Genomic DNA, 57,071 nt, shown 5'->3' on the forward strand with positions numbered 1-57,071 from the left:
GTCGGCGACTTGGGCGCCTATGTGGATGAGACCCTGCATGAGATCCACACAGTGCAGGCCTATTGCCACGAAGATAGAGACCGTGATCTCTTTAATCAGCGGGTCGAGGCGGTAATGACAGCCGCCAGTGGCCGGATTAAATACCGGGCGATTCTTATCTCCTTGGTGATGTTTCTCAGCATCTTAGCCATCGCCTTAGTTACCTGGGTGGGCGCCAAAGATGTGATGCGCCAGGCGATCAGCGCGGGTGAACTGTCGGCCTTTATGTTTTACGCCGTGATGGTGGCTGGCGCGGTCGCGACTATCAGTGAGGTGATAGGCGAGATTAATCGCGCCGCTGGTGCCACAGAGCGGCTAATCGAGCTGGTGGAAACGCCGATCGATATTGATTGGCCAAGTATGCCCGAACCACTGCCACATCCGGTGCGTGGCCAGCTGCAGCTGGAGAAAGTACGATTCAGCTATGACAGTCAACAGAGTAGTGACAGCCAGGACGAGGATAGCGCGGGGCAAAGTATCTCGGGCGATGCGGTGATCCGCGATCTCTCCTTACTCATTCAGCCAGGGGAGCGGGTGGCCTTAGTGGGCGAGAGCGGCGCAGGTAAGAGCACGCTATTTCAGCTACTGCAACGTTTTTACAGCTTAGATAGTGGCAAGATCTTGCTCGATGGGGTGGATATCGCCAAGTTGTCACCGCAAACCCTGCGCCAGCAGTTTGCCTTAGTGCCTCAGGAGTCGGTGATTTTCGCCGCCGATGTATTGGAAAATGTGCGATATGGCCGCCCCGATGCGACTGAGCAACAGGTGATAGACGCCTGTATCGCCGCCCGCGCCCATGAGTTTATCAGCGAGTTTCCCGCTGGTTATCAAACCTATCTGGGCGAGCGGGGCGTGCGTTTATCGGGTGGGCAGAAACAGCGGATCGCGATTGCTAGAGCCATTCTGGCCGAGCGGCCTGTGTTGTTGCTCGATGAGGCCACCAGTGCCCTCGATGCGCTCAGCGAGCAGAAGGTCAAACAGGCATTGGATGTGCTGATGCAGGGGCGCACGACGCTGATTATCGCCCACAGGCTGGCGACTGTGCTGAATGCCGACCGTATATTGGTGATGCAAAAGGGCCAGATAGTCGCCAGCGGTACCCATAGTGAGCTGATGCAAACCAGCGCCCTTTATAGTGAGTTTGCCCGTTTGCAGCTGCTGACCGAAGAGGGGATTGTGGAAACGGGTAGCGAGGAATGAGGAACGGGGGGCGAGGAGCGGGGAACGAGGAACGGGGAATGAGGAACGGGTAGCGAGGAACGGGGAGCGAGGAATAGGGAACGAGTAATGGGGTCTGAGCTAGTACATCTAAGGTTCTTTTGCCTTGTTTATAAAATATTTGTAAGCTGCTTTCGCGCTGATATGGGTCAGTTTTATCAGGCTCAATAGTTTGGGGTTATTTTCACACAAGGATAAACAATGAGTTTGAGTACCTGGTTGGGATTACTGGCCATCTGCTGTCTGGGCGCCATGTCGCCCGGCCCCAGCCTTGCCATGGTGGTGCGCCATACCTTAGGTGGCGGGCGAGTGAACGGCATAGTCTGCGCCTGGGCGCACTCTTTGGGCATTGGTGTCTATGCCTTAGTGACCCTGATGGGGCTGGCTGTGTTGCTAAAACATTCGCCGCTTGTCTTTAATGGCATAGCGATTATCGGTGCTCTCTATCTGGCCTATATGGGGGTACAGGCATTGAGATCAAAGGGCGGCATGTCGCAGAAGTTGGCGGCAGGGGAACCGACCAGCGCGATAGCGGCGGCGCGGGATGGCATAGCCATATCGCTGTTTAATCCTAAGATATTGCTGTTCTTCCTGGCGCTATTCAGTCAGTTTGTGCTGGTGGCCGACGAGCTGTGGGGCAAGTCCTTAATCGTATTAACCCCTCTGGTTGTCGATGGCCTCTGGTACACCTTAGTTGCCTTGCTGCTGTCCCATAAGGCGATATTGCCTAAGCTGCGACAGAAGGCGGGCCTGATCGATAAGCTCTCGGGGATTGTGCTTATTCTGCTGGCCATCAGGGTGCTAGTCACCCTCTAGTTGGCAAGGTGAACACGACCTTATTTTCATTTTATTTTGCTCGGTGCTAGTATAAGCCGCAGTTTTAGGGATTTAACTGAAGATAGGTAACACAACAATGAAAAAATTGCTGATTGCGACAGCCGTACTGTTAACGACACCTATTACCGCCTTCGCGGGAGCGGATTTTGTCGAGGGAGATAGGACCTTTGCAGCCGATGCCGAGCTGGGGGCGACAGTCACCACAGGTAACACTGAATCGTCATCGACGAAAGCACGTCTCGATATGAAGCATGAGCTAGGTAACTGGGAGAACCAGTATCTACTCGAAGCCCTCTATAAAGAGGATGACGGTGAAGTCACAGGTAAGCGTTTCTACGGCTTGATTCAGGCGGATTATAAGTTTACCGAGAATGACTACATCTTCTTCAATGCCAATCATGAAGTTGACCCCTTTACAGGCTTCGAGTCGACTACGATAGCATCGTTCGGTTACGGTCATAAATTTATCAACACTGAGAAAACCCTGCTTGCGGTTGAGGTGGGTCCGGGTTATCGCTACAAGCGACTAGATCAAGAGAGCGCACTGGTCGCTGGCTATGAGATTGAAAATGGCTGGATAGGCCATGCGGTAATGAATTTTGAAAGGAAAATCAGTGACACCTCTAAGTTTAAGCAGATGTTTGTGGCCGATATAGGCGACAACGTCGAGGGGCGTTCAGAGACTTCGATTACCGCGAATATTGCTGGTGCATTGGCGATGAAGTTTGCAGTTATCGTGCGTTATAACGATGCCCCGCTGGAAGATAAGAAGAGTACAGACACAGAAACCAACCTGACCTTGCTTTACTCTTTTTAATTTTTAAGACTACTTTAATATTAAGTTAGTTTAATTTTGATTGTTTATGTTGTGATAAAAAAGCGCCATGCTAAGGCGCTTTTTTATAATAAACAGCATGTTATATTTTATTACTTTAATCGTTAAACTTAAATATTGATATCAGTACAAAATCAAATTTAACTAAATAAATTAAACCTTAATTATTAAATTCCCCTTAATTAGTTAGTTCATTAGCGGATGTTTTTCCCACAATGTGGCTAGCTTCACGAAACGCTATTGCTTTTATTTGAATAATTTTAACCTCAGTTTTAATTAAGATAAGAGGGTATAATAGTCATATCTTTGAAACATATGGTTTGTTATGCAAATTGGTCATTGTTTGTTCGATATGACTCAGGCTCAGCTGTCTAATCTAGAGAATGATACCAGCTGGACGTTACCTGAAGTGGAATTTAATGTGCTGCAACTTTTGGCTAGCCACCGTGGTCAAGTTGTATCAAATCAGCAGCTATTGGCCTGTTTTCCCGCTGAAGCATCGAATATCGAAAATTTAGAAAAAGTGATCGGTCGCATACGATTTTTTTTCGGGAAATCCTGCGCTGATTTAATCGAATCGATCGATTCTCAGGGTTATATATTACATAACAAGGTGGAACATGCCTCGCGATCCGCTATGGGGCCGTTAAATAATAAAGTAACCCCGCAGCGTTATTTGCTGATGGTGTCACAGCTAGTCTTATTACTCTTATTGCTTTATTCAGTGTTCGACCCATCGGACAAACTCACAGTGGTAAATGAGCAGCAACTTCATACTAAAAGTGGTGATCTGGGGTTTTTCCCTATATTCACTTCGCCAGAGGATGAGGAGTCCGCTGCAGCTTACATCAGCCATTTTTTGCATCAGGTACAGGATTGCCAGAGCATCCACTGGGATAAGATGTTTTACTCGCTTTCGGAAGATAAGCGAGTGCTGAACATCGCCCTGAAGCGGGATAATTCCCAGGGGCTCAAGATTAAGAATGTGAAGGCGATTGATCCGGCAACTCATTTTACTTTTATCGATCAGAATTGGCTGAAGTCTATGGAGATCTGTAGCTGATGTTTACCTCATTGTCTAAGAAGCGCCGCCGGGTGTTAGCCGGTGTCGGCACCCTGGCTATCAGTGCCAGCGTGGCCGCTGGATTGCAGCTTTTTAAAGGCCAAGCCGAACAACTGAAACTGGATTGCCAGGCTCAGTCTTTCGAGGTGGATGCCGAGCAGTTATCCCAGATCCTGTTAAAAATAGCGAGCCTCAATGACAAGGTGACCTTTAACTATCAGTTTGTCGAAGATGGCTCGGTGAAGAGCAGCGCCAAGCTCTCGGGCACCTTGCAGAAGCTGGACATGGTTAATATGGGTTACAACCTGACAGTTGACAGTGCCGAGGTCGATGCGGATCTGGATGATTGGGTCGCCGCAGATATTGCTGATATTATCAATTATGCTAAACAAACCATAGAGCTAGGTCAGGAGGTCTTATTCGACGTAAAAGTTGTCGCCATGGAAATTGAAAAAGGCTACGCCGTATTACATTTCTGTCCCGGCAACTCGCTTTGGGTCTGCAAACTGGACTAAATCAGCAGAGCTAAAAAAGGAGAGCCGAGGCTCTCCAAGTGGTGCAGTGGTTTTATGTTGACGGCAGTAAAACCAATTCGTTCTCGGCCTGGGCGCCTTTAATCTGAATCGCAACCTTAAATTTCTCAACCGCACCTGCGGCCGTGTTCGCATCCCAGTTTAATCCAGTCGCATCGAAGGTATAGCTGCCTTCTTGGGTTTCCTGTAACACACCTTCACAGTTACCCTGTGTGTTGTCACATTCATAACTGGTCGTTACGTGCCAGTGCTTCCAGGCCTTGGCATTGGACGATTTACTGTCGCTGGGAAAACCAAAGTAGGTAATGCGGTAATCTAGGGCATTGGTAATCGCCTTATTGTCGCCATCACTCAGATTGAAACTCAGCGCGCCGCTGGCACCATCGAAGCTGACCAGTGCAAGATTGACCGAAGTGGCATCCTTAATATCGACCGCATCTGAACCCTGGGCAGGTGGCGGCGTGATCTCAGTATTATCCTCATTGTCATCGCTGCCACATCCGCTACAGAGCAACAGAGAAGCCAATAGGCCTGGTATCAGTTTTTTATTCATGAGGGCTCCTTAGTTATAGTGGCCGGTATGGCAAGTTGTGCACTCCATATCGGTTTTAACGCTGGCGGCGCTGCCCATGGTTGAGTCAACGCCGTGACAGCTTTGACAAGTTTGCGCTTCGTTGGATGGCTTGGACTCTGGTAAAGCCGATAGATCTTCACCTCCATAGGCACGATTCAAGAGTTCTACCAGATGGTAAGCAACACAGGCAGAGAGACGCTTACAACGCTCACCTTTCTGAGCAAAAGTCAAACCTGAGGCTTTTGACCAGTTACTGATAGAGGAGTGGCAGAGTATGCTGTTGGCGGTAGAAGAGGAACCGACCAAGGCAGTTTTTTCTGCAGTAGAACCTATACCCGCAACGAATTCATCGCTTGAGTAAGGCAGTTCTGTATTTTCGTAGTAACGGAATGTTGCGCCAATCACGGCGGCGTTTTGACCGTTTAGATCATCCAGAATGTTGACCAACATGCCCGTGGCGTTGATGTTGCCGCACACTGTGCCCTGACCTGCGATACCGGCGGCACCATAGCCCGCAATGGCGGTTGGAATGCTGGCAAATTTGGCCGCATCGGCACTGGCAGAGTTAGCCAACATAGTCACCAGTGCGTGGAACACCTGATGCATACATCCACCGCCTGTTTCATAGGCGAGCTTGGCGGTTGCCATCGCATCTAGCGGAACATATTTGAGTTTGTCACCCAACTCTAAACGGAAGTTACCTTGGGCATCGGTGCCGGCAAAGGCGGAGGTGCCGACCAAGGTAGCTCCGGCGGCGGCTGTGCTGATCCCAATAATTTTGCTGAGTGCCTGGCGTCTGTTCATTGTCATAAAAGTGTTCCTCATATAAGTGTTATTTAGACACAGGTGCGAGTCAGTATGTCACCTGTAACTTGAGGCCATTTTGTGCGGGGAGGATTGCAAATAGTGTGATGTCTCTTCGATGAATTTCAGTCTGTTTTTCTAATAAAGAAAAATATTATCGACAGGCGTTTTTATCGATAAAAACGGTTTTCAGCCGGGTTTTAAGTTCAATAACCGTTTAGGCTGTGACCCATGTCGAGTTATTTGTAATATTTGTGTTAATTCAGTGGCTTTGAAGGGGAGGATGGTTGCATTATTTATTGGATAAATATCGAGGGATAAATCACAAACTCATAAGGTAATTTTGTCTAAATCTGGTTTCATCACTGGAGTTTTAAGTTATTAGAGGGGATCACAGAAATTTTTTCCCCTATTGAATAAGCTTACTGCGGGAATGATTGACGGATAACGAGTAATGCAACTGGGTGACTGCCTGTTTGATCGACAGCGGGGTCTGTTGACTAATCAAGTCAATGGAGACGAGTGGCATCTGCCAAGGGCAGAACTGCAGGTATTGACCTTGCTGCTCGATAATCAGAATCGAGTCGTTCCTAAACAGACCTTAGGTGCCTGTGATGCAGAACATCCCGCCCTGAGTGATTCCTCTGTGACTCGTGCGGTATTTATGCTGCGCTCCTTTCTGGGTCCCATGCATGAAAATATGATAGAGACGGTAAAAGGCAAAGGTTACCGGCTGCGGCTCGATAGAGCTTCAGCCCAGAGCTTGCATAATCGGGATTCAAGCCTTAATCGCCTTAATCAATATTATCAGGATGCTGTCACTTGGTTATTTGGTAGGCGAAATAGAGTATTAAAGGCCTGGGTGGGTGTACTGGTACTCTGTTTGTGCCTCTTGGTCGCCCAGCAATGGCTAAGAAGCGGCCAGACTGAATCGGTGCGCACTGAGCCCTTCGCAACTGAGACTATCACCTTGGCTTCGGGGCAGAAAGTCGCTCTGATAAGTTTCGCCAAATCCAGAACTAACAATACCTCTTTGGTGGAGCTGTCGCGGCGTCTAGGGGAGGGGCTAGCCAGGTGTAAAGTGACCCCGTGGCAGAAGGTTTATCTCTCTCTGTCCCATGATAAGCAAGTGTTTAATGTTACCCTGCGGGGTGAGCGTTTTGGCCAGTCTCTGGTAAGAAATCTTAAGCTCACCGATTTTCGTCAGCAAAAATCCTTTATTTCCGAGGCCTGGTTAACTGAGGTATCCCTCTGTGAATAGAAAAATTGTATGGGGTATTAATCTATTGGTGCTTATGCTGCTCGGGGTGAGTCTTACGGTCAGTTACCGTTATCTATACCCATCACAGACACTCATGCTCAGTTGTAGCTCTGAGTTGTTTGATACACCGGATGTGAACCAGGATGCCGGTCAACATTATCTGCTGGTGGATATCATGGCGAAAAAGCAGCAGGCGCAGATCAACTACCGCTATTTTAACTTGGATGGCAGTTCGGCTGGGGTGATCCGAATGCAGGGTAAGCTGGCCAGATATGACAGGTATTCCAATCGCTTTAACTTCTCTGTGTATACCAAGGAGGAGAGCAGCGAAAACAAGAATGCCGCTGAGAATCCCCGGCACATGCAGTATCTTTCCTATATCAGTTCTTTTAATTTAGACAGTAAAGGGATGCATAATCTGTCTATCGAACCGCTGGAGCTGGATCCCCAGAGAGATTATGCTGTGGTTCTGTTTCAGCCCAGTAATACAGTGTGCGGTTGTCGCTTAGTCCACTAAAATCCCTTAGACTATATTATTGCTCTATCATTGCTATAACTTGCTGATCTGCTCTATTAAATTGAGGTCTTGTGTCTAAGGTCTATGTAAAACAGGAAGACTCGCTGTCGATAAAGTTCACCCATCAGATGGAAGCGGGGGATCATCGACGCCTGGATCTTTACTTCTTATTGCCGACTGAGATGGGGATTAATCCTCAGAGTCTCGACGAGGAGGAGTATTACTACTCTGCCACAGTGGGGCGACGCTCCTACTATTCGGCGGGTCTGCACTTGCCTTTGGTGCAGGGACGTTTCGTCAGCCAGAATAAGCGCACGGTCGAGGAGTTTAGGCTCTATCTGAACCTGTTTGCCTACCAGTTTGCGGTTGCGATTGAAACCGACAGTAAAGAGCTGGCACAGATAGATGATGTCGAGCGCTTTTATACCGCCTTAAAAGAGCTGAGCGAGATAGTGGCTCAACTGCTGAAGAAGTTTCGCCGTAACGAACCCAGCGAGCCCAATTGGAAACACTATTTCGAGAACTCTGATAACTACCTCTCCTGGTTCTGTGAGCAGAGGTTACTCAAGCTCATGTCCCATGCCCCCAGAAGCAGCGATTACAGCCATGTACTCGACGAAGTGCTGGAGTTATGCCGCCGTGAGCGCAGCTACCGAGAGTCGAAAGATTATAACTCGTCGCAAACCAAGGATGACCCAAACCGTATCTCCAACAAGATGTTGCTCTTGCGCCGCCTGATCCAGCAAGGGGTTGTGCTCAAAGAGGAGCTTAAACCCCTGGGCGTCGGCCTTAAAAAGCTGACCACAGGATTTGCCACTGGCTTAGTGATGTTGGTGGTATCGGCGCTCATTATTAAGGCCCAGGGGGTTTTTAGTGGTTTGACGCTCTCCCTATTACTGACCTTAGGGGTGATCTATGGCTTTCGTGAGATCTTTAAAGACGATATTCGCAACGCTATGTGGCGGGTGATCCAGAAAGGGCGCCCCCGCTGGAGCCGCATCTTGAGGGATACCACTAGTCAGGCCATTATCGGCAGGCAGCTAGTGTGGATTGATTATGTAAAGCGTAAAGATCTGCCGGATGAGATCAACGAGATCCTGAACCGTCGCCACAGTCAGAATAAGGTCGATGCCGACATTTTGCATTATGGGATCAACTCGAGAATCTCTCACAAAGGATTTTTGGCGGGCTACACCACAATTCAGGAGCAGGTGAACTTCAGCCTAGCGCCTTTTGTGCGTTACCTTGAGCGGGGACGGGACAAAATTTATAAGGAGTCAGAGGGTAAGATCAGCAGTGAATCGGTCGAGCGGCGCTACCAGATTAACCTGATCCTCATGCTCCATGAGGGGCGTAATCCACCGGAATTTGCCCGCCATAAGATCACCATAAATCGCTCGGGTATCGTCGAGGTGACCGAGAGCAAGCTGCCCGAGGGCGTAAGGGGCATAGCCATAGACTGGGAAAACACTGAGGCACTACCTTAAGCACCTTTCAGCAGTAGGCTCAGGCTGTGTTTAGCAAGCAAGATTAAAAATGATAAAAGGGCACAGAGGTGCCCTTTATCTTTTTTGATGTCAGCCTAGTGGTCGTTTTTATCCGCCGGAGGGCGGGTATAAGCCTGACAGATATTCTGCTCGCCTATCTGTTTGGCGCGCTTTAGGGCCACTTCGGCATTGCTGAGGAACTGCTCTAGGCTCTGCTGCTCCTGATAGCTGGCGATTCCCATGCAAATCCCTGCGCCTAAGCCTATCTCATTAAGACTATTAAGCTGCTTCTGGGCAAACAGATGAGCATCATCCGAGTGGGTATTTGGCATGATGATAATCAACTTGCCTAACTGCCAGTGTGACATCTGATAGGCCTGGGGCAGGGATTTTAGAATATGGATCTCCACCTCACGCTGACGATTCTCCAGTTGACCTATATCGCTCATATGGCTGAGCATCCCCTCTGCGGTAATGTCCATTACTAACAGGCTGGAGTGAGCCCGGCTGGTGTCATCCAGGGTGTGGAAATAATCTTTAAGATCTCCAAGGTTAACTAAGATGGTGCTTCTGTGGGGCAGCAGTTCGCGTCTCTCCAACTGAGGTAATTGGCGCGGCGCTATCTCAAGCGTACAGACGATATACTCTATTTCACCGGCCTGATCCAGATGGCCTTTTAGGGTGGCCTGCAGGCAGCTGCTCTGATGGTTTTCGGGATAACAAAGCAGCTGGCCTTTCCAGGTACCCTGTAGCAGAACCTGCTGGGTGATGCGTGGCCACTGCTCATCGAGATCATTGTTCAGCAGCTGAATCAGGTTCTGTTTGTCTATGTTATGCAGAGAAAACATCTTCATAAACTCGTCGTTGGCCAGCTCAAGGGAGCCGTTGGCCTGCAGCAGAGCACAGGGGACGGCACAATCATTAAGGAGCTGATTGAGGTTAGCCTGTTTCTGGCTCTGCTTTAATTGGGTGATATCTTCGAAGGTCACCACCAGATAACTGCCTTTCGCGTTGCGGCGCTTGGCACGACTGATAGTCACCGCCAGCGTACAGCCGTAAAGCTCCTCAAAATCCAGTACGCTATCCCACTTTTTCTCGCTTTCCAGCTGGGTCAGTATGGCCTGGAACTCCTCATCCTCCATCTGCAGGATACGCTGCAAATTGCGATCGGAGAGTTCGCCCAGAGGCATATCGAGTAGCTGTGCGGCCTTCTTATTGGCTGTGACCACACGATTGTTTTCGTTGACTATGATGCAGCCGATATCCAGATTAAACAGTCGGCTGGCTAATTCGATACTGAACAAGCGCGAACCCTGACCGATACGGTAAGCATGGCCGAGTAGGATCAGCATCACACCTAACAGGGCCTGGATCAGGGCACCGGCGATCAGAATATTGCGCCAGTCAGAAAACTTTTCCTTTATATCGCTGTTGTGAATATAGGAGGCCAGATAATACTCACGGCGGGTCTCATTTTGAGTCGTCAGCTCTATTTTCAGGTAAACAAAGGTCGCATCGTCCCCATGAAATTGTCCGAAATTACTGTTGGCCATCTTGCGCCAGAGGGCGGGATAGGACTGGCGTAGACTGCCGCCTATGACCTCAGGGATCCGATTTATGTGTTGTCTATCCAGTCCGGAATAGACCACGCCCTGGGTATCGAGCATTATGATGGCTGAATTGATGCTGGAATATCCCGGTTTAATGCTTTTTAGCATGCGGCTCATCGACTGGTAGGTGACCAGATAGCCGCGTATGGTCTGATCCGGGTTTTCCAGCCAGGTGAGCTGATACATATAGGGGTCGATTTTGCCGTCGATCTGGGTCAGCTCCATAGGTGAGGTATAGATCTCTGTCCCTCCCATGCTGCGGGAGCCATTGAGCAAAGAGGCGGGCAGGGATTCACTGTTAAAGTAGTTGGCGCTGGCAAATTTAAACTTCCCTTGGGCATCGAACAGGGCGATATCTAACAGCTCAGGGTTATTGTTTGTCATCACCTGCCAGTTATGTTGCAGCTCTTTCTGACGCTCCTGGCTGGGAATGGTCTGGTAACGTTTCAGCAGCTCTGAACTGGCGATCATCTGAGTTCGAAATTGCTGAAAAGAGACCCGGTCTGCCAACAGTGTGCCGACGGTTTGTAATTCGCTGTATCGTTGGGCCGCCCACTCTTCCTGCAGACGGCGCTCACCTAAGGTGATGATCACATTGGTTAGCAAGATCATGCAGATGAGCAAAATAAGGATTTGAGTCGTTACGGAAAATATACGATGTGTTGACCAGTGAAGTCCTTGACCCTCGATCAGTAGTGGCGTTTTTTGCGTCAGCATTAAGAGATAATATTCCGAATGATTTTGTGGCTATATTAACATGATTTGAACGCCTTAGGATAATGACTAAGGCCTTAACCTACAATGTCAAGATAACGATGTTTAAACTCGGCATTGGCCTGCTCAGCTATCTGTTTACAGCGATGAATATCGACTCCTTCGAGCCCCTCGATCGCCGAGACTTGAACCTGGTCGATATACTGGGGAGCCAGTTTGATAAAGTCATTGACCGCCTCGAAAGCGCTTTTGAGTTTGGGGCGGCAGTGCTGAAGATAGGCCGCTTCGGTATCGGCATTAAGTGAGATAGACAGGGCATCCACCACACCTGCAAGCTCAGGCAAAATATTGCGGCGATGAAACAGATTGCCCAGGCCATCTGTGTTGACCCTGACCTTGCCGCCGCGGACTTTAATCTCCCTTGCCACTTGCAGCAAGGTCGCCAGATTTAGTGTGGGTTCGCCATAACCACAAAACACATATTCATCGAACTGGCTGACATCACCGAGCAGTGCAATCACATCAATGGCCGAGGGTTGTTTATCCAGCGCCAACTGATACTGATGCACCTGTTTACTGCCATTATGCTTGGGGCAGAATTGGCAGCGCAGGGTGCAGCGCCCGGTAATATTGAGATAGCGGCTATTGCGGATATCGTAGACGAGTGTGGATTGAGTCATAGGCCTGATACGTCATTGGCGAAAGTAACAGTCTAGCGACTCTTGCTAATATAAAATGTTGATTGGATCAAAAAAGGGAGGCAAACCTCCCTTTTAGCTAAGCCTGCTGGCTTTTATACAGATGTCTGCTGACGTTTTTTCGGTTGCCACCACCAGTGGAACAGACGACTCGCGCTACTGCGAACATCATCCAGAATAATGTAGAGCACAGGCACCAAGATCAGGGTGACCACAGTGGAGAACAAGATACCGAAAGCCAGTGAGGTTGCCATTGGTATCACGATCTGCGCCTGCAGGCTGGTCTCCATAATAATGGGGACTAAGCCCACAAAGGTGGTCATAGAGGTGAGCATAATCGCCCTGAAGCGATAACAGCCAGCATCAATAGTCGCTTCTACCAGCCCTAATCCCTGGTCTCTGGCGCGGTTGACAAAGTCCACCAGAATCAGGGAGTCATTCACCACTACGCCAGCGAGCGCCACGATACCACAGAGGCTGAGGACGCTCATCGAGAGTCCCAAAATAAAGTGACCGAACAGGGCGCCGATAATGCCAAAGGGGATCACCGACATGATAATAAAGGGTTGGCTATAGGATTTCAGCGGGATAGCCATCAAGGCATAGATGGTGAACATGGCGAAGAAAAATCCTTGCAGCAAACCTATCATGGCGCTTTGTTCATCGGCACTGCCACCATCGAGTGAGCTGGAAATATGGGGATACTTGGCCTGCAGATGGGGGAGGAAATCTTGTTGGATTTCGCCAACTACTTTAGACGGTTCCACGATATTCTTGTTGGCACTGGCGACGATAGTGATGGCGCGGCGTCCATCGACACGAGTAATGGAGGAGTAGGAATTACCCATCTCGATCTTAGCGACGCTAGAGAAAGGCACCTGGATCCCCTGCGGTGTGCGGATCATCATATTTTCAAGATTGCCTACTGTGCGGCGCTGTTCCAAGGGATAGCGTACCATCACCTTGATTTCCTCTTTATTACGTAAGATACGCTGAGCCTCAAAACCATAGAAACCGTAACGAACCTGACTGGCAAGATCTGACAGGGTTAAGCCTAAGGCCTCGGCTTCGGGTTTGATCGCCAGACGGATCTCATGGCTGCCCGATGTGTAGTTATCCGAGATATCGTAAACCCCTTTATAGGTGCCTAGCTTATGTTTGAGTTCGTTGGCGGCCTGAGAGAGTTGCTCCAGATCGGTCGAAGTTAACCTAAAGGAAATATCACCGCCGGCGTCATTCGTTGTGGCGTTGATATTCAGTCTTTTTACTGAGATCAGCTCTGGCAGGGTTGCGCGCCAGGCGTCTGCTATGCTGACCCCATCTATCGCTCGAGTTTCCGCTTTGGTTAATTCGGCGAAGATAAAGGCCGAGGTGCGTGAACTCATGTTGATAAAGCTATGCCGTACTACAGGGTAGCCGTATTTTTTCTCCATCTCAGCGTCCATGACATAGAGGGCATCTTCGATCTCCTTCACTACCTTGAGGGTATTGGCCTCTGAGCTACCGGCATCCATATCCAGATGAACCTGAATAAAGTCAGAGGGAATATCGGGGAAGAAGATCCAGCGGACGGTTCCACTGGCCACTAAGGCAACGGACAAAATAAGCACGCCCAAAAAGGTCGCCACCACATTGTATCTATGCTTGATACAGCGTTCGATAAATCTGCGGTAGCTGTGATGAATAAAATGCTGCACCTTGTTGTTCAATGCGGTTTTAAAACGCACGAATGGATTGGGGTTGGCACTGGGCTGTTTGTGTTTAACATGAGCCAAGTGGGCAGGCAGAATAAGTTTGGATTCGACCAGAGAGAAGGCCAAGCAAAGGATCACCACCATGCCGATGGATTTCCAGATGATCGCCATAGGCCCTGAAACCATTAACATGGGAATAAAAGCTGCAATAGTGGTCAGAACCCCAAAGGTCGCGGGCATGGCCACTTTTTGTGCCCCTTTAATCACATTGTCGATAGAGTGACCATGACGCTCAATCTCGGTATAGGCACTCTCGCCTATGACAATGGCATCGTCCACCACTATCCCCAGCACTAGGATAAAGGCGAACAGAGTCAACATGTTGATCGACAGTGCAAAGGGTTCGAAGGGCATAAGGAACATGGCGCCGAGGAAACAGACGGGTAATCCCATCATCACCCAGAATGCCAGACGCAGGTCGAGGAAGAGTGCCAAGATGATAAACACCAGCAGGGCGCCGTAAAACATGTTAGATAACATCATGTTGAGACGACCCTTGAGGTAGTGGGTCAGGTCGCCCCAAGTATCCAGTTTTACATCGGCTGGCAGGGTAGCTCGGCGCTGTTCTACATAGGCTTTGACCTGTGAAGAGATAGCCAGAGCATTTTGTTTATCAACGCTTAATACTTCGATGATGGCAGCAGGTTTTCCATCGAAACGGGTATAGTCTAAACGCTCCTCGAAACCATCACGAATAGTGGCGACTTGGGGCAGCATGATGCGGCTACCATCGGGACGAGTGCTGACAACTATCTGCGCAAAATCATCATGGGTGTAAGCCAGTCCCTTGGTGCGCAGTAATATATCGCCATCTTTGGCACGTATCGAGCCGCCGGGAAGATCGATAGAAGAGCTGCGTACCGCCTGGGCGACCTGAGCAAAACTGAGCCCATATTCGCGCAGTTTATCTTCCGACAGTTCGATACTGATCTCATAATCCAACACGCCGCCCACAGTTGCGCGAGTGACAGCAGGCAGGTTAGTGATCTCCTCACGTATATTTTTAGCCAGTTCTTTCATCTCATGAAGGTCCATATCGCCATAGAGCGAGACCCAAACAACACTATTTTCCGGCTTAACGAGATAGATGTTAGGTTTTTCGATATTATCAGGGAAGGTGGCGATTGCATCGATTCTTAATTTGGCTTCGTCAAGGATCTCCTGGGCTTCGTAGCCATCCTCGACTTCTATGGTCACATTACCCATGCCCTCGCCAGCAACAGAGGTGACCTTCTTGATACCGTTGATATCTTGAATGGCTTCCTCAATCTTGATGTTAATCCCTTCTTCAATCTCTTGGGGGGCGGCGCCAGGGTAAGCCACAGAGATCTGCAGGTTATTAAATTCAAAAGAGGGAAACACCTCTTTATTGATTGACAGAGTGCTAAACAGACCACCCGTAAGCAGGATGATCATCAACAGATTGGCTGCTACGCTGTTGCGGGCAAACCAGGAAATGATGCCTTTTCTGCTATCCATTACTTCTCACCTGCTGCCGCGATGGCACTGCCCGTCACATCATCTTTGCGGTCGATATCTGAACTGTTTTCCTCACCAATGACCTTAACCAGCTGACCTGTGGCCATATTATTGATGTTAGTGATCGAGATGCGCTCACCCTCTTTCAGCCCACCCTTGATGTAGACGTTTTCAACATCGGAGCGCACTATGTTTACTTGACGCATCTCTATGGTGTTGTCGTCTCTGACCACGGCAACGGTTCCCTTGCGCACTACATGGCGGGGCAGGGTAACTATGCCATCGACTGTGCGCCCCTTGATCACTGCGGTAACGAAGCTGCCATATTTGAGGGGCAACTGACCGGTTTTTTTATTTGCCCTTAGATAAGGGTCGCTGATCTCGGCGACCAGATAAACCATGCGGTTACCTTGGTCTATCACGCCTTCACTGCGTACTATCTGCCCCTTCCAGGTGACTGTGCGCTCGGCCAGTTCTGTACTTAGGGTCACGTCAGTATCCGGATGATCGATCGACTCTAAATAGGCGAGTTCATTGTTGGCTATGGGCAGGCGGATCTCGGCGGTCTGAGTATCGTACAGTTCACCTAGGTTAGTGCCTATGGTGACATACTGCCCAAGATCCACAGATCTCGCCTTGATAATGCCATCGAAGGGGGCGCGGATAACAGTGCGCTCCAGATTACGCTGGGCTCTTGCCAGTGCCGCTTCGGCAAACTTAACGTTGGCCTCTTCCTGTTTGCGCTGCGGAATACGCAGGCCAAGATCCGGTGCCGGGCCATTCTGGTAATCTTCCCAATCTTTCTTGGCGACTTTGCCTAAGGCTACCTCTTCATCGAGCTTGGCTTTTGCCTGAGCTAATGTGGCCTGAGCCTGACTCAGATCGGCCTGATAATCTGAAGGTTCTATCTGGGCTAAAGTATCGCCTTTCTTCACCATGCCACCGGCGACAAACTTGTCTGAAATCGACAATAAGCGTCCCTGAACTTCGGCGACCAGAATGGTCTTGTATTTAGGGGTGACGACACCGTAGGAGGGGAGATTGAGTGAGACTGTCTCCTGCTTGATATCGACCACATTCACTATGGGAACCGGCACTTCCTCGGCTTTCTGTTCTGGTGCCTGCTTGGTGCTCATTAGCCCTCCGGCTAATCCAATAAAAATGACTACGATTAGTACGGGGGGAAGGACTCTGCGTAAAATTATTTTTATCATCGACTTATACTGTGCCTATGGCGAAATTGCTTGGGTTATAAACTACCAGAGTCTGGCCTAGGGTCAAAAGGCTTTTTGTTAAAAGAATGTATATTTTTTAGGATTGTGAAATCAACTAACCTAGTGATAAGTAAAAGGTTATGCTAAGCCATGCCTGTGTCCTTGTAATATTTAGACATAAAAAAACGCCTTCTAAGAAGGCGTTTCTGATTTTGAGGGCCGCATAAAGCTATTTTTTCTTTTTCAGTGCTTTCTGCTTTTTGCTGACAGTCTTGTCTTTTGCCTTGCTCTTTTTCTTCGACGGTGGCCGCGCTTCCTTATGCTTAGGACGCAGCTCCTCGATAATGCGGCGTTTCAGTGGTTGCTCGATATAACGTTCTATCTTGCCCACGATGCGCATGTCGTGTGCTTCGGCCAGAGAGATGGCCGTGCCCTTGTTGCCTGCGCGTCCGGTACGGCCGATGCGGTGTACGTAGGTGTCGGCAGAGCGTGGCATGTCGAAGTTGATCACATGGGTGATATCATCGATATCTATGCCGCGTGCGGCCACGTCGGTCGCTAGTAGCACATTGACTTCGCCTTTAGTGAAGCGTCCCAGCGCCTGAAAACGCGCCTTTTGCTCCATATCGCCACGCATAAAGGCGCAATCGATCCCGGCCTGACGCAGTTGTCCTTCTAGGCTGGCAACCACTTCACGGGTCTTCACGAAGACGATGGCGCGCTTAACCTCTTCCCGTTTAAGTATGTTGCACAGCAGGGCGAACTTGTGTTCCCTGTTATCGGCCAGATGGAGCCACTGGTGGATCTTGGCTTTCTCGCTACGGGGTGGCTTGGTCTCGATAGTGACGGGATTGGTCAGCAGAGTCTGGGCGAACTTGCTCACGCCGCCGCCCTCTAAGGTGGCTGAGAAGAGCATGTTTTGCTTACGTGAATGGGCCTGAATTGCTATCGACTGCACAGCCGAACTAAAGCCCATGTCCAGCATGCGATCCGCTTCATCGATAACAAAAATTTCTACCGCCTGGGCATCGAACAGATCTTTGTCGAGATATTCCATCAAGCGTCCGGGCGTAGCCACCAGAATGTCGATATTCTCTTTTAAGGCTTTTTCTTGGGGCGCATAGGGAACGCCGCCTGTGATGATGGCGATATCCAGATCTAACCCTGTGGCGAGGTGACAGGCGTATCTGTGTACCTGACTGGCCAGCTCACGGGTAGGGGTTAAGATCAGCACTCGGGCCTGGCCTGAGAAGCGGCGCGGAAAATCGATCAGGTGCTGCAGCGCAGGCAGTAAGAAGCTCGCCGTTTTACCCGTTCCTGTGGGCGCGCGAGCCAGAAGATCCTGCTGCTCTAGGCCTAAGGGAATGGTTTGTTGCTGAATCGTGGTAGGCGTCTTGTGCCCCATCGCCTTGAGAGTATCGAGTAAGGTCTCATCAAGGTGGAAATCGTCAAATTGCATGCGCGGCGTCTCAATAAATAATAGCGCGGCATTATACACCCAAAAGTGGCCTGAGTGCGAGAGACCAGGATAACCTCTGCGGCTTTCAGGGCTAGAGCTTAAGGTAAAAATCCCGTGTCAGGTCGATCATGGCCTGAGTGTATTGCCCTTGCTTGGTGCGTATGGTCAGTGACTGGCGAAGGGGGGCGGTTTGTGTCTCTTCTGTTATATGGCCGATAAGCAGAAGATGCCTGTGGGCTTGTTTGCCTTCGACGCTGCTCACATCCAGCAGCGCCTCTAGACTCAGGCTGTGGCGGGGGAGAAGCGCGATAAACTCAATCAGGCTGACACTTGGCAGAATAAGGCTCGCCTGACCATTGGGGAGCAAAAGCCTTTGAATACAATCGAGCAGCGCCTGAAAGTCTAGGCTGCTGGTGTGTCTGGCCTGGGCTCTGGTGGTTTTCTGTGACTGGGGGCCGTTGGCAAAATAGGGGGGATTACAGAGAATATGGTCGAAACGCTGCGCCGTGGCCTCACTCCAGCGGGTAACCGACTGATGGATAAGCACCATGCGATCGCGCCAGGGGCTGGCATCCATATTGGCCTGACAATCGAGCGCGGCGCCTGCGTCTATTTCGATAGCGGTGATCTTAGCCCTGCTGCGCTGCGCCGCCATTAGAGAGAGTAAACCGCTGCCTGCGCCGATATCCAGAATATGATTTGCCCTGGTAAGGGGCGCCCAGGCACCGAGCACGACGCCATCGGTACTCACGGGCATGCCGCAGTGACTGTCCTGAATGTGAAATTGTTTAAAACTAAAAGGCATGGGGTTGGATTATGGCCTTAGGATGGGGAGATTGTACGTGATTCTTGCTGCCCTAGACAGGCGCGCCTTAAGGATCGCTTTGTTCATTAAATGGAGTCTAGCTGTAAAGGGTGTGATAATTTGGTTCTCGTTTTGCTAAATCCTTGCTGTTAAATGCGCCATGCTGCTTGAGTTTGCTTGTTAATCCCTGGGGATTTTGATAATAGTATCACCGTCCTTTTGCGGGATTTATCCGCAAATTGGCCCAGGTAATCGAGTTTGAGTGCATAGTTAGCGTCAGTTAATCCTGCAGTTGTTCAATAAATAACCCATACAGGGTTGGATTTACCATTCTATAGTGTAATTAAAGATTTACACCGATATATTGCAGTGACCTCTGAGTCACTGCCCATTAAGTGATTAATTATAATTATAAAAACAGATTAACGAGGCTATTTGTGCATAAGAGTGAAATGAGTTTGACCGACACCCTAGGTTTAGGGTTTATGACCTTTGCCTTTTTCTTAGGCGCAGGAAATCTGATTTTTCCGCCATTGGCAGGCTTTCTAGCGGGGGAAAACATGCCTCTGGCCATGTTAGGCTTCTTGCTAACGGCCGTGACTTTGCCGCTGGTGACCCTGATCGCCGTGGCGAAAGCCAATGGTAAGGTGATGGGGCTTTTACCTGTTGCCGCTGCGACAATCTTTGCCGTGTCTATCTATATTATTATCGGGCCTGCCTTTGCGGCACCCCGTGCTGGGCTAGTCGCCTATGAGATGGGCTTTAAGCCTTTTGTCGCCGATAGCAGCACAACGATGATGCTGGCGGGCCTCGAACTCAATAGCTCACAGTTATTCTATACCCTGATCTTCTTCACTATCGCTATGCTGCTGTCGCTGTTTCCAGGGAAATTGCTCGACAGCGTAGGTAAGATATTGACCCCAATTATGATTGTTCTGCTAGTGGGACTGGCATTGGCGGTGTTCATTTTCCCTGCCAGCGTACCTGCATTGCCTGCGGGTGACTATCAGTCTCATCCTCTGGTGAAAGGTGTGCTTGAGGGCTATAACACCATGGATACCCTGGCATCCCTCATCTTCGGTATGTTGATTATCGATATTCTGCGTAAGAAAGGGATTGAGGCGCCAGCCGAGCAGACCAAATATCTGGTGCGCGCGGCCTTTATCGCCGCCGCAGGTCTGGCGTTTGTGTATATCTCTTTATTCTTCTTGGGTGCTGGCGCGGGCGATTTAGCCAAAGGCGCCGATAATGGCGGCATGATTTTAACTAATTATGTTAACCATCAGTTCGGTTCCCTGGGTCAGACATTGCTGGCTGCGGTCGTGACCCTTGCCTGTCTGACGACTGTGGTGGGTCTTGTTTCAGCTTGTGCTGAATACTTTAATGAGCTGATGCCAAGATTCTCTTATCGCCTGCTGGTGGTCATCATGAGTCTGGCCTGTGCCACAGTGGCTAACATAGGTCTGGCAGAGCTAATCCATATCAGTATTCCTGTGCTGGTGACTGTGTATCCGGTTGCGATCGCTTTGGTGCTGGTAACTTATCTGACCGAACGTTTTGCCAGACCTGAACTGGCCCACAGAACCGTACTGAGCGTGGCTTTGCTGTTTGGCATACTCGATGGTCTTAATGCGGCGGGCTTAGATATGAGCGCCTTTAGCCAAATTCCTCTGTTTGCCGAAGGCATGGCCTGGCTGCTGCCGACTCTGCTGACGACCGGCGCCTGCTTGTTAATCAAATCTTCCAAGTCACCCAAAGCGGCAGGCTGATTGCTTAGCTTGGTCTGAGTCGCGTAAGATAACGGTGTTGATTCTTAAGAGTTAACACCGTTTTTTTATGAGCGATTTAATAAGGATGCAGGGTGACGAATAGGGCAAGGCACAGGGCAACTGACAGGGCTGAAGAGTATCAAATCGACAGCCTTATTGAACCTTTCCTCGACGATTTATGGTCGCGTAAGGGGCTGAGCGATAATACCCTCAGTGCCTATCGCAGCGATCTTTGCCATTTCGACAGATTTGTCCAAGCCAAAGGCCGGGAGCTTGAGAGTGTGGATCAGGCCTTGATCCGTGATTACTTGAGCCTGAGGTTCGACAAGGCGTTTGCCAAGAGCAGCAGTGCCAGATTGATCAGCAGCCTCAGAGCCTTTTATCGCTATCTGCTGCTGCAAAAAACGATACAAATCGATCCCACCGCCCTGATTAAGCCCCCGAAACTGGAACGTAAACTGCCTGACTCTCTGAGCGAGGCCGATGTGGATCGCCTGCTCGGTGAGCCGCATCTTGATGACCCGGTGGAGTGTCGCGATCGCGCCATGCTGGAGCTGCTCTATGCCTGTGGGCTGCGTGTCACTGAGCTGGTGAGCCTGACCTTAGATCAGATAAGTCTGCGCCAAGGCGTAGTGCGTATAGTGGGTAAGGGCAGCAAGGAGCGTTTGGTCCCCCTTGGAGAGATGGCAATTAATGAGATTGAATCTTACCTGGTCAGCGCACGGCCTGAGCTGCTAAAAGGCAATGCCAGCGATGTGGTGTTTCCTTCCAAGCGCGGCACCATGATGACCCGCCAGACCTTCTGGCACCGTATTAAGCTCTACGCGTTGCGCGCCGGGATAAGTGTGCACCTGTCACCCCACACGCTACGCCACGCCTTTGCGACCCACCTGCTTAACCATGGTGCGGACCTGCGGGCGGTGCAGTTATTGCTGGGTCACAGCGATCTGTCCACCACCCAAATTTACACCCATGTGGCCAAGGCAAGGTTGTCTGCCCTGCATCTGCAGCACCATCCTCGGGGATAGTAATGCAGGGATGACACCGATAGCTGGGTTTCTGTTACCGAATAATTTGCTTTACGGGTCCTGACGCTGTAACTTTTCAGCCCTTGATCAGGTCTAATATGTTGGCCCTGGAATACCTTCTATCTTAGGGGTTACTTTTGTTCGGTTTACTGTTGCCACCTAAATTTTGTACAGGATAACTAATGAAGCTTACGCGAACTTTAACCTTGTTATGCACCCTCTTTACCTTGCCTTTGGCGATGGCTGCATCGAGTAATACAGCTGATCATCAGCTTAAACAGAAACTCTCTGAGACCTTGAGCGTAGAGATCACCAGTCTTAAGCCCGCCCCTATTGCAGGTTTATATGAGGCGATCACTAATCGCGGCGTAATTTATATCAGCGAAGATGGCTCAAAGCTGTTTCACGGTAATATCTATGATCTCGAAAATGGGATGCAGAACCTGACCGAGGTGGCGCTGGCGGGTCCTCGTCTGGAGCAGATCAAACCCTTCGAAGATAAGATGCTGGTCTATAAAGCGAAAAACGAAAAGCATGTGATCACCGTCTTTACCGATATTACCTGTGGCTACTGTCGTAAGCTGCATCAGGAGATGGCAGAATTTAACGATCTTGGAGTCACTGTGCGTTATTTAGCCTTCCCACGTCAGGGCATCCCCTCTAAAAATGCCAACGATATGGCCGCGGTCTGGTGTTCTGCCGACCCACTTAAAGCCATGGATGATGCAAAGGCGGGCAAGCAAGTGGACAATGCCAAGCAGTGTGATGCTCAAATTGCCGAGCAATACAGACTGGGTCAGAGTCTGGGCGTCACCGGTACGCCAGCGATCATCTTAGAAGATGGCAGCATGATCCCAGGCTATCAGCCAGCAAAACAGCTGCTACAAGCGATGGAACAAACCAAGAAATAGCGCTTAGTTGCCTGTATTAAGGTGAGCTTAGGCTCACCTTTTTTATGCCTGTTGGAAACTATTAAGCCTATATCTGATCCTAAGCTTTAGCGCTAAGAGTCAGAAAGGCTAACGGCCATACAGTCAACTCATACAGACGAAACTCAAGCCGGCTAAACTCAAGCAAGTAAAGTAAGATTTTTCACTGGGCGATGGCTTTGTTATGCTAACGCCACTCATTTCCCTTTGTCAGTCAGGTTATCCTTGTCGTGATCCATAAGATAGTGCGCCGTCAGAAAGTGGATGATAGTCATCTTCCAGACCATTTCTCTCCCATACTTAAACAGATCTACGCCAGCCGCGGTTGTAGTGATGAGGATTGCGAGTTGTCACTGCAGGGGCTGCTCAGACCCGACACCCTAAAGGATGTGGATCTGGCCGCCGCCATCATAGCCGATGCTATCGCCGCCAATCGCCGAATTTTGATCATGGGGGATTTCGATGCCGATGGCGCCACCTCCACCTGCGTCTGTCTGCTCGCCTTAAGGATGATGGGGGCGCAGCAGCTCGATTATCTTATCCCCAATCGCTTCGACTATGGCTATGGCTTAAGTCCGGAAATCGTTAAGGTGGCCTATGAGAAGGGCGCCGAGCTGCTGATCACTGTGGATAACGGTATCTCCTCCATCGAGGGGGTGAATGACGCCAAAGCGCTGGGGATGCAGGTGGTGATCACAGACCACCATCTGCCGGGCAGTCAGGTTCCCGCTGCCGATGCCATAGTCAATCCCAACCAGCAGGATTGTCAGTTTGCCAGTAAGTCCATCGCCGGTGTCGGGGTCGCTTTTTACCTGATGAGCGCACTGCGCGCTGAGTTAAGGCAGCGAAACTGGTATCAAGCCCAGGGCATAAGCGAGCCCAACCTCGCCACGCTGCTGGATATAGTCGCCCTGGGCACTGTGGCCGATGTGGTCTCCTTAGATACCAATAACCGTATTTTGGTGGATGCGGGCTTGAAGCGGGTGCGCGCCGGGCGCTGTCGCCCCGGGATCACCGCCTTGCTCGAAGTCGCCAAACGCAACACAGCCCGTATCGTCGCTTCCGACTTTGGTTTTGCCGTCGGCCCGAGGCTGAACGCCGCGGGGCGGTTAGATGAGATGAAACTCGGGGTGGAAACCCTGCTGTGTGACGATATCATGCTGGCAAGGCGCATGGCCAGCGAGCTCGACAGTCTCAACGCCGAGCGGCGCGATTTAGAGGCGGACATGCAGCAGGAGGCGCTCAAGAGTTTAGCGGCTTTGTCTTTGGATGAATCGCAACTGCCCTGGGGGATCGCCCTCTATCAAGAGGATTGGCACCAGGGGGTGATAGGCATTTTGGCGTCCCGCATCAAGGATAGATACCACAGGCCGGTGATCGCCTTTGCTAAGGCAAGCGATGAAGAATTAAAGGGGTCGGCGCGCTCCATTAAGGGCCTGCACATGCGGGACTTGCTGGAGCTGATCAACGCCAGAAATCCTGGGATGATCATCAAATTCGGCGGCCATGCCATGGCGGCGGGACTGTCCCTTAAAGCCGGTGAGTTTGCACGCTTCGCCAAAGCCTATGATGAGGCGGTGCGCGAGCTACTGGCGCCCGAGCAGTTAACCGGCGAGTTGGTTAGCGATGGTGAACTCGCGCCCCATCAGCTCACCATGGAGCTTGCCAGAGAGCTGCGCGATGCAGGCCCCTGGGGACAGAATTTCCCCGAGCCGCTGTTTGATGGCTATTTTCGCATAGTGCAGCAGCGCATCGTCGGCGAGCGGCATCTTAAGTTGGTGCTGGAAACCGAGTGCGGCCAAATCATGCTGGACGGCATCGCCTTTAATGTGGATCTCACCACCTGGCCCGATGCGACCATTCAATATGCCCAGCTCGCCTACAAGCTAGATATCAACGAGTTTAGGGGCAATGAGACCCTGCAGCTGATGGTGGAACAGATCGAGCCTAAATAATCGCTTCCATTTCCCTATGGGTTGCGGTGGAAGATGACCTTATGCTGTAGGCGCTGCTTCGACACGCTGCAAGTACGTCCCTGTAAGCTCTTCCGTGACATTCATGTCACGGAAGGTCTCAACAGCATCTACACTGGGTCATTTTCTCAGTTATTAAAAAATAAATGTCATTAAAATTAGTAGCTTATTGTTTTTAGAGAATAGAGTATTGAGAGTAAATACTAGATTTGGAAAACGCCCATTCGCGTATTTCCTGATGGTATTTTTAAACGAATGCTGATAAGTTCTTTGTATACAAAGAGTTAACAATGCGCGTTTCACTGGTCTAATTAGGTAAATGCGCATGCACGCTAATAAGATGTTAGCCTAAAAAATGAGAAGCATACTTAATAATGGCCGCAAATAAGTTTTCAATTTCTGGTAAACCTACTCGGACAGACTCCCATGATGAGTTTATGAAGCAGGAGGTAAATGGTGTATTTGAAGATATTCTATATTTTCCCAACCAGTTCAATCCTGATTCATCAAAGGTTCTGAAGCAGAAAAACAAAACCTTTAGAAATGTGTCTTTTAAAGATACAGAATTTAGTAATGTAAGCTTCGTGTATTGTAATTTTGAGGGCTGTTTGCTTCTTAGCTCAAAGTTCATAGACTGTGAATTCATCGACTGCCAGTTCATTGATACCAACACCAATAAGTCCTCTTTTGAAAGAACCCTTATCGACCCAGCATATTTCAAGAAGAATTTTGATTTAAAGGCTGACACGAACATAGCTGCAGACCTATATCACAGCCTATACAAAAACCTAAGCAATGAAAGACAGCCAGACAGAGCCAAACAAAGCCTTTACATGATGCATCGTGCAGAAAATGCGCACCTCAATTCACAGTTACGTCGTAAAAAAATTAAATTACCGACATTCTTGTGGAAAAAGTTAACTCATGCTTTTGATTTCTTAACTTCTGGTTATGGGCTAAAGTTATACAGAGTTCTACTTACATTCGTTTTTATAGTTTCATTCTTTTCTGGAATCAATTATTTGTTCCGAAGAGAGTTTTTTGGTGATGGTGTTATTAGCTCATTACTTGATTCTATATACTTCACTTTGGTTACCCTGACGACCCTTGGTTATGGGGATATGTATCCTACCACTCAAATAGGAAAGCTTGTTATTGCAGGGGAGGTTACATTAGGGATCGTTGTTATTTCGTTGTTTCTGACATCAATCAGTTCTAGGGTGATACGGACATGACGATTATTTCAGCAGTTTTATTTGGGTCGCAAGTCTCTGGTGGTAGTGATCAACAAAGTGATAAAGACTTACTTGTTGTCTGTAAGCCAAAATACAAAATAGATGCTATTGAGAAATATTCAGATCTTGGTTATAGCGTCTCTGTTTATACACTTCGCCAGCTAGAAAACATGAGATTACAAGGCTCGTTATTCTTGCAGCATTTAAAGAACGAGTCACGGGTGCTCTACGATAGTAACGGGGTATTTGCCCAATTTATTGCCCAATGCCAATTTGTCTCACCATCTTTAGAAGAAATGAAGCGGTCTACAAAGAGCCTCGTTAATGCTTTGAATTGCCCTGTCGACTATAGGATTTCTTGGTGGCTTGCAGACTATCTATTTGTCTTATCAAGAGATTATTTTATTAAGCATTTCGCGAAAAAAGGGCTTGTTATATTCAATGTAATCCAGTTGTCGCAGGCAATAGAAAAAGAATTCAAATTAAAAAGAGCTGAAGCTGAAGTATTTCTTAAACTTAGAAAATGCAAATCCATTTACAGGAGTGGAAGATTTGAAGGGGAGCTGGTCGGGAAAGTGCTTTCGGCATGGTATGATATATTGACAAAAATACTGGCGGAAAAGCCTGTTATAAGACTAACTGCTAAAGCATATCTATGTGGTAGAGCGATTGACAATTTTGAATCATCTTACGAATTATTACGATATGTAGAGTCACTCCGAATTATGTTTCCGGATGTTAAGTGTGGAACTGAGTCTGAACACCATGTTATGAAAATGATTCGGAATCCAAATCACTACTCCAGCACATCGGCAAAAGGTAAGCAGTTTTTGGCTTCATATCTCGCGGAATTTAGAAAAGAGGCTAACAAGTGCGCCAACTCGAATAGCCAAAAGTGGCGTTATTGCTGCCACGCCACTTTTACTGCCGATTACGCATAGCGTTATAGCTTAATGTGAAATCTAGGATGTTATGAATAATTTTTTTGTATATCACAACGAGAAGAAAATTGGTCAATCCGTTTTGGATTTGGGTAACCTAGAAGCTTTTACAAATAAAAATGTCTCAGGAAGTAAAAACGGAGTCGTTTGGGTTGTCAGCGGGGTTGGTCGTCGTAGTCCAAAAAAATACTATGCATCAATGGCTTTTGTCATAGATACAGAAAAAACTGGGTCATCGCCGATAGCAGGCTTTGAGAACTCAATTTCAGGTAAAAAAGGAATAATTCTGAAAAAACCAATTGAGGTTACAGGTCAGCCTTGGCTAAGAGAGCTAAATAGAACGACAGCTAATTTTGTTAATGGCTTTTCGAAAATTTCAGATCCAGTGATCATTAGTGAATTTGAAAATATTTTTTCTCGGCATGGGTTCAAGCCATAACAAACCGCTGTAGTCACTCGTTTCGTTCGCTAGGACACAAACACGGCGGCTGTTTCACTTCGTTCCAATTATAGCCTCCGTGTTTGTGTTCCTAAGCAAGGTGTTATGCGCTTATAGGAAAATTAAAGATTATGAACTACTTTGAATCGCCTTTTTCAGGAGTTCCATTACGTGAACAAGTAACCAATCCAAACATTATTGTTGGTAAGCACAGTTATTATTCCGGCTATTATCATAGCCATAGCTTCGATGACTGTGCTCGTTATCTCAGTCCGGACAGAGATGATGTTGATAAGCTGATTATCGGTAGTTTCTGTTCAATAGGCTCGGGCGCGGTATTTATGATGGCTGGCAACCAAGGCCATAGAAGCGATTGGGTCAGCACCTTTCCGTTTTTCTATCAGGACAACGAACACTTTATCGATGCCGATGACGGCTTTCATCGCGCTGGTGATACTATCATAGGCAATGATGTTTGGATTGGCTCCGAAGCAATGATTATGTCTGGTGTTAAAGTCGGTCACGGTGCCATCATAGCGAGTCGTGCGGTAGTCACCAAAGACGTCGCGCCTTATGAAGTTGTGGGTTCTAATCCAGCAAAACATATTAAGTTCCGCTTTTCGGGGGCTGAGATAGCCATGCTGCTTGATATGAGATGGTGGGATTGGCCTGAGTCAAAGCTTAAAGCTTGCATGAAACTGCTTTGCTCATCTGACATTGAAAACCTTTACGAATATTGGAAGTCGGAAGTGCGGACATAACAAACAATTTAAGCGTGATTAGCAACCCGTGGCATTTTACTGTCCATTGGTTTTTTGTTTAATCTGCTCATTGTTAACCTGAAGGATACTCAAAATGCATCGATTGTTAATTTCATTCTGTCTGCTGCTTGTTACTGCTTGTAGTGGCTTGGACTCGAATGTTAAACAGACAGAAGAGTTAGCGACAAACCCTCCCACTCCCACAGTAACGCAACAGATGTTGCCAGTGGTCTTAGAAAATGGCAGCCAAGTGGAAATCTATGTGCGAACCCTAGGCCAGGGTGATAAGACTCTAGTGTTTCTTCATGGTGGACCTGGGGCCAACCACTCGTCATTAGCCCCTTTTTTTGATGATCTCGCGGATGAATTTCGTTTGGTCTATTTTGATCAAATCGCTGCGGGTAAGTCGACACCGCGTCAGCCAGAAACTTATCAGATAGGCGACGATGTGGCAGTGATTGACGCGGTTCGTCAACACCTTGGCGTAGATAAGTGGACTGTGGTCGGCGAATCCTGGGGCACCATGCTAGGGCTGCAATATGCCTCTGTTCATCCGTCATCGATAGAGCATCTAATTCTTTTATCTTCCGTGGGGGATGGTCCAGAGCACTTGCAAGCCTTTGGTCAGTCCTTGATGAGCAAAATAACGCCCGAGGATTTGGCAGCGCTGCAAAGTTTGCATGAAGCGGTGAAAAAGGGCGAGTCGACCATAGATGAATACCTAGTGAAATCTCGCCGCATTTTCGATCGCTACTACCTTTATGATCCCGCCAATATTGGCAAAGTGGTACAGCAAGACATTAACTACCAACATAACCAACGTGTAGCGGCGCTGATGGAAGCAGAGCTGGACTTTATGCAGCGCCCCGATGCCCTTAAAAGTGTGGATATTCATATGTATCAGGCACAAGGCGACTTAATTAATCCTGAGATGATTCGGGAGCATTTAGTGAATGAATTAAAACCTGATGCATTTACTGAGGTGCCTGAAAGCGGTCACTGGATCTTTTTGGAGCAGACCGACTATATCAATGGGGAAATTCGACGTATTGCCCGAGATTAAGTCGAACTGCCTATTCGCGGCTTCAATCCGCGAATAGGCAACAAAAGTAAAAACCGATCTTAGCTGATAGCCAGAGCCTAAAAAGGTGAGGGTAAAGGCTTACCTGTAGATACGCCCGTGTGACGCCGTAAATATATCCCTATAGGCTCTGGCGAAACATCCCTGTTTCGCAAACACACAGGCGTACCCACATCCAGCCAGTTCATTTGACCACAACCACTCTTCGTTTTCCTTGTATTGGCTCAAATCGAAGATATTACAGCTAGCTTAGGTTTGCCCCATTGCGCGTTTTTCCAGATGGTGTATTTAGCAAAATGTTGATAAGTTCATTACATACAAATAGTTAACTGTGCGCGTTTTCTCTGATCCAACGAGTAAACGCGCATGCGCACTAATAAGCAGTTAAAAGTACTTATAGTTTGGGTGTTAATTTCAAGGAAAATTTAAATGAGTGAAAAATTCTCAATCTACGACAGTCCATTTTCAGATGAAACCAAGGTATTAAGACGAAACAGCTTAATACTTTCAGGTATTTGTCTTTTTATAGGTCTCACTGGTGAATTGCCGTCAAAATTGGCTATCTTAGGTGTTAGTTTTAGTGCTCCTCAACAAAATATAATTGGCTGGTTTCTGTTTGCTGTTTTGGGGTACTTCTATTTACATTTTTTATCTAATGCCGCAGTAGAAGTAGCTAAATGGATTCATCCATTTTTCAAAATAATATCTGCCAAAAAGATAATGTTAACTCAATATTCACATGCTTTTGATGAAAGTGACTTTGCAAATATTCCTGACGAAGTTAATGAGCAAGATATAAATGATATGCAAGCAAATGCTATTTCAGCCGCAGATTGGGAAGTGACAAATAGACTTCGCTGGTTATACAACATGATTTATGTAAAATTAACCATTGAAATAGTCGCACCTGTTTGTATTGGTGTATGGGCAATGGTTCAGTTGCTTGTACTTATAGCTAATTAATAAGGACAAAAAACAGTTGGCTGTTTTCGTTCCTCAACATTTTAGCCAACAATTTTTTGCCCATTATTAGGGTGTTATATTCACCAGAGGGTTTATGCCATCTCCTGAAATTCTCTTTAAATACCGTAAGTTCGACAAAGGGTGTTTGGAGTTATTACTTAACCGTAAGCTATGGTTTGCCACCCCAGCTTCATTGAACGATCCGTTTGAGGGTGAAGCATCATTCAACGAAGTATTGAATGCAGTTTGGGAACACTACCCAATTCCTTTGTCGCAACGCGAAATGTACAAGAGAAAGATCGAAGAACAACTTGCCAAAACTGGTATCTGCTCATTTAGCAAAGCTCGCAAAAACCAGCTCATGTGGTCTCACTATGCTGATGAACACAGAGGAGTTTGTATTGGCTTTAAGGAGGATCTTTTGAGGCCAGAAGGTTCATCCATCGCACCAATAGATGTGACTTACCAAGACGAGTATCCCTTTGAAGAGATTATCGAGCGCTTCAAGTTCTTCGAACGGTTCCCTGGAGTGAATAATGTAGATAGTGTCGCTGGCGATATTCTTTACTCGATTCTGGGCACCAAGTATTCGAGTTGGCGCTATGAGCGAGAACGCAGGCTTGTGTTCTATAGATCCGAAGCAAAGCTATTCGATCCAGAAGCAGTTAATTCTATCGCTTTTGGGCTTCGAATGGAGGCTCGAGATAAATCGACGTTAAGAGCGATGCTATCCGGTACAGAATGGTCACACGTGAAGTGGTATCAAGCAGTTAAGTCGAAAACAAAATATGCGTTGGACTTCGAAAGAATATAACAATGCAAGTCACTAACTCGTCGCTACGCTCCTCGGGGACAAATGCCACGAGGCGGTAAGCCGCTGTCCTTTGCTCGTGCTTGCGAAGTTAGCACATAAAAAATATTAATCTGAAACTCACATATATAGAACTAAATTTCTAACACGGAAATGTCCACAAGTTACCTATTAGCTTTTTTACCCAAGCACTTGGTTTAGCACTCGTTGCCAGTTGCCGCCCATGATTTTGGCGCGCTCGCTGCTGCTGAATTTCGCCTGAGTTAAGGCTGTGTCGATGCGCTCCATGCGCTCGATATGATTAAGTTGGGGTATCACCACATGCTCTGGTTCATGATCAAAGCCGAGCACGCCGCGCTCGCGCAGGCTGTGCCACCACTCAAGATACTCTTTGACTCCCTCGCTATTATTATTGCCAAGTTTTAGCAGGTTCTTCTGGCCGCGCAGGGGATAGTCGTTGGCAATAGCCAGGGCATCTATGCCGCCCACTTTGGCTACATGTTTGAGCTGTGCCAGATAATGATCTTGAGTGGGGATGGCATCAGTAGTGAGCCAGAAGCTCATCATAAAGATGCCAAACAGGCCGCCGGTATCGGCAATGGCCTTAATCACCTCATCGGGAGAGCAGCGGGCATGATTGACGATAGCGCGCACTGCGCCGTGACTTTGCACTATGGGGGCATTAGTGGCTTTAGCACAATCCAGTGCCGACTGAGGGCTGGAATGACTCACATCGATTAGCATCTTAGTGTCGTTGAGCTTGCGGACTAACTTATGCCCAGCTGGGGTTAAGGGTGAGTTCAGCCCCTGTTTGCCGTCGTTATCCAGCGCGCCGCCGCTGAACTTGTTGCCATAATGGTGAGTCAGTTGCAGCACTCTAAGTCCGCGTTGGTAAAACTCATCCACTTGATTTAGTTCGTTATCGGCATTCTTTTCAACACCATCTTCAACATTCTTCTCAAGACAGTCAGCGCCCTGGATCTGGAAATAGACCGCAGTGCGGCCGCTGTCATGGGCGAGCTTAATGTCCGCTCCTGTCTTGCCGAGCAGGAGTTTATCGGGATTGTCGTTCACACGGGATAAGGCTTGGCTGATGCTTTGAACGCAGGCCTTATAGGTACGCTTGTAATTGGTGGTGCCATCGCTTTGCTCTATGGCTTCGATGGCGGAGATGTCACACAGATAGGCGCTGAGCTTGGATGCCTTGAGATCTGCCAAATCTTCGGGCAGAAATGATAACCCATCGATATACAGGGCTTGTTCGCTTGCCCAGGCCGTCATAGGGCTGAGTTGTGACAATATGCCTGCGGCCGCGAGTCCTTTCAGTAATAGTCGCCTCTGGAGATTTGTGCTCATGAATGGATTTCCTGATTCTCGGTTTGAGGTTTGGCGATAGCGTTCCAAAATAGCATGAAACTGGCTTCTTTATGGGCTGGTAACTGCCAGTATTCGGGATTGTCGCTGAAGTAGCTTATCGCCGCAAGAAACTGGCCATGGCAATTATCCTGCATCAGTTTCAGCGGGTAATCCTGAATAACTCCCAGAGTCTGCCCCTGTTTGATTAACTCGGCAATAAAGCCAAGGGTTGTGTTCATCGCTTGGTCACGCAGCTCAGTGGTGATAATGGGCGATAAAGAATAGAGCTGGAAAAACTGCTGTTTTAGCGGGTGATTCGCGGCCCACTCCAGGGCAGCGAACCACAGATTTCTGGCGGTGGTTTTAAGTTCATCGCCAGGCTCGATATTGTGTTGGCTTTGGCCGTCAGCATTGCTATGAATATTCGAGCGAATTGCATCGGCAAACTCCTGCTTCACATTAAGAAACAGCTGCTTCATCAGGGCTTCCTTGGTGGGGAAGTGATGAAACAGGGTGCCGGTTGCCACTCCCGCCTGTTTGGCTATCTGCGCCGTACTGCTGGTATGAAAGCCTTGCTCCACAAACAGCCGCAGAGCCGTGTCTAAAATCGCCGTTTTTTTATCTGTGGTTTTCATCTTGTGCTTAATTTTCAGCGCATTTTTTTAACGTAAGAAGAGTTTCATCAGCAGTTGCAACAGCTTGTTATCGTAGGGCGGATGCACCAGTTTACCGCTGTAGAACTTTCCTCGGCTGAGCACGGTTTTGGCGTGGCTTAGGGTCAAAAAACCCTCTTTGCCATGGTAGTGTCCCATACCGGAAGCGCCTATGCCGCCAAAGGGCGCATCATCGGCGGCGACATGAAATAGCGTATCGTTAACGCAGACGCCGCCCGAGTGGGTTTGACTGATAATCTGCTCTGTCGTATTGCTATCGAAACTCATGATATAGAGCGCCAGCGGCCGCGGCCTCTGATTGATGTAGTCAATCGCCTGATCGAGTGTCTCATATTCGAGGATCGGCAGCAGGGGACCGAAAATCTCCTCCTGCATGATTTGCATCTCATCACTGACCTGGGTGATGAGCTGCGGCGGCAATTTACGCCCCTGAAGATCGACAGCTTTATCGTCCATCGAGTGAATTTTTGCGCCTTTTTCTCTGGCATCCTGCAGCAGGCTTTGCAGCCGCTCGAACTGGCGCGGGTTGATGATGGCGCTGTAATCTGGGTTCTTGTCTACTTCGCCGTACATGGCGTAAAACTGCTGCCTGAAGGCGGCGATAAAGGCCGAGGTTTTGCCTTTGGGGAGCAGGACATAATCGGGGGCGACACAGATCTGCCCCGCATTTAAACACTTACCATAGATAAGCCGCTCGACTGCTGTGTCTAGGGGCATATCTTCGGCTATCACCACAGGGGATTTGCCTCCAAGCTCTAAGGTCACTGGGGTCAGGTTTTTGGCCGCGGCCGCCATCACCAGACGGCCAACCTGGGTCGAGCCGGTAAACAGCAGATGATCAAAAGCCAGGGCGGAGAAGGCGGCGGCGACCTCGGCTTCCCCCTCTATGGTGACCACTTGCTTGGCTTCAAACGCGATGGCGAGCAGTTTCTTGAGCACCTTGTTGGTGGCGGGGGTAAATTCCGACAGCTTGATCATGGCGCAGTTACCGGCGGCAAGCGCCGTGATTAAGGGCGCCAGCGCCAGTATGACAGGAAAATTCCAGGGCACTATGATACCCACGACTCCGACCGGCTGGTAATGCACTGTGACCTTTGCCGGAGCCAGCAAGAGCCCAGCGTGGCGTTTGCTTGGCCTTAACCAGCTTTTGAGGTGTTTGAGTGTGTAATTGATCTGGTTGATACAGGGAAGAATATCGGCGATCACGCTGTCGTGGGGGCTGCGGTGGCCATAGTCTTGACTCAGCGCGCCGATCAACTCAGCCTGATGGGCTATCAGGGCTTGTTTGAGCCGTGTTAAGTCGGATTTTCGTTGGCTTAAGTCTGGGCAAGGACGCTGGTTGAAATAGGCTTTCTGCTTATTGAGCAGCGGCTGTAATTCGACTGCAACTGGCGTGTGGAGAGACATAGAAAATTCACCTGTATCTGGTAAGATAAAAACCGACTAATCAGTCGGTTTTTATCTTAGTGACTTTCTTGATTTAGGTCAAACAAAGCTGAATTTTCAGTGGCGTACAGGGTTTTGCTCAAGCTACCTGATTGGGAAGAACTAAACTTAAAAGTAAGGTGTGTGCCAGTTTAGTTGCTTAGTTGTTAGTGGCTTAGTAGTTAGAGTAGCTAAACAGCTTGAGTCGGAAGTGTTAGTGGAGGTCATTATGAAAAGCGATATTCACGGACTGTCTATCGGGATAGAACGTTGGGAGAAGGAGCTGTTTTTTGTCATCAAGGCATACGGCCGCCTGACTCACGAAGATTATCAATATATGACGCCCCTGTTGGAATCGGCGATCGCCGAGATGAAGGATCCTGAGATCCTAGCGTTGATGGATCTGCGCGAACTGGATGGTTTCTCCCTGCATGCCGCCTGGGACGATCTCAAGCTGGGGCTGAAACATGGCAAGGCGTTCAAGAAGGTCGCCATCTTAGGCAAAGGGGAGTTTCAGCAGTGGATGGTGCGCATCGTCAGTTGGTTTACGCCGGGCGAATACCGATTCTTCGATGATAAACAGCAGGCGCTTTCCTGGTTAAGCTGAACTTAAGCAGATACAAGATCGTCCATAGATGCCGCTAGCATTTGGGTTATCGGCTATGCTAATAGGGTAAATATGTTTAATTTCCTGTATTTGCTAAGGAGGATCAGATGAGAAGAGGTCAAATATTGTGTCCGACAGATTTTTCTGAAACGGCGTCCCACGCCCTCTCTTATGCGGTTGAGATGGCCAATCTTTATCAGGTCGGTTTTCGTTTGCTTCACGTGGTTGAGCCCCCTATGGGGGACGAGAGTTTTCAAATTCTGGCGATAACGCCCGAAGAGCTGGCGCAGCAGATGGAGGAGGCGGCCGCAGAGAAGATGAGATCCCTGCTGGCTAAGCTGGATCAGAAACTGCCCATTGAAACCATGATACGTCGCGGTGATGCGGCGAGCGAGATCTTAGCCGAAGCCGAGGAGAGCGGCGTGGGCATGATAGTGATTGCCAGCCATGGCCGCACCGGGTTATCGCATTTTTTACACACCAACGTGGCCGAAGTGGTGGCCAACAAAGCTAAATGTCCGGTACTGGTAGTGAAGTAGGACAGATAATTTCACTCTATGTTAGCGATAAAAAGGAGAATAAAGCATGCGTAGTCGCCAGATATTATGTCCGACAGACTTTTCTGAAACGGCCTCCCACGCCTTAAGCTATGCGGTTGAGATGGCAGCGCTTTATGGCGTTAATCTGCGTATTTTGCATGTGGCGAGCGAACCATTTGGGGTGCACAACTATGGCATTTCGGTTCGCAGCGATCATGAGCTGGAGCAACAGCTTTATGCCGATGCCCATAGCAAACTGGATCATATAAAGCAGCAGCTTCGCGAGCAGTTGCCGCCGAATTCAAAGGTGGAGAGCCAGATCCGCGTTGGAGGGGTGGAGCGGCAGATCTTAGCCGATGCAGAAAGCAATGACGTGGGTATGATAGTGATCGCCTGCCATGGTCATACCGGCATAGATCATATGCTAAGTAGTAATGTGGCCGAAGGGGTGGCGAACAGGGCCAAGTGTCCTGTGCTTGTGGTCAAGTAGCCACTGTCTATTTGGGCTATGTCTATTTGAGCTAGGATCTATTTGCGACATCAATTTTCTGCGATATGGGTCAGGCAAGTGTCGTGGTAGAGCTGCCTGGCCAAGGAATTTAAGATCTCTGGCTCGGGATGGCAGTGGGCGAAAGTGCGCAGCCCATAGATCCCCATAGTAAAATAACGTGCCAGCGCCATGCTGCTTTGGGTACTGCAAAGCTCGCCCTTATCCATCGCCAGCTGATAATTATTCGCCAGGATCTGATGCCAGTTGGTTAAATACTGATTGATTATCAGCCTGACCTCTTCATCCTGCTCCGACAGTTCATTGAGCGCCTTAGTGAGCAGGCAGGCCTTAGTTGCATCGCAACTGATACAATCGCCGACTATCTTATCCAGATAGGTCTTGAGCTGTTTGCAGAAAGGCTGTGGTTGGCTGAAGAAGCCCATCAATTCGCTGTTTCTATCCTCAACATATTGTTCCAAAGCTGCCAGTAACAGGCCACGTTTATTTTCAAACGCACAGTAGATAGAACCCGGGTGCAGCCCAGTGGCTTTGGTCAGATCCTGCATGCTGGTCTTGGTATAGCCCTTGGCCATAAAGGCGGCCATGGCTTGTCTGAGCACCTGTTGTCGATCAAATTCGGCGTTTCGCATCGGCGGTTTCGTGTCCAAGTGTGAAGGTGTTGGAATGGCGTCAGTATACTTTATTTGAATGTTTATTCAAAAAAGTTCTTGAATGCTCATTCAATAAAGTTTATTTTGAACGCATATTCAAGAAAGCGTCGGCATTTCAACAGAGGTCTGAGTATGACAGCCAGTTTGTTTCAACCCTTCAAGCTTAATAAGAGTATCACCCTGAATAATAAAATTTTAATGGCACCCCTTACCCGTTGTATGGCGGATGATGATCTGGTTCCAACCGTGGCGATGGCCGAGTATTATGCCCGCCGCGCCGAGGCGGGTTTGTTGATCTCCGAAGCCGTGATCATACGCCCTGACGGTCAAGGGTACCCTAATACTCCGGGCCTATTTACTCCGGCGCAGATTGATGGCTGGCGTCTGGTTACCGATGCGGTCCATGCAAAGGGTGGCAAGATTTTCGCCCAGCTATGGCACACGGGCCGCGTGGCACACTCCCATTTCTTCGGTGGCCCGACAGTGGCGCCATCGGCGGTAGCTATTGAAGGCACTGTGCCAAGAATGCGCGAACTGAACTATGAAGTGCCAAAGGCGCTGAGTCAGGCGGAGATAGCTCAGTTAGTAAAGGATTATTCTCAGGCGGCAGCTAACGCTATTGATGCGGGATTCGATGGGGTGGAGATCCACGGCGCCAACGCTTACCTGATAGATCAGTTCCTACACCATGACAGCAACCGTCGTAGCGACGAGTTTGGTGGCTCGGTTGAAAACATGGTGCGTTTCCCACTGCAGGTGGTCGATGCCGTGTGTAAGCGCATTGGTAACGAGCGCACTGGGCTGCGCGTCTCTCCCGGCGCCTATGTCAACATGAAAGGAGATAGCCGGGATCGCGCCGTATTCGATCATTTCTTAAGGGAGCTGGAATCGCGTGATCTGGCCTATCTGCATCTGGGGATCTTCGACGATGCTTTAGAGTTTGATTACTTAGATGGCCGCGCTTCAACTTATCTGCGCGCGAATTACAGCAAGACTCTCGTGGGTGTAGGCAGTTACAGCGCAGAGACGGGTGCCCTGGCGATTGAACATGACTGTTTCGATCTGCTGGCCATTGGTCGTCCCTTTATCGCCAACCCAGATTATGTGGCTAAGGTGCGCCAAAACCTGCCTTTAGTCGATTATTCGGATGAGATGCTGGCCAGTTTGGTGTAAGCCGTTTTACAAAGAACAGCAATCGCTTCAGATAAATGAGAAGTGATTGCTGTTTTTTATTGGGTGTTTTCAGCGCGATTAGATAGGGGTTAAAAACTGGAGCCGGCCTGTTTGAGAAATGCCAGCTCATCGGCTGTCGATTCCCTCCCTAAAATGGCATTGCGGTGTGGATAGCGGCCGAACCTGTCAATGATCGCCTTGTGGCGTCTCTCATATTCAAGATTGCCCTTGGCGGCCTCGCGGCTAAAAAGCATCATGGCGACCTCATGTATGCTGGCCGACTCGCTGTGCATATAGGGCATATAGAGAAAGGGCACCTGAATGTTCGGCAGCTTAGTGTCGGCGCCGTTGGCGACCGCTTCCTGGGCTAATGTCAGCGCCATGGCATCGGCACTGAAAGCATCGGGCGTGTCTCGAAAGATATTACGGCTGAATTGATCCAATATGATGATCTCGGCCAATCGCCCCTGAGGTTTATTGCGCCAGAAATAGAGCTCCCCCTGTTTGGCATGGCTTAACAGATCGCTATAATTTCGCCTGAGCAGATCGTCAAACTCCTGGTCTTTCACAAACCAGCTGGTGGGTTTTATCTCTTCGAACCAGAAATTGATAATACTGTCTGGGGTATGTTTAATCCTGTACATAGTGTTCTTGTCCTCAATGACATTAGCCGAATAGTGATTATCGTGTGCGGCTGGGTGACTGCTGCTGGATTATTTAGGGTCTACTCATGATAGTGGCTGTTAACGGTTTTAGCCTGCCAAAGGGGAGCTTACTTTGATCGGCTCATTTCCAGCCTGCTTATTATCACGTCTATCTTGCAGATGGTTATTGGCTGTGGGCATAATGGAGTTTGTTGTTTTTCAGCCTGTTATTAAACACAGTTCGAGGTGCTTGAGTGGAACATCCGGTTTCTAAGCAGAAAAAAGCCTTCCTAAGAAAACTCTATCTGGCTTATCTCATCGATAATGAGCGCCATAATCTGTTGTCACTTTGCAAAGCCACAGGCATGCCAAGGCGCACTCTGCAGGATGCTATTTCGGCTTTTGTGGATCTGGGGATAGAGTGCCACTTCATCCAAGATGGCGAGCGCCATAACGCCGGTTATTACCATATTCACACTTGGGGACCGATCAGCAGCAGCTGGGTTAGAACCCACCTCGATGATCTGCTCGCCCAGTTGAATGACTGATGCGCCCCTCACTCAATCAGAATCTCTGGTTTGATACCTTAGGTGAACCCATTACCTACCGCAGTGCGTTAAGTGCTGATATTCATGCGGATGTGGCCATTATCGGCGCCGGTTACAGCGGTTTGTGGAGCGCCTTGCGGCGCTTTTTGCTTCAGGTAATAGACATTACGTAAAGAGATAAACCAATCCATCACAGGATTGGTTTATTTGTATTACTTACAATATGTTGATTCAATCATGTACTCAACAGAATGCCCAACAGTGTATCGACTAGCTATATATGCATTTACAGTTTTCTCACACCACTGTAATGCATCGCCTTTACTTTCATATCCATTACCTGTGGCATTCCAACACTGGTTTAAATCGTAGTCTCTGTCAGAGGCTAAGAGTGCTCCAGATTTTGTTATTTTACATGATGAATAAGTTGTTTTATCAGAACCGTCAGAATTAGAACCGCCACACGCAGTCAGCAGTAAGGTAATAAAAAATATCAGTATTTTTCTCATCTTATGACCTTGTTTACTATATTGAAATCTTTAGAAAATGAGACTCGAGAACTACAAGGGAGTTCAAAATACTCATGAGTGATATTTTTTACTTGTATCTCTAAATAGCTATAGCCTGAGCATTCATATGAAAAACCAGAATCTGGTTGAATTTCAAATTGGTCACCATATATATCAATGATTATTTTTACATCTGATAAGTTGTGGAATGATAGTTTATTTTCCTCTATGGAATTTACGAAAACATTTTTTATAGGGGTTTGGATGCCCTGAGACATCACAGGGAAAGATGAGGCGAACAATATAGGAATAATAGATAAATAATGTCTCATTATATCTCCTTATTTAATGAAACGTTTTTAAAATAAAATTCATCACTTTTATTATTTAAATGGTCGTTGCGTAAATAATAGAAAGTGCAACTTTTGTCTTTTCACTGAATTAAGAACTACATTTACCTTTAACAGCTAGGTTTAGTTTTGATATTGCTTCCTTTGCTTTATTTTCTTCAATAACCTCTACACCTGCTCCACCGACAAACATACCCATTTTTATATATTGTTTTACAAAGTAGTTCTTTCCATCTTCGGTTTTTACAACGAGATCATTTGGCGAAAACTCTGATTCAGTTGAAATTTTAACTTCATCACCACCATTGACTTCTTCGTAGAAAAACACATTTGGTGCTGATTGACCTAAACATTCACCATTTATCCAGATATCTTTTTTTAACGCTCCCCCGAAGCTGCCTGCTCTATACACATATAAGCCTGCTTTTCCATCAGAAGGGGGATTAAATTGTTTTGCATGCGCACTTTTATCTGATGACTCCATTGGGACACTTGCACAACCAGACATAAGTGATAGTGATATGACAATCATTGCGATAGGTTTAATCATCGTTTCTCCTTGAGTATAAGAACGAGCCTCACTGCTCTGCTTGATTAAATTTTAATAGCGAGGTTAATCTATCAGCTGTCTACTCTTTTATCAATTGTTTACTGCTAAATTAGATTGGAGTAAGGAGTGGAATGGCAAAACTGATTCTACTCCAATGTATTAAAGGTTTTCATTATCAATATTCCCTTGCTTGTTATTGAAATCTATCTCATCACAGTCTTGTGCATTCTTCAAAATAGCTGTGTCATCTCTGTTCTGAAGAGGGATTTAAAACATCAAATTGCAAGACATAAAGCTGCCATCTAAGGTCTTAGAATAATAATGACAACGTTGTCATTTGTGGTTATAGTAATGTTATCAAAACGCTGAAGGCCAATCTGTCAGTACGTTAGGGCGGGTAGCCGGTCAGTGTCAACTTAAACCTGGGACAGGGCATTTCATTTAGGGAAAATGGGGCAGTTATGCAAATCGTGATCTTACAAGACAGTGCAGCCGTTGCTGAATATGGCGCAAATCTCTTTATTCAGCAGCTGCAGAAAAAGCCCGCTTCAGTCTTAGGTTTGGCGACGGGCTCAACGCCTGTTTCCCTCTATCAGCGTTTAATTGCCGCCAATCGTTCGGGAGAGGTCTCCTTTAAGCAGGTGACTAGTTTTAATCTGGATGAATATTTAGGTTTGGATGGCAGCCATAAGCAGAGCTACCGCTATTTTATGAACAGCCAGTTGTTCGATGCTATCGATATAGACAAGGCCAATACCCATGTTCCGCCGGGGGATGCAGATGATCCCATCGAGGCGTGCGACCGTTATGAGCAGCAGATCGTAAAGGCTGGCGGCATAGACATTCAGCTGCTTGGCATAGGGCGTAATGGTCATATTGGTTTTAATGAGCCCTCTTCCGGCCTGATGTCCCGCACCCGGGTGAAGACGCTGACCAAGGCAACCATCGAAGATAATGCCCGCTTTTTCAGCAGCGATGAATATCAGCCGCACCTGTCGATCACCATGGGGATAGGCACCATTTTAGATGCAAAGAAGGTGGTGCTGCTGGCCACCGGGGAGAATAAGGCGGATGCGATAAAGGCTAGTGTCGAGGGAGCATTAAGTGCAGCCTGCCCCGCATCGGCGCTGCAACTGCACCGCAATGTGATATTGGTTTTGGATGAGGCGGCGGCATCTAAGCTGAGTGATATAGAGTTTTACAAACATATAGAACTGGAAAATCAGAAACTGATGCAGAGACTGGGCAAGGCCTAAAGGCTTACTCATATCACATCTTGTGCAATAGCAGATCTTGTTCAAAACCCAATGAAGGCGCTTAAGGCGTCTTTTTGTGCTTTTGTTCTTTCACTCTGTTTAGTTCAGCTGCCGCCTATTGCAATTTGTTCGGGATAAACTATGTTATCGACAGGAAAAAGTTGCAATCTTATTAGATAACTTGTTTATTTTTCTGCCTTTATTAGGAGAACATCATGCTAAAAAAATTACTGATCCTAGTGTTGTTCCTGGTCAGCACCCCCTTCATTGCCGCCTTGTTTATCGAGCAGGATTATGCGGTCGATACGCAAATTACCATAGACAAGCCGGTTTCCGAGGTGTTCGACTATGTGCGCCTGCTAAAAAATCAGGACAATTTCAGCATCTGGGCTGGCATGGACCCGCTGATGCGCAAAAGCTATCGCGGTGAGGATGGAACAGTCGGCTTTGTTTCTGCGTGGCAGAGCGAGAATCCCGATGTAGGTCAGGGGGAGCAGGAGATCATGGCGATTATTCCAGGTGAGCGCATCGATTATGAGTTGCGTTTTCTCTCCCCCTTCGAGGCGGTTTCCCCCGCCTACATGACCACCACCTCAGTGTCAGACGGTCAGACCCAAGTGCATTGGGGCTTTACGGGGCACATGGATTACCCGATGAACATCTTACTGCCGCTAATGCAGATGGATAAGATGATCGAAAAGGATCTGCAGCAAGGCTTAAATAATTTAAAAAGATTATTGGAAAGCCAGTAAGCAGGATGGTTAATGGTTGATTGTTGATGGGTGAAAGGGCTGTGAGAGCCTTTTTTTATAACCATGATGAGAGGCGGCTTTTCGTTTAGTTCAGCTAAATCCAGCTCATTCGGGCAAAGATGACTAAAATTTATCACTGATGGCACTGCGCTATGTTAGCCGTGTCTGTTATAATCGCCGCCACTTTTTTGAGTCGCGAGCCTGGATTCGCGCGTTTTTGTGTCGCAAGCCGATTGAGAATCTCCATGGATAAGCCTGAAATTTTCCGCCCAGCATCCTTAAAGGCCAGTGAGCCAGCCCAGCCGATCGCCCATGTTTCTAATCGTTTAGAGCTGCTAGCCCCGGCGAAAAATGCCGACTTTGGGATAGAGGCTATTCGTCATGGCGCCGATGCAGTTTATATTGGCGGGCCAGCTTTCGGCGCGCGCGCCACGGCGGGCAACAGTGTCGAAGATATCGCCCGTCTGTGCGAATTTGCTCACAGGTACCATGCTCAGGTGTTTGTCGCCATCAATACTATTTTGATGGATGATGAACTTGAAGCGGCGCAGCAGCTGATATGGGATGTTTATGAGGCGGGCGCCGATGCGCTGATCGTACAGGATATGGGGATACTGCAGCTGGATATTCCGCCTATTGCCCTGCATGCCAGCACTCAGATGGACAACCGTAATCCGGAGAAGGTCGCCTTCTTAGAGCAGGTGGGATTTTCTCAAGTGGTGCTGGCGCGTGAACTTGGCTTGAGTCAGATCCGCGAAGTGGCCAAGCATACTAACATGCAGATCGAATTCTTTATCCACGGCGCTCTGTGCGTGGCTTACAGCGGCCTGTGTAACTTAAGTCATGCTTTCAGTAATCGCAGCGCCAACCGCGGCGAGTGCTCGCAGATGTGCCGTCTGCCGGGTGATTTAAAGACACGCCAAGGCGAGGTGTTGGCCCAGAACGAGCATCTGTTATCGCTGAAAGATAACAACCAGACAGACAACTTAGAGGCGCTTATCGACGCTGGCGTGCGCTCCTTTAAGATTGAGGGGCGCCTGAAAGATCTCAGCTATGTGAAGAATGTGACCGCCCACTATCGTCAGGAGCTGGATAAAATCTTGGCGCGCCGCCCCGAGCTGGTGGCATCCAGCCATGGTCGCTGTGAACACACTTTTACCCCAAACACAGAGAAAACCTTCAACCGTGGTCGCACCGATTATTTCGTCAACGACCGTAATCAAGGCGTGAGTGATTTTCGCTCGCCTAAATATATCGGCGAAGAGGTGGGAAAGGTGGCGGCCCTGGGTAAAGACTTTATTCAGGTCGAATCGACCGAGCAGTTTAATAATGGCGATGGCCTTTGTTATTTCCCGCCTAACTATGAGAAGGCCAAGCAGTCCGATGACAAGTTACAAGGGCTGCGAGTCAACCGCGCCGAGGGCAATAAGCTTTATGTGATTGCTGTCCCCGGCGACTTAAAAGTGGGCGCGACTCTCTATCGTAACCATGATCAGGCGTTCGAAGCCCTGCTGGCCAAAGAGTCGGCCAAGCGAATTATCCAGGTGGATATGAGCCTGAGAGATACAGATTCCGGCATGGCCCTGACTATGACAGATCAATACGGGTTATCAGCCACCACTGAGCTGCCACTTGAGAAAACGGCAGCTAGCGACAGCGAAAAGGGGTTGCAGAATCTGCGTAAACAGTTGGGTAAACTCGGCAGTACAGACTTTAGCGCCAGAAGCATCAGTATAGAGACGGCTCAGCCTTGGTTTGTGCCGGCATCGGTATTAAATGGTCTGCGCCGCGATACAGTGGCGGCTCTGGAGCAGGCGAGAGTCGCAGGCTACGAGCGCCCCAAAGCCTGGCAATATAATCAGGAAGCCGTCTATCCTGTGAAGCATTTGAGCTTTATGGGCAACGTCGCCAACGAACAGGCCAAAGAGTTTTATACCCGCCATGGGGTGATCGAAATCGAAGACACCTATGAGAAGAACGGCATCGCAGAGGATGCCCCTCTGATGGTGACCAAGCATTGTCTGCGCTTTAACTTTAATCTCTGTCCTAAAGAGGTTCCGGGGCTCAAGGCCGAACCTATGGTGCTTGAGATAGGCAAAGATGTACTCAAGCTGGTGTTTGACTGTCCTAAGTGTGAAATGCTGGTGGTGGGGGCCAACCGTCAGGTGCACAAGTCGAAAAAGCCCTAAATAAAAACTTTAGAGTAAGGTCAGGTGTGTCTCTGCAGTTAGTGCTTTGAAAAAGAAACCGCCCAAGCCTAGCTTGAGCGGTTTTTTATTTAGGTTAGGGCATTTTGTCTAAAAGCGGTAACCCAGGCTGATAAAAGGGTAACTGCCGCCATCATAGACGTTGTAACTCACCCCGAGGCTGCCCCCCGATGCCCCTTTTTTAGCGAAATGGAATTTGTAGTTGAGAGAGCCGCCCACCTTGTACTCAAATCCCGATGTCATGCCGTAGGGATCGTGCTCCCGCTCGAGACTGACCACGCCTGCATAGAGACCTAAGGAGTGATTGGGCGCGAAATACAGATTGCTTCCTATGCCACCACCACCGCCAAAGTGATCGCCCGGCGATGAGTATCCCATTAATCCGGCAGATAAATAGAGCTCCAGGTTATCGAAGCGCACTGGCAGAAACACCTGAGCGCCAAGACCGCCATACTCAACGCCCAGGCCGACTGCGACCATAGATGCTGGCGTGGCCATAGTCTGCTGTGAAGGCAGCAGGGTAAAGGACAGGATAAAGAATGGGAGCAGGTGAGATTTTTTCAATGTGAATTCCTTCTCAGTTAACTGACGCTTCATCTCATCCCGGAGCCAATAGGGTTATCTGTCTCTCCAGAATGAAAGCGGGTGGTTAAAGATACGAGAGAATATTTTTAATTTTAAGACCTTATTATCATCTTATTTTTGGCCTGGTAATACTCTGGCTGGTTATTTGTGATGGAAGTCATGTTATTAATCTCAATAAAAAGCACTGAATTTTCAGTGCTTTTTTGTCACATGATTTATGTTCTGATAATAGTCGTGAGTGACAAGAGTCAGCGAGAGGCGCTATCAGGCAGTAACGGTTTTCACGCCGTCAGGGGTGCCGACCAGCAGCACATCGGCGCCGCGTTTGGCGAACAGGCCGTTGGTCACCACACCGACTATCTGGTTGATCTTCTCTTCCATCTCTTTCGGGTTGATGATCTTCATGTTGTAGACATCGAGAATGATGTTGCCGTTATCTGTGATAACCCCTTCGCGGTAGACAGGATCGCCGCCCAGTTTTACCAGTTCGCGCGCCACATAGGAGCGTGCCATGGGGATCACCTCAACCGGCAGCGGAAATTCACCTAAGATAGCCACTTCCTTGGTGTTGTCCACGATACAGATAAACTTGTCGGCCACGGCGGAGACGATCTTCTCGCGGGTCAGTGCCGCGCCGCCGCCCTTGATCATATCCATATGGGGATTGATCTCATCGGCACCATCCACGTAGACAGAGAGCTCGTCGACCGAGTTCAGCTCGAAAACCGGAATGCCCAGGGCCTTGAGTTTTGCGGTCGAGGCTTCAGAGCTGGAGACGGCGCCTTCGATATCGGCCTTGATGCTGCCCAGCGCATCGATAAAGTGGTTTACGGTTGAACCGGTTCCGACACCGACTATGCTGTCTTTTTCTACATATTTCAGGGCTGCCCAACCGGCGGCTTTCTTCATTTCATCTTGAGTCATCACTCTTTCCTGTGAGGAAGTTTAGGTCGTTGCCAGCAATTATACCTGCTGTTCCTCCGAGCGGCATGGGAAATGACGAATTTTGTTTTACAGGGTTGGCTTTATTGCTGGTGTTTATCAGCGTTAGTGTGTAATTTATAGCAATAAATACAAGTGGTTATAGCTGTTAATTGTGGGGGGGTAAGATGGCGGGTGCAAGTTTACTGACCTTGCTCGATGATATTGCGGCAATTTTGGATGATGTGGCCCTGATGAGTAAGGTGGCGGCCCGTAAGACTGCCGGGGTACTTGGGGACGATCTTGCCCTCAATGCCCAGCAGGTGAGTGGGGTCAATGCCGACCGCGAGCTGCCCGTGGTCTGGGCGGTGGCCAAGGGGTCGCTGCGCAATAAATGTATCCTGGTACCGGCGGCCTTGCTTATCAGCGCCTTTATCCCCTGGGCTATCACGCCGCTCTTGATGCTCGGTGGCGCCTATCTCTGTTACGAGGGGGCGGAAAAACTGTATCACTCCCTTGCACATGCTGGTAATTCCCATGATAACAATGTTTCTGGCAACAGCACCCATGACAGGCACTCCGAGCAAGAGGAGCTTGAGCTGGCACTTAGGCAGGCGGGGGGCGATATCCGGGCCTTCGAGAAACACAAGGTGACCGGCGCGATCCGCACCGATTTTGTGCTGTCGGCGGAGATCATCGCCATCACCCTGGGTGTGGTCTCAGACAGCAGTTTTCTGACTCAGTTGGTGACCCTGTGCATTATCGGCCTAGTGATGACGATTGGGGTTTACGGCCTGGTTGCCGGTATAGTCAAGCTGGACGATCTCGGCCTCTATCTCAGCCGCCGTCGGGGCGAGGGCGCCCTGGTGCGACTGGGGCGCTATCTGGGTGGCGGACTGGTGAACGCCGCTCCCTATCTGATGCGTGGCCTGACTGTGGTCGGCACCATCGCCATGTTCATGGTGGGCGGTGGGATCCTGACCCACGGCATCCACGCCCTTGGCGAGTTGTTTACTCAGTGGGCGAGTCTGACTGCTCACTGGGCATTTATGGGAACTCTGATCTCTAGCCTGCTGCCGAGTCTGCTCAATACCCTGTTCGGCGTGCTGGCCGGCCTCCTGCTTGTGCTACTTATCTCGGCCGTGGGGCGTTTGCGCGCCTGAGGTCTTGGTGCTGAGTGCTTAACCCTGACTCTCAAGATGCTCTTTGAGCAGGGCAATCATGGCGTCGGCGGCGAAGGAGAGCGGGCGGTTTTTCAGCCAGAACAGGCTCATGCGCCAGCTCAGGTCGGTTTCTGTCAGATCCCGGATGGCGACCCCCTCTGACTGATAGCGCATGGCGATAAATTTCGGCAGTATCATCACCCCTATGTCGGCGGCAACCAGGGCGATACCGAAGTCGGGCTGGTTGACATGGGTGGGATTGGTGATGACGACGCCGGCATTCTCACAGGCATGGATAATCATCTTATGCAGGGTAAATTCCGGCTCGAATAAGATCTGAGCGCAGCCATTGAGCTCCCTCATGGGCACCTGTGTCCGCTTCGCCAACGGGTGACGGCTGGGCAGGACCACCACCATGGGCTCGGTGTGAATGGCGATGCCGGTAAACTCTGCGGTCAGCTCGACGATCCCGGTCGCCAGTTCTATCTCCCCCTGCTGCAATGCCAAGGTTTGCTCCACCCCGCCGCGCACCAGCAGCTGAGTATGGATCTTGGGAAAACGGCGGCGGTATTTAGCGATAATGGGGGCGAACAGCTCGGCGCTGCCCAGTGGCGCCAGGCCCAGTTTCAGCTCACCCTTGTCGAGTCCCTTAAGCCGGTTCAGTTCATCGACGAGCGCCTGTTTGGTGGCCAGCAGTTCTTGGGCATAGTGATAGACAGTCTCGCCGTGTACCGTCAGGCAGATATTAGTGCCGCGTTTGCCCCGAGTGAGTAGCGGCAGTTCCAGCTCACTTTCCAGCTGAGTCAGGGATTTAGACAGGGCAGGCTGGCTGATATGGACTTTGGCCGCCGCCCGGTTAAAGCCGCCACAGTTTACTATCTCGACAAAATAGTGCAGCGCCTTGAGATCCATAATGATTGCTTTTGGTTATCTAGTTTATAAATAATATTCATTTTTTTTATTAAATGTGCAAGGGTAAAATTGGCTTAATCTTAATCACCAAGCCGATGGAAACCCCTTTGCTGTCATTCAAGTCACTCACTCAAGCCCTCCTGCAAGTCGCCTCGCTCTGCCTGCTGGCGTACCTGTCGCAGTATCTGGTGAGTTATTTTGCCCTGCCTCTGCCTGGCGGTGTCTTAGGTCTGGCGGTACTCTTGCTGTTACTGGCGCTGAACTGGGTGCCTGAGCGTTTCGTTGCTTTGGGCGCGACCTGGCTGCTCAGTGAACTGTTACTGTTTTTTATCCCGCCGGTTGTCGCCTCTGTGCATTATGCGCCGCTGTTTGAGCAGTATGGCCTGAACCTGCTGCTGACACTGGTCCTTGGCAGCACCTGCGTCTTGTTGATCACCGGCTTTGTGATCGATCGGGTGTTTCGTTTCGAGCGGCGCCGTAACCGGGCAAGACGGCAGCAGCTGCTGTTAGCCTCTGCCTAGGTAGTCCCTTATGTCGGCTCTGATGCTTTCACAACCTTTGGCGATCTGCTGTCTTATCATCACTATCCTGACCTACTTTGCCAGTAAGGCCCTGTACCGTTGCTGGGGCTTCTGGTGGCTGTCGCCGATGATCTTAACCCCGATCAGCCTGCTGGTATTGGTGGTGTTATTTGCCATCCCGCTGCCCACCTATTTTGCCTACAGTCACTACCTGAGTGCCATGCTGGCGCCAGCGACCATCGCCTTTGCGCTGCCCATCTATCGTGAGCGACACTTGATCGCGCGTTATCCGCTGACCATATGTGTCGGGGTGCTGACCGGGCTGTTGGCGGGCTTGCTCTCCTCCTGGGGACTGGTGAAGTTGATTGCGCTGCCGCCGGAACTCTCCCACAGCCTGCTGGTGCGCTCTGTGTCGACGCCTTTTGCCATCGAGGCCACTACGGCCTTTGGCGGCGTGCCGGATCTGACCGCCATGTTGGTGCTCTTCACTGGGGTGATAGGCATGCTGCTCTGTGGCCTGGTATTTAAGCTGGCTAGGATAAGAAGCGCCCTGGCCAAAGGCGTGGCGTTGGGGGCCTCGGCCCATGGCGCCGGAGTCGCCAAGGCGACCCAGTTGGGGCAGGAAGAGGGGGTCGTCGCCAGCCTGACCATGATCTTTACCGGGATCACTATGGTGTTGGTGGCGCCCCTGTTTGCCTATCTGTTGGTGTAAGCTGTTGGTGAAGCTGTTGGTGGGTGTAAGTTTTTAGGGATTTCAGCTATCCCTTTGAGTAAATATGATTTGTAGCGCTCATTTTTGTTATTAACTACGGCAGGCTGTGATTTTTTAGTATAGAATTCGCCTCCAAAATCCCGCAGTACAAAGTTTTACCGTCTGGCAAACCAATTCGGTCGACTTGTGCTAGGTTGAATTTGGGTAAAGAATAATCTGTAGGATTAGCTTTTCCCTTTGATGCGAAAATAACATGATGGGGATCGTCAGATGTCTGAAAAACGCTTTATTACCGCTCAGGAGCTACTGGAAGATTCGTTTCGTCTGGCGGCGCAAGTTTATGACAGTGGTTTCAGACCACAGTTTATCGTGGGGATCTGGCGTGGCGGCGCACCTATTGGCATCGCTGTGCAGGAATATTTCGACTTTAAGAAGGTTGAAACAGATCATATCGCGGTGCGTACCTCTTCTTATTACGGCATTAATCAGCAGAGCAAGAAGATCAAGGTGCATGGCCTGCACTATATTGTCGAGAACGCCAACGCGACAGACGGCCTGTTAATCGTCGATGATGTGTTTGACTCTGGTCGCAGTATCGAAGCCTTGGTGAACAAGTTGCAGGAGCTGATGCGCCTGAATATGCCGACCGATGTCCGTATCGCTTGTCCTTACTACAAGCCTAAGAACACAGCGGTTGCGATGAAGCCAGATTACTTTATTCATGAGTCGGAAGAGTGGTTGGTCTTCCCCCATGAGGTTTCCGGTCTGTCGCCAGAGGAGCTGGCAGAAGGCAAGGGCGATCTGAAGAATATTAAAGATCTCTTTATCTAAACTGCTCATTATCTTTGGTACAGCCAGCAGAGTAACGAAAAATGCCACCTTCAAAGAGGTGGCATTTTACTTTCTGCTGTCGTAAGCGTTTAGCCCTATGCTGTCGCGAGCGCCTATAAACGGGCGATTTCGTCACCCAGCTGATAAGATTTATCTGTGACTATGGTCTCTAGGGTATTTACCCGGCTCTTTAGTTTATCAAGCTCGGAGCGCAGGGATTCTATCTCTTTACTGTCTTCCCTTGCATGACGCTTGTTAAACTCTTTATAGCCGCTAATGGCAAAGCCACCGATAAGGGCAATGGCAGCTATTTCAAATGGTCCCATCTTTCGCTTCCTTGTTAGTTTGAACAGTCAAGATCTAGCTTTAATCTTAGTCAGTTTATCGGCAAAACTGAACCGATTTTATTGAGCTTACTTTTCCATTTATGGACTGGGGCTCGGACTGGAGCTAGGCGTTAACTGCTGCAAAATGCGCACACACTGTTGCTCGGATTGAATCGACTTCTCTAGCCAGGCTTGGGTGGTAAGGCTCAGGGTGGGATTATCATTGAGTACCCGTTTGAGCCTGTCGATGCCGCCATAGGTGCAATTCATCGGGATCAGATATTGGCCATAGGCGTACATAAAGTCACTGCTGTTGACGCTGTCGAGGTAGGATAACTCCTCCAGGCGCTGCTCGGCTGTGGCTTGGCTCAGTGCCTTTTGTTCACTGGGATAAAGCAGGGCCATGATATCCACTAATTTTGTCAGCATGACGCTGTCGCCATCTGAACTGTGCATTTGGATACGGTTAAACCATTGGCGCTTAAAGTTTGCTTTAGGCTGCGCTACTTCGGCTATCAAGGCAAGGCGTTCGCCCTGGGTACTGTTATCCCGTTTTTTCTCTTCCAGCAGTAGTTCATTGGCCCAGGGGTAATCGTAGCGATTAAGGTGGATAACGATTCTCCAGCGCCGTTTTTGATCCAGCGTTATCCCTTCGAGTTGCTCTTTGCCTTCCAGCAGTGCGGCAAGATGGCTCTTAGCGTGATGGCTCAGTGCCAGTTGCACATAGGTGTCGAACCAGAGGCTTTGCACCTGTGTGCCGGGCGATGTGGTGATGGCAAGGCGCAGAGTCATCTGCTCCAGCGCCCTGAGGGCTCGGCTGCTGTAATGCTGCTGATTGGGATTCATCTGTTCCAGCAGCTCTTTTATCTGATTGATTTTGCCGCTCAATATGCCCAGAACCACAGGGTCACTCTCATGTGGTGCGTTGACAAAGATTGCCCCTAAGAAGCGTTTAAGAGATAGATCGCCGGCAAGCACACTGTCCCACAGGGTTTGCCATAACATGACTCTGAAATTGGGGTCTTCAACCTTGTGCAGTTCTTGCAGCGCAGTCGTCTGTGAAATTGGGTCAAGTTTCACTTTAACGTAACCCCAGTCCTGATAATTGGGGAAAACCAGCGCGGGGCACCTCACGCCTTGAAGACGCTTTATCTCTGTGAGCGGCCCCTTGTAAGTGACCGCCTGATTAAGATTCTGATGCAGGGCATGGCGCCCTATGGTGAACAGGCCCAGTTTGACCTTCTGCTCCCTCAGTGTGGGGTGAGCCTGGGTCGCGCTCTGCTTTATGGCGAGTCGGGTGAGACGACCGTCATTGCATGTAAATTCGGCCTCAATCTGATTAACGCCGCCCTGATAGAGCCAGGTGCGGCTCCATTCATCCAGCGGTCGCTTGGCTGCTTGGGAGAGGGCTGCGATAAACTCGCTGACATCGGCGTTGGTATATTGATGTTGGGTCAGATACTGTTTCAAGCCCAGATTAAAGGCTTTCTCGCCCAGCAGAAAATTCAGCTGAGTTAGAAGGGCAACCCCTTTAGTCACAGTGGCTTCATTCATGTGCTCTTCGAGCAGATGGTCTGAGATCAGGGCTGACTCAATCGGGCGGCTATGACGCCTCTCTTCGGTTTGATAGAGGTTGTGTTTATCCTGATACCAGACCGGAACTGCTTGCTCCCCAACTTGCGCTTTTTTGGCCATCAGACGAGCCAGGCTCTGGCTGAGCCAGTGTTCGTTCCAGCCTCTTGGGGTGACAAGATTGCCTGTCCACTGCTCGGCTAAGGCCTGGAGTGCAATTGCTTTGAACCTCTCTTCACTTGGCAGCGAGAACTCGAAACTGGAAGCCGCGACATTGGCCATGGCGATCTGCCCTATATCGGGCACTAAGATCTGGTCATATTTCGCGAAAGGATAGGCGGTACCGAACTGTTTCTCATAAAAACCTATCGCCTCACCTGTGTGAGTTAACCAGGCCTGTGCATCCTGTTGTGAGGCTATCGATTGCGGCGCATAGAGGCCCAAAGGAAGCGTCTCTGTTTGATGCCAGCTCTGGTAAGGCCCGGCAAAGAGCGAAAAACTGTGGGAGCTGATAGGCGCTGTGGTGGCAAATTGCCACTGGGTATGGGTCGCACCTTGGGTCTTGCTGGCATTAGTTGCGCTAATCACAAGCCATGCCTTGGGGGCGGTGACAGTTAGGCTGAATCTCGCCTTGAGATCGCTCTGGTCAAACAGTGGCATCATCATCTGTGCGTGACTTGGCGCAAATTGAGTATAGAGATAAGCCTTGCCATCGAGCGGGTCTGTGTAACGAATCAATCCTTCATTGGTGCTGCTGTAGGCGCGGGTGAAGCTTAAATCTATCTGGTTGCCGCCTTTATTAAGTAAACCGGCTGAGAGGGTGATCTGTCTGCCGTCATAGTTGGGATAGATGCGGTGACCATTAACACTAAACTGCTGCAGCTGTGCCTGGTTGAAATCCAGCGTTAAGCTCTGGGGATCCTTAAGGTTGAATTCGATACTAGCCTCACCGCTAAAGCTATCATCCTGGGTGATATCGAGTTTTAGTCGGTACTGGAGATCGCTGATGCGTTGACCTCGCTCCCGGGCTATCGAGTCTATATTGCCAATGCTTGCCTGGGTAGCCACAGCCTTATCTGACTCCGCTATATTTGACCCTGCTTTATCTGATTTAGTGGGCTGAGGGCTTTGACAGGCCGTAAGGCTTAAGAAAATGGTGCCAATAATACCAAGCGTAAGCAGTTTCAAAAGCAAATCCTTAGTGCGTCATCCAGAAAAACGTCAGGGAATATCAAACTATATTTTCAGCCTGAGCCCATAAAAAAACCAGCAAAATGCTGGTTTTTTTTGGCTTGCATTGCCTCTACATACCGAAGAGAGACTTTGATTTTACCTTGCGGATCTCTTTTTCATCTGACCATTCGATAAGGCCGGTTTCCAGATCCATCAGACGCATAGTCATCTTGTAATAGACATCTTTGGTGCTGCCATCTTGTTTCACTATGCTGGCCAGATTGCCATAGAGCATGTACTGGGCACCGATTTGACGACCGAAATTGATGGCCGTTGAAGGATCGACCATGCCAGAGTTGTTCTGGTAATCCAGCTGTTTGCGTACTGAGTCCACTTTGGTCATGTCGATAAAGCGGAACTTACCTGAGCGCAGCAGCTTGTTGCTGATAGAGTCGGTTACAGACTCTGTATCTATGTGCTCAGAGGTTTTGTTCTTGATGCTATCGACAAAGATGATAGGTCTTTCATTGGCAGTGATAGCCACAACCGGTGGGAAGGTCAGCATGCTATCGACCATCTTGGCCGCGATGGCTTGTAAGTCGGTAGAACCGAAGTTTTCATTGACTGTCTCTACTTCGGTTGCATCACCATATTGCACCTTGGATTGACAGCCCGCCAGGCCGACAGCCAGTGCAAGGATAAAAAGAAGCTTGAAATTTTTCATAAAAATACCGATTCCTATTAGTAGATTAAATGATTATCGAATAAAAACGGGTGTAATTACCAGTATCTATTATCCAAATTAATGTGGTTTTACCCTGTTGTACATCAATGGTTTGCCTTGCTCCTTGATCCAGTGTAATCCCATAGCGCCCCGCTGCAACGTATTGTCTGGCAATTTGTGCCTGTTTAGGCAAGGTTAACCAACTGCGCCTATCGGCCTGCTCTGTCACTATATTAAAAAGCTGTATGGCCAGCGCGCCGGCATCGAATTGATCATGTTGTCGTTTGGTGTCACTGCGAACACTCTGCGCCATCTCTGCTTTAGCATAGACTCTGGCGGCCTGTCTCACGAGGGCGGCGGGCAATTCCTCTTTGAGCGCCGTGATGGCCAGCGCATCAATATTGGCTATAGGGGAGGCCTTAATCTGGGGCCCTAGCCCAGTTATTTGCCCTGTTGGCACAGACGCCCGTGTGGGGAGATAGGTGGCAAGTGAGGCGGTTTGCCAATTGCCCTGAATACGAAAAGGCACGGTAAAACTTTGCTTTTCTGGCACAAATCCCCGTTCGAGCAACACCACAACCTGACCTTCGGTTTTGGACGGCAGCTTGGCATCGCCCCAGCGTTTCTTAAACTCCTCATATTGAGGCATAGATAAACGCTTGGCTAAACGCACCAGATCCTGTTGCAGATAGGGATTGCTCGGCGTGATTTGTGCCGCCTTGCGATAATCGATAAAGGCATCGTTGGGCTGACCAAGCAGTTCGTAGATAAGACCTGTAGTGTAGTAGCTGTAGGCATTTAAAAAAGAGCTTGTGGTACTGCCCGCGGCGGCAGAGAGCTTATCCATCTCAGCATCGATGGCACCATTGGCCATAGACTGCACCGACTGCATCGATTTTTCGTAACGCGCCTGCTCCATGGCTTGCAATTCGTTACTACGTCTCACCTCCACCAAGGCGCTTTGACTGTCGCCGCTAAGCAGGTAGTTCAGCGCCTGATATTGATGCACCAAAATTCGCTCATAGCCGGGGCCTCGGTAGGGGATCACATTGTCGTTGATAAGTAGGCTGCTGGCATTGGCCCCCAGATCGCTGGCGCTGATCAGCGCCTTATCATCAAATTTTTGATAGGCACTGACGGCCTGTGCATAGTATTGATTACTGGTTTGGAAATCTCCGAGAATTTGCGCGACCCGCCCGGCTTCCTGGGCATAGAGCAGTCCGTCTGCCCCTGCTATTTTGCTATCGAACTGACGATACAGGGGCTCTGATTTAGGGTTGTTGAGCTGTGCCTTTATCGGTGAAATTTGTGATGGATAATTAATCAATATGCTGTTCAGGGCGCAGCCCGATATGCCAAGGCTGAGTATGGCTGTGATAACAGATCGCGTTATTATCTTCTTGGCATCCAGGTTTAGAGAGATAAGCATATCAGGCGCATTTCCTTATATTTTCCTATTCAGATCACCCCATGGCGACAAAGTTCCGTGGGTGAACAAGGCATACAGATTAATAGTGCGGCGGTGGAGTCTCTTCCGCCTGGCTGGCGATATTGCTTGGCTCAACCTGCTGCACCTTGCTGATTAAGATGCGCAGTTTCTCCTGTTGCTCTTCTACGATGCGATTAAGTTTGATCACTTGTTGATCAAGTGCTTCGATTGTACTTTCCTGAAATGCCAGTTTCATCTCAAGATCTTCAATACGTTGTTCTAGTTGCACTTAGCTAGGTCCTTTTGTCAGGCTGGTAGCAAAGGGGTTGGAAAGGGTCCCCAAATGCTGATTTTTGATATCAGAAGAGAGTATACAACGGCTTAGGGGATTTGGTCATGCTAAGCAAACCTTTAGGGGAAATTGACCTTCTGCTAAAAATAGGTGAACTTGTGCTGCCGATGTTTGTCTGTAACTTATCGTCTTATACATCTGCTTAAGGTGAAGCGGTGCAGTGACTTGTATCAAATTAGATTAAACATAAGTAATCTAATTGGTATCTGTTAATTATTAGTATAAAGTGGTTCGTCTTAACGAGTTCAGGGTTTGAGCCCGCAAAATTGCTGAGGAAGCTTTAATGAAGTCTATTTATAAAATGTCTCTGGTTGCGCTGGCGGTAGTCGGTTTAACTGCATGTAATCAAGAAGAAAAATCAAATACAGCACCAGAGGTTAAATTAGAAACTGTTGCCCAGAAGCAAGCTTACAGTGTTGGTGCTTCTATCGGTAAGTATATGTCTGGTCATATAAAGGAGCAGGAAGCCTTAGGTATGCCTGTGGATCGTAGCCTGATCATCGCGGGCTTTAGCAATGGTCTGAGTGACGAGCTAAAACTGAGCGAAGAAGAGATGCAGACAGTGCTGCAGAATCTGGATGAGACCATCAATGAGAAGCGTCAGGCTCAGGCGGCTGAGATAGCCGAGAAAACCAAAGCTGAAAGCGCTGCTTATTTAGAGACAAACAAGGCGAAAGAAGGCGTAACTACTACCGTTTCTGGTTTGCAGTATGAAGTGTTGAAGCAAGCTGATGGTGAGAAGCCTGCTGCGACAGATACAGTTGAAGTGCATTACGTGGGTACCCTGATTGATGGCACTCAGTTCGATAGCTCTGTTGCTCGCGGCGAGCCAGCTAAGTTCCCATTAAATCGCGTGATCCCAGGCTGGACCGAAGGTGTACAGCTGATGTCTGTTGGGTCTAAATACCGCTTCGTTATTCCTGCTGAGCTAGCCTATGGCAGCCGTGATACCGGCAGTATTCCTCCTAACTCGACGCTGATCTTTGAAGTGGAACTGCTCTCTATTGAGAAAGCGGCGACGGCAGCTGCCGAGACCGAAGCGGCGGCAAAGTAATCACATCTTTAAGATGAATAATAAGGGCGCCCGGCGCCCTTTTTTGTGCCTGAGAGAGAGGCACAAGCTTGAAAGATAAACACGCCCTAGGCATTTTCGATCGTCTTAAGTTAAAATTTTCTGAGTACAAGTTTGGATATGCAGCCATGGAATATGAATTTCGTCGCAACAATTTGACCGGCACTCTGATGGCCAATTTTTCCATGGATCATGA

The 57,071-nt window shown here is 49.0% G+C and carries 57 protein-coding genes (2 of these 57 running past the window's edge); 34 read left to right on the forward strand and 23 right to left on the reverse strand.

Translation table 11 applies throughout. The features are described from left to right. The 5 genes from LZP69_RS01015 to LZP69_RS01035 form a co-directional block, all read left to right on the forward strand. Positions 1–1,239, forward strand: partial view of an ABC transporter transmembrane domain-containing protein gene (locus LZP69_RS01015; RefSeq protein WP_234198929.1) — the 3' portion only. It extends 594 nt beyond the left edge of the window; only the last 1,239 of its 1,833 coding nucleotides appear in the window; its start codon lies beyond the left edge, outside the window; it ends in the stop codon at positions 1,237–1,239. A gap of 219 nt (positions 1,240–1,458) precedes the next feature. Beyond that, a complete protein-coding gene (locus LZP69_RS01020) occupies positions 1,459–2,073 on the forward strand; it encodes a LysE family translocator (RefSeq protein WP_234198193.1) in 615 nt (204 codons plus the stop codon). 97 nt (positions 2,074–2,170) lie between these two features. Continuing rightward, complete coding sequence (locus LZP69_RS01025) at positions 2,171–2,911, forward strand: DUF481 domain-containing protein (RefSeq protein WP_234198194.1); 741 nt, start codon at positions 2,171–2,173, stop codon at positions 2,909–2,911. A gap of 343 nt (positions 2,912–3,254) precedes the next feature. Beyond that, complete coding sequence (locus tag LZP69_RS01030) at positions 3,255–3,992, forward strand: winged helix-turn-helix domain-containing protein (RefSeq protein ID WP_234198195.1); 738 nt, start codon at positions 3,255–3,257, stop codon at positions 3,990–3,992. Beyond that, entirely contained in the window at positions 3,992–4,507 is a 516-nt protein-coding gene (locus tag LZP69_RS01035) for a hypothetical protein (RefSeq protein WP_234198196.1), read from the forward strand. The genes LZP69_RS01030 and LZP69_RS01035 overlap by 1 nt, the downstream gene beginning before the upstream one ends. 52 nt (positions 4,508–4,559) lie before the next feature. On the opposite strand, the gene LZP69_RS01040 is transcribed toward LZP69_RS01035, so the two are convergent. Beyond that, a complete protein-coding gene (locus tag LZP69_RS01040; protein WP_234198197.1) occupies positions 4,560–5,078 on the reverse strand; it encodes a hypothetical protein in 519 nt (172 codons plus the stop codon). Between the two features lie 9 nt (positions 5,079–5,087). After that, on the reverse strand, positions 5,088–5,909 hold the full coding sequence (locus tag LZP69_RS01045) for a cytochrome c3 family protein (RefSeq protein ID WP_234198198.1): 822 nt from the start codon (positions 5,907–5,909) through the stop codon (positions 5,088–5,090). A 448-nt stretch (positions 5,910–6,357) separates the two neighbouring features. On the opposite strand from LZP69_RS01045, the gene LZP69_RS01050 reads away from it, so the two are divergent. The 3 genes from LZP69_RS01050 (at position 6,358) to LZP69_RS01060 (ending at position 9,168) form a co-directional block, all read left to right on the forward strand. Further along, positions 6,358–7,164, forward strand: coding sequence for a winged helix-turn-helix domain-containing protein (locus LZP69_RS01050; protein ID WP_234198199.1), 807 nt, complete (start codon positions 6,358–6,360; stop codon positions 7,162–7,164). Then, entirely contained in the window at positions 7,157–7,681 is a 525-nt protein-coding gene (locus LZP69_RS01055) for a hypothetical protein (protein ID WP_234198200.1), read from the forward strand. The genes LZP69_RS01050 and LZP69_RS01055 overlap by 8 nt, the downstream gene beginning before the upstream one ends. 71 nt (positions 7,682–7,752) lie before the next feature. Further along, positions 7,753–9,168: a hypothetical protein gene (locus LZP69_RS01060; RefSeq protein ID WP_234198201.1), complete on the forward strand. Its 1,416-nt coding sequence runs from the start codon at positions 7,753–7,755 to the stop codon at positions 9,166–9,168. A gap of 95 nt (positions 9,169–9,263) precedes the next feature. Here the strand turns inward: LZP69_RS01060 and LZP69_RS01065 are convergent, their stop codons facing one another. The 6 genes from LZP69_RS01065 to LZP69_RS01090 form a co-directional block, all read right to left on the reverse strand. Beyond that, positions 9,264–11,495: a PAS domain-containing protein gene (locus LZP69_RS01065; protein ID WP_234198202.1), complete on the reverse strand. Its 2,232-nt coding sequence runs from the start codon at positions 11,493–11,495 to the stop codon at positions 9,264–9,266. Between the two features lie 74 nt (positions 11,496–11,569). Beyond that, positions 11,570–12,172 (reverse strand): TatD family nuclease-associated radical SAM protein, encoded by a 603-nt coding sequence (locus tag LZP69_RS01070; protein ID WP_234198203.1) that lies wholly within the window; start codon positions 12,170–12,172, stop codon positions 11,570–11,572. Between the two features lie 113 nt (positions 12,173–12,285). Beyond that, entirely contained in the window at positions 12,286–15,423 is a 3,138-nt protein-coding gene (locus tag LZP69_RS01075; RefSeq protein ID WP_234198204.1) for an efflux RND transporter permease subunit, read from the reverse strand. Continuing rightward, positions 15,423–16,637 carry an efflux RND transporter periplasmic adaptor subunit gene (locus LZP69_RS01080; RefSeq protein WP_234198205.1) on the reverse strand — a complete coding sequence of 405 codons (1,215 nt, stop codon included), beginning with the start codon at positions 16,635–16,637 and terminating at the stop codon, positions 15,423–15,425. Before LZP69_RS01080 ends, LZP69_RS01075 begins: the two co-directional genes overlap by 1 nt. A gap of 229 nt (positions 16,638–16,866) precedes the next feature. Next, entirely contained in the window at positions 16,867–18,096 is a 1,230-nt protein-coding gene (gene srmB, locus LZP69_RS01085; protein ID WP_234198206.1) for an ATP-dependent RNA helicase SrmB, read from the reverse strand. Between the two features lie 91 nt (positions 18,097–18,187). Then, positions 18,188–18,901: a tRNA1(Val) (adenine(37)-N6)-methyltransferase gene (locus tag LZP69_RS01090; protein WP_234198207.1), complete on the reverse strand. Its 714-nt coding sequence runs from the start codon at positions 18,899–18,901 to the stop codon at positions 18,188–18,190. A gap of 452 nt (positions 18,902–19,353) precedes the next feature. Here LZP69_RS01090 and brnQ point away from each other — a divergent pair, with 452 nt between their 5' ends. From brnQ to LZP69_RS01145, 11 genes are all read left to right on the forward strand, one after another. Beyond that, a complete protein-coding gene (gene brnQ / locus LZP69_RS01095) occupies positions 19,354–20,670 on the forward strand; it encodes a branched-chain amino acid transport system II carrier protein (protein WP_234198208.1) in 1,317 nt (438 codons plus the stop codon). Positions 20,671–20,762: 92 nt separating this feature from the next. Continuing rightward, positions 20,763–21,698 carry a site-specific tyrosine recombinase XerD gene (xerD, locus tag LZP69_RS01100; protein ID WP_234198209.1) on the forward strand — a complete coding sequence of 312 codons (936 nt, stop codon included), beginning with the start codon at positions 20,763–20,765 and terminating at the stop codon, positions 21,696–21,698. Positions 21,699–21,880: 182 nt separating this feature from the next. Then, positions 21,881–22,609, forward strand: coding sequence for a bifunctional protein-disulfide isomerase/oxidoreductase DsbC (gene dsbC / locus LZP69_RS01105; protein ID WP_234198210.1), 729 nt, complete (start codon positions 21,881–21,883; stop codon positions 22,607–22,609). Positions 22,610–22,857: 248 nt separating this feature from the next. Further along, positions 22,858–24,582, forward strand: a complete 1,725-nt coding sequence (gene recJ, locus LZP69_RS01110) for a single-stranded-DNA-specific exonuclease RecJ (protein WP_234198211.1) — start codon at positions 22,858–22,860, stop codon at positions 24,580–24,582. 392 nt (positions 24,583–24,974) lie between these two features. Further along, positions 24,975–25,835, forward strand: a complete 861-nt coding sequence (locus LZP69_RS01115) for an ion channel (RefSeq protein WP_234198212.1) — start codon at positions 24,975–24,977, stop codon at positions 25,833–25,835. After that, the gene (locus tag LZP69_RS01120; protein WP_234198213.1) at positions 25,832–26,776 is read left to right on the forward strand and encodes a hypothetical protein; all 945 of its coding nucleotides are present in this window, start codon (positions 25,832–25,834) and stop codon (positions 26,774–26,776) included. Before LZP69_RS01115 ends, LZP69_RS01120 begins: the two co-directional genes overlap by 4 nt. Before the next feature lie 31 nt (positions 26,777–26,807). Next, positions 26,808–27,215, forward strand: coding sequence for a hypothetical protein (locus LZP69_RS01125; protein WP_234198214.1), 408 nt, complete (start codon positions 26,808–26,810; stop codon positions 27,213–27,215). 131 nt (positions 27,216–27,346) lie between these two features. Beyond that, positions 27,347–27,976 carry a type B chloramphenicol O-acetyltransferase gene (gene catB / locus LZP69_RS01130; RefSeq protein WP_234198215.1) on the forward strand — a complete coding sequence of 210 codons (630 nt, stop codon included), beginning with the start codon at positions 27,347–27,349 and terminating at the stop codon, positions 27,974–27,976. A gap of 94 nt (positions 27,977–28,070) precedes the next feature. Then, positions 28,071–29,039 (forward strand): alpha/beta fold hydrolase, encoded by a 969-nt coding sequence (locus LZP69_RS01135; protein WP_234198216.1) that lies wholly within the window; start codon positions 28,071–28,073, stop codon positions 29,037–29,039. A gap of 447 nt (positions 29,040–29,486) precedes the next feature. Beyond that, a complete protein-coding gene (locus LZP69_RS01140) occupies positions 29,487–30,020 on the forward strand; it encodes a hypothetical protein (protein WP_234198217.1) in 534 nt (177 codons plus the stop codon). Between the two features lie 94 nt (positions 30,021–30,114). Beyond that, positions 30,115–30,834: a DUF2971 domain-containing protein gene (locus tag LZP69_RS01145; protein ID WP_234198218.1), complete on the forward strand. Its 720-nt coding sequence runs from the start codon at positions 30,115–30,117 to the stop codon at positions 30,832–30,834. Positions 30,835–31,011: 177 nt separating this feature from the next. Here LZP69_RS01145 and LZP69_RS01150 read toward each other — a convergent pair whose 3' ends face one another. From LZP69_RS01150 to LZP69_RS01160, 3 genes are read right to left on the reverse strand one after another with little or no spacing between them, the layout of a single operon-like run. After that, positions 31,012–32,187, reverse strand: coding sequence for a membrane dipeptidase (locus tag LZP69_RS01150; protein WP_234198219.1), 1,176 nt, complete (start codon positions 32,185–32,187; stop codon positions 31,012–31,014). After that, positions 32,184–32,822, reverse strand: a complete 639-nt coding sequence (locus tag LZP69_RS01155; protein WP_234198220.1) for a TetR/AcrR family transcriptional regulator — start codon at positions 32,820–32,822, stop codon at positions 32,184–32,186. Before LZP69_RS01155 ends, LZP69_RS01150 begins: the two co-directional genes overlap by 4 nt. Positions 32,823–32,849: 27 nt before the next feature. Continuing rightward, positions 32,850–34,268 (reverse strand): coniferyl aldehyde dehydrogenase, encoded by a 1,419-nt coding sequence (locus LZP69_RS01160; RefSeq protein ID WP_234198221.1) that lies wholly within the window; start codon positions 34,266–34,268, stop codon positions 32,850–32,852. A gap of 247 nt (positions 34,269–34,515) precedes the next feature. On the opposite strand from LZP69_RS01160, the gene LZP69_RS01165 reads away from it, so the two are divergent. The 3 genes from LZP69_RS01165 (at position 34,516) to LZP69_RS01175 (ending at position 35,922) form a co-directional block, all read left to right on the forward strand. Next, a complete protein-coding gene (locus tag LZP69_RS01165; protein WP_234198222.1) occupies positions 34,516–34,893 on the forward strand; it encodes an STAS/SEC14 domain-containing protein in 378 nt (125 codons plus the stop codon). A 107-nt stretch (positions 34,894–35,000) separates the two neighbouring features. Continuing rightward, the gene (locus LZP69_RS01170; protein WP_234198223.1) at positions 35,001–35,432 is read left to right on the forward strand and encodes a universal stress protein; all 432 of its coding nucleotides are present in this window, start codon (positions 35,001–35,003) and stop codon (positions 35,430–35,432) included. A 46-nt stretch (positions 35,433–35,478) separates the two neighbouring features. Continuing rightward, positions 35,479–35,922 carry a universal stress protein gene (locus LZP69_RS01175; protein ID WP_234198224.1) on the forward strand — a complete coding sequence of 148 codons (444 nt, stop codon included), beginning with the start codon at positions 35,479–35,481 and terminating at the stop codon, positions 35,920–35,922. A gap of 50 nt (positions 35,923–35,972) precedes the next feature. Here the strand turns inward: LZP69_RS01175 and LZP69_RS01180 are convergent, their stop codons facing one another. Beyond that, a complete protein-coding gene (locus LZP69_RS01180) occupies positions 35,973–36,572 on the reverse strand; it encodes a TetR/AcrR family transcriptional regulator (RefSeq protein ID WP_234198225.1) in 600 nt (199 codons plus the stop codon). Positions 36,573–36,725: 153 nt separating this feature from the next. Here LZP69_RS01180 and LZP69_RS01185 point away from each other — a divergent pair, with 153 nt between their 5' ends. Next, the gene (locus LZP69_RS01185; protein ID WP_234198226.1) at positions 36,726–37,766 is read left to right on the forward strand and encodes an alkene reductase; all 1,041 of its coding nucleotides are present in this window, start codon (positions 36,726–36,728) and stop codon (positions 37,764–37,766) included. Between the two features lie 89 nt (positions 37,767–37,855). Here the strand turns inward: LZP69_RS01185 and LZP69_RS01190 are convergent, their stop codons facing one another. Next, positions 37,856–38,410, reverse strand: a complete 555-nt coding sequence (locus LZP69_RS01190; RefSeq protein WP_234198227.1) for a DUF924 family protein — start codon at positions 38,408–38,410, stop codon at positions 37,856–37,858. Between the two features lie 254 nt (positions 38,411–38,664). On the opposite strand from LZP69_RS01190, the gene LZP69_RS01195 reads away from it, so the two are divergent. Together LZP69_RS01195 and LZP69_RS01200 are read left to right on the forward strand one after the other, a co-directional pair. Beyond that, complete coding sequence (locus tag LZP69_RS01195) at positions 38,665–38,958, forward strand: winged helix-turn-helix domain-containing protein (RefSeq protein WP_234198228.1); 294 nt, start codon at positions 38,665–38,667, stop codon at positions 38,956–38,958. Then, positions 38,958–39,131 (forward strand): hypothetical protein, encoded by a 174-nt coding sequence (locus tag LZP69_RS01200; protein ID WP_234198229.1) that lies wholly within the window; start codon positions 38,958–38,960, stop codon positions 39,129–39,131. The genes LZP69_RS01195 and LZP69_RS01200 overlap by 1 nt, the downstream gene beginning before the upstream one ends. Positions 39,132–39,170: 39 nt before the next feature. Here the strand turns inward: LZP69_RS01200 and LZP69_RS01205 are convergent, their stop codons facing one another. Both LZP69_RS01205 and LZP69_RS01210 read right to left on the reverse strand, forming a co-directional pair. Further along, the gene (locus LZP69_RS01205) at positions 39,171–39,467 is read right to left on the reverse strand and encodes a hypothetical protein (RefSeq protein ID WP_234198230.1); all 297 of its coding nucleotides are present in this window, start codon (positions 39,465–39,467) and stop codon (positions 39,171–39,173) included. 441 nt (positions 39,468–39,908) lie between these two features. Then, entirely contained in the window at positions 39,909–40,367 is a 459-nt protein-coding gene (locus LZP69_RS01210; RefSeq protein ID WP_234198232.1) for a DUF2846 domain-containing protein, read from the reverse strand. Between the two features lie 461 nt (positions 40,368–40,828). Between LZP69_RS01210 and nagB the strand changes: the two genes are divergently transcribed. The 3 genes from nagB to LZP69_RS01225 all read left to right on the forward strand — a co-directional run bounded on the left by nagB (position 40,829) and on the right by LZP69_RS01225 (position 44,564). Then, entirely contained in the window at positions 40,829–41,623 is a 795-nt protein-coding gene (gene nagB / locus LZP69_RS01215) for a glucosamine-6-phosphate deaminase (RefSeq protein ID WP_234198234.1), read from the forward strand. Between the two features lie 215 nt (positions 41,624–41,838). Then, the gene (locus LZP69_RS01220; RefSeq protein WP_234198236.1) at positions 41,839–42,375 is read left to right on the forward strand and encodes an SRPBCC family protein; all 537 of its coding nucleotides are present in this window, start codon (positions 41,839–41,841) and stop codon (positions 42,373–42,375) included. 245 nt (positions 42,376–42,620) lie between these two features. Then, the gene (locus tag LZP69_RS01225; protein WP_234198238.1) at positions 42,621–44,564 is read left to right on the forward strand and encodes a peptidase U32 family protein; all 1,944 of its coding nucleotides are present in this window, start codon (positions 42,621–42,623) and stop codon (positions 44,562–44,564) included. A gap of 108 nt (positions 44,565–44,672) precedes the next feature. Here LZP69_RS01225 and LZP69_RS01230 read toward each other — a convergent pair whose 3' ends face one another. Further along, complete coding sequence (locus tag LZP69_RS01230) at positions 44,673–45,146, reverse strand: hypothetical protein (RefSeq protein ID WP_234198240.1); 474 nt, start codon at positions 45,144–45,146, stop codon at positions 44,673–44,675. Between the two features lie 285 nt (positions 45,147–45,431). After that, positions 45,432–46,091 (reverse strand): ribose-5-phosphate isomerase RpiA, encoded by a 660-nt coding sequence (gene rpiA, locus LZP69_RS01235; RefSeq protein ID WP_234198242.1) that lies wholly within the window; start codon positions 46,089–46,091, stop codon positions 45,432–45,434. Positions 46,092–46,276: 185 nt separating this feature from the next. Between rpiA and LZP69_RS01240 the strand changes: the two genes are divergently transcribed. Beyond that, complete coding sequence (locus LZP69_RS01240) at positions 46,277–47,251, forward strand: DUF808 domain-containing protein (protein WP_234198244.1); 975 nt, start codon at positions 46,277–46,279, stop codon at positions 47,249–47,251. An 18-nt stretch (positions 47,252–47,269) separates the two neighbouring features. Here the strand turns inward: LZP69_RS01240 and LZP69_RS01245 are convergent, their stop codons facing one another. Continuing rightward, positions 47,270–48,163, reverse strand: a complete 894-nt coding sequence (locus tag LZP69_RS01245; protein ID WP_234198246.1) for a LysR substrate-binding domain-containing protein — start codon at positions 48,161–48,163, stop codon at positions 47,270–47,272. A gap of 107 nt (positions 48,164–48,270) precedes the next feature. Here LZP69_RS01245 and LZP69_RS01250 point away from each other — a divergent pair, with 107 nt between their 5' ends. The 3 genes from LZP69_RS01250 (at position 48,271) to LZP69_RS01260 (ending at position 50,227) form a co-directional block, all read left to right on the forward strand. After that, positions 48,271–48,684 carry a CidA/LrgA family protein gene (locus tag LZP69_RS01250; RefSeq protein WP_326490243.1) on the forward strand — a complete coding sequence of 138 codons (414 nt, stop codon included), beginning with the start codon at positions 48,271–48,273 and terminating at the stop codon, positions 48,682–48,684. Between the two features lie 10 nt (positions 48,685–48,694). Continuing rightward, positions 48,695–49,396, forward strand: a complete 702-nt coding sequence (locus LZP69_RS01255) for an LrgB family protein (protein WP_234198256.1) — start codon at positions 48,695–48,697, stop codon at positions 49,394–49,396. A 270-nt stretch (positions 49,397–49,666) separates the two neighbouring features. Further along, entirely contained in the window at positions 49,667–50,227 is a 561-nt protein-coding gene (locus tag LZP69_RS01260) for a phosphoribosyltransferase (protein WP_234198257.1), read from the forward strand. Positions 50,228–50,340: 113 nt separating this feature from the next. Here LZP69_RS01260 and LZP69_RS01265 read toward each other — a convergent pair whose 3' ends face one another. The 5 genes from LZP69_RS01265 to LZP69_RS01285 all read right to left on the reverse strand — a co-directional run bounded on the left by LZP69_RS01265 (position 50,341) and on the right by LZP69_RS01285 (position 55,740). Next, positions 50,341–50,553 carry a hypothetical protein gene (locus LZP69_RS01265; protein ID WP_234198258.1) on the reverse strand — a complete coding sequence of 71 codons (213 nt, stop codon included), beginning with the start codon at positions 50,551–50,553 and terminating at the stop codon, positions 50,341–50,343. Between the two features lie 99 nt (positions 50,554–50,652). Then, positions 50,653–53,313, reverse strand: coding sequence for a M1 family aminopeptidase (locus LZP69_RS01270; protein ID WP_234198259.1), 2,661 nt, complete (start codon positions 53,311–53,313; stop codon positions 50,653–50,655). Positions 53,314–53,428: 115 nt separating this feature from the next. Continuing rightward, positions 53,429–54,022, reverse strand: coding sequence for a penicillin-binding protein activator LpoB (gene lpoB, locus LZP69_RS01275; protein ID WP_234198261.1), 594 nt, complete (start codon positions 54,020–54,022; stop codon positions 53,429–53,431). A gap of 25 nt (positions 54,023–54,047) precedes the next feature. After that, complete coding sequence (locus LZP69_RS01280; RefSeq protein WP_234198262.1) at positions 54,048–55,451, reverse strand: COG3014 family protein; 1,404 nt, start codon at positions 55,449–55,451, stop codon at positions 54,048–54,050. A 79-nt stretch (positions 55,452–55,530) separates the two neighbouring features. Then, positions 55,531–55,740, reverse strand: coding sequence for a SlyX family protein (locus LZP69_RS01285; RefSeq protein WP_234198264.1), 210 nt, complete (start codon positions 55,738–55,740; stop codon positions 55,531–55,533). A gap of 346 nt (positions 55,741–56,086) precedes the next feature. On the opposite strand from LZP69_RS01285, the gene fkpA reads away from it, so the two are divergent. Together fkpA and LZP69_RS01295 are read left to right on the forward strand one after the other, a co-directional pair. Further along, entirely contained in the window at positions 56,087–56,857 is a 771-nt protein-coding gene (fkpA, locus tag LZP69_RS01290) for an FKBP-type peptidyl-prolyl cis-trans isomerase (RefSeq protein WP_234198265.1), read from the forward strand. Between the two features lie 146 nt (positions 56,858–57,003). After that, positions 57,004–57,071, forward strand: partial view of a YacL family protein gene (locus LZP69_RS01295; RefSeq protein ID WP_234198930.1) — the 5' portion only. 307 nt of this gene lie beyond the right edge of the window; only the first 68 of its 375 coding nucleotides appear in the window; it begins with the start codon at positions 57,004–57,006; its stop codon lies off the right edge, out of view.

This window comes from Shewanella sp. AS1, assembly GCF_021412565.1.
Classification (GTDB): domain Bacteria; phylum Pseudomonadota; class Gammaproteobacteria; order Enterobacterales; family Shewanellaceae; genus Shewanella.

Bases quoted from the DNA above. Each gene is read 5' to 3' on its own strand.
- LZP69_RS01020 (WP_234198193.1), top strand. From the start codon at position 1,459: ATGAGTTTGAGTACCTGGTTGGGATTACTGGCCATCTGCTGTCTGGGC.
- LZP69_RS01025 (WP_234198194.1), top strand. From the start codon at position 2,171: ATGAAAAAATTGCTGATTGCGACAGCCGTACTGTTAACGACACCTATT.
- LZP69_RS01030 (WP_234198195.1), top strand. From the start codon at position 3,255: ATGCAAATTGGTCATTGTTTGTTCGATATGACTCAGGCTCAGCTGTCT.
- LZP69_RS01035 (WP_234198196.1), top strand. From the start codon at position 3,992: ATGTTTACCTCATTGTCTAAGAAGCGCCGCCGGGTGTTAGCCGGTGTC.
- LZP69_RS01040 (WP_234198197.1), bottom strand. From the start codon at position 5,078: ATGAATAAAAAACTGATACCAGGCCTATTGGCTTCTCTGTTGCTCTGT.
- LZP69_RS01045 (WP_234198198.1), bottom strand. From the start codon at position 5,909: ATGACAATGAACAGACGCCAGGCACTCAGCAAAATTATTGGGATCAGC.
- LZP69_RS01050 (WP_234198199.1), top strand. From the start codon at position 6,358: ATGCAACTGGGTGACTGCCTGTTTGATCGACAGCGGGGTCTGTTGACT.
- LZP69_RS01065 (WP_234198202.1), bottom strand. From the start codon at position 11,495: ATGCTGACGCAAAAAACGCCACTACTGATCGAGGGTCAAGGACTTCAC.
- LZP69_RS01070 (WP_234198203.1), bottom strand. From the start codon at position 12,172: ATGACTCAATCCACACTCGTCTACGATATCCGCAATAGCCGCTATCTC.
- LZP69_RS01075 (WP_234198204.1), bottom strand. From the start codon at position 15,423: ATGGATAGCAGAAAAGGCATCATTTCCTGGTTTGCCCGCAACAGCGTA.
- LZP69_RS01080 (WP_234198205.1), bottom strand. From the start codon at position 16,637: ATGATAAAAATAATTTTACGCAGAGTCCTTCCCCCCGTACTAATCGTA.
- srmB (WP_234198206.1), bottom strand. From the start codon at position 18,096: ATGCAATTTGACGATTTCCACCTTGATGAGACCTTACTCGATACTCTC.
- LZP69_RS01090 (WP_234198207.1), bottom strand. From the start codon at position 18,901: ATGCCTTTTAGTTTTAAACAATTTCACATTCAGGACAGTCACTGCGGC.
- brnQ (WP_234198208.1), top strand. From the start codon at position 19,354: ATGAGTTTGACCGACACCCTAGGTTTAGGGTTTATGACCTTTGCCTTT.
- dsbC (WP_234198210.1), top strand. From the start codon at position 21,881: ATGAAGCTTACGCGAACTTTAACCTTGTTATGCACCCTCTTTACCTTG.
- LZP69_RS01115 (WP_234198212.1), top strand. From the start codon at position 24,975: ATGGCCGCAAATAAGTTTTCAATTTCTGGTAAACCTACTCGGACAGAC.
- LZP69_RS01120 (WP_234198213.1), top strand. From the start codon at position 25,832: ATGACGATTATTTCAGCAGTTTTATTTGGGTCGCAAGTCTCTGGTGGT.
- LZP69_RS01125 (WP_234198214.1), top strand. From the start codon at position 26,808: ATGAATAATTTTTTTGTATATCACAACGAGAAGAAAATTGGTCAATCC.
- catB (WP_234198215.1), top strand. From the start codon at position 27,347: ATGAACTACTTTGAATCGCCTTTTTCAGGAGTTCCATTACGTGAACAA.
- LZP69_RS01135 (WP_234198216.1), top strand. From the start codon at position 28,071: ATGCATCGATTGTTAATTTCATTCTGTCTGCTGCTTGTTACTGCTTGT.
- LZP69_RS01140 (WP_234198217.1), top strand. From the start codon at position 29,487: ATGAGTGAAAAATTCTCAATCTACGACAGTCCATTTTCAGATGAAACC.
- LZP69_RS01145 (WP_234198218.1), top strand. From the start codon at position 30,115: ATGCCATCTCCTGAAATTCTCTTTAAATACCGTAAGTTCGACAAAGGG.
- LZP69_RS01150 (WP_234198219.1), bottom strand. From the start codon at position 32,187: ATGAGCACAAATCTCCAGAGGCGACTATTACTGAAAGGACTCGCGGCC.
- LZP69_RS01155 (WP_234198220.1), bottom strand. From the start codon at position 32,822: ATGAAAACCACAGATAAAAAAACGGCGATTTTAGACACGGCTCTGCGG.
- LZP69_RS01160 (WP_234198221.1), bottom strand. From the start codon at position 34,268: ATGTCTCTCCACACGCCAGTTGCAGTCGAATTACAGCCGCTGCTCAAT.
- LZP69_RS01165 (WP_234198222.1), top strand. From the start codon at position 34,516: ATGAAAAGCGATATTCACGGACTGTCTATCGGGATAGAACGTTGGGAG.
- LZP69_RS01170 (WP_234198223.1), top strand. From the start codon at position 35,001: ATGAGAAGAGGTCAAATATTGTGTCCGACAGATTTTTCTGAAACGGCG.
- LZP69_RS01175 (WP_234198224.1), top strand. From the start codon at position 35,479: ATGCGTAGTCGCCAGATATTATGTCCGACAGACTTTTCTGAAACGGCC.
- LZP69_RS01180 (WP_234198225.1), bottom strand. From the start codon at position 36,572: ATGCGAAACGCCGAATTTGATCGACAACAGGTGCTCAGACAAGCCATG.
- LZP69_RS01185 (WP_234198226.1), top strand. From the start codon at position 36,726: ATGACAGCCAGTTTGTTTCAACCCTTCAAGCTTAATAAGAGTATCACC.
- LZP69_RS01190 (WP_234198227.1), bottom strand. From the start codon at position 38,410: ATGTACAGGATTAAACATACCCCAGACAGTATTATCAATTTCTGGTTC.
- LZP69_RS01200 (WP_234198229.1), top strand. From the start codon at position 38,958: ATGCGCCCCTCACTCAATCAGAATCTCTGGTTTGATACCTTAGGTGAA.
- LZP69_RS01205 (WP_234198230.1), bottom strand. From the start codon at position 39,467: ATGAGAAAAATACTGATATTTTTTATTACCTTACTGCTGACTGCGTGT.
- LZP69_RS01210 (WP_234198232.1), bottom strand. From the start codon at position 40,367: ATGATTAAACCTATCGCAATGATTGTCATATCACTATCACTTATGTCT.
- nagB (WP_234198234.1), top strand. From the start codon at position 40,829: ATGCAAATCGTGATCTTACAAGACAGTGCAGCCGTTGCTGAATATGGC.
- LZP69_RS01220 (WP_234198236.1), top strand. From the start codon at position 41,839: ATGCTAAAAAAATTACTGATCCTAGTGTTGTTCCTGGTCAGCACCCCC.
- LZP69_RS01225 (WP_234198238.1), top strand. From the start codon at position 42,621: ATGGATAAGCCTGAAATTTTCCGCCCAGCATCCTTAAAGGCCAGTGAG.
- rpiA (WP_234198242.1), bottom strand. From the start codon at position 46,091: ATGACTCAAGATGAAATGAAGAAAGCCGCCGGTTGGGCAGCCCTGAAA.
- LZP69_RS01240 (WP_234198244.1), top strand. From the start codon at position 46,277: ATGGCGGGTGCAAGTTTACTGACCTTGCTCGATGATATTGCGGCAATT.
- LZP69_RS01245 (WP_234198246.1), bottom strand. From the start codon at position 48,163: ATGGATCTCAAGGCGCTGCACTATTTTGTCGAGATAGTAAACTGTGGC.
- LZP69_RS01255 (WP_234198256.1), top strand. From the start codon at position 48,695: ATGTCGGCTCTGATGCTTTCACAACCTTTGGCGATCTGCTGTCTTATC.
- LZP69_RS01260 (WP_234198257.1), top strand. From the start codon at position 49,667: ATGTCTGAAAAACGCTTTATTACCGCTCAGGAGCTACTGGAAGATTCG.
- LZP69_RS01265 (WP_234198258.1), bottom strand. From the start codon at position 50,553: ATGGGACCATTTGAAATAGCTGCCATTGCCCTTATCGGTGGCTTTGCC.
- lpoB (WP_234198261.1), bottom strand. From the start codon at position 54,022: ATGAAAAATTTCAAGCTTCTTTTTATCCTTGCACTGGCTGTCGGCCTG.
- LZP69_RS01280 (WP_234198262.1), bottom strand. From the start codon at position 55,451: ATGCTTATCTCTCTAAACCTGGATGCCAAGAAGATAATAACGCGATCT.
- fkpA (WP_234198265.1), top strand. From the start codon at position 56,087: ATGAAGTCTATTTATAAAATGTCTCTGGTTGCGCTGGCGGTAGTCGGT.